This window comes from Vibrio sp. AIC-3 (genome assembly GCF_013114515.1).
Lineage (GTDB): Bacteria > Pseudomonadota > Gammaproteobacteria > Enterobacterales > Vibrionaceae > Vibrio > Vibrio crassostreae_C.
The window spans coordinates 57,672-115,342 of the sequence record NZ_VTXG01000008.1 but is presented as its reverse complement, the minus strand read 5'-3'; the positions used below and the strand labels follow the sequence as shown (position 1 = coordinate 115,342).

Annotated in this window: 48 protein-coding genes and 2 pseudogenes (1 of these 50 only partly in view); 18 read left to right on the top strand and 32 right to left on the bottom strand. The window is 43.5% G+C overall.

The genetic code is table 11. The features are described from left to right. Positions 1-8: 8 nt before the first annotated feature. The gene (locus F0229_RS08190; protein WP_171732607.1) at positions 9-1,010 is read right to left on the bottom strand and encodes a TerC/Alx family metal homeostasis membrane protein; all 1,002 of its coding nucleotides are present in this window, start codon (positions 1,008-1,010) and stop codon (positions 9-11) included. Between the two features lie 574 nt (positions 1,011-1,584). Then, positions 1,585-3,324: a bifunctional UDP-sugar hydrolase/5'-nucleotidase gene (locus tag F0229_RS08185; protein WP_171732606.1), complete on the bottom strand. Its 1,740-nt coding sequence runs from the start codon at positions 3,322-3,324 to the stop codon at positions 1,585-1,587. 238 nt (positions 3,325-3,562) lie between these two features. Between F0229_RS08185 and F0229_RS08180 the strand changes: the two genes are divergently transcribed. Further along, positions 3,563-5,314 (top strand): ATP-dependent endonuclease, encoded by a 1,752-nt coding sequence (locus tag F0229_RS08180; RefSeq protein WP_171732605.1) that lies wholly within the window; start codon positions 3,563-3,565, stop codon positions 5,312-5,314. A 171-nt stretch (positions 5,315-5,485) separates the two neighbouring features. Here F0229_RS08180 and F0229_RS08175 read toward each other — a convergent pair whose 3' ends face one another. Continuing rightward, positions 5,486-5,980 (bottom strand): DUF1097 domain-containing protein, encoded by a 495-nt coding sequence (locus F0229_RS08175; protein ID WP_017059817.1) that lies wholly within the window; start codon positions 5,978-5,980, stop codon positions 5,486-5,488. A 204-nt stretch (positions 5,981-6,184) separates the two neighbouring features. Further along, positions 6,185-7,090, bottom strand: a complete 906-nt coding sequence (locus F0229_RS08170; RefSeq protein WP_017064628.1) for a LysR substrate-binding domain-containing protein — start codon at positions 7,088-7,090, stop codon at positions 6,185-6,187. A gap of 273 nt (positions 7,091-7,363) precedes the next feature. Here F0229_RS08170 and focA point away from each other — a divergent pair, with 273 nt between their 5' ends. Next, positions 7,364-8,815: a formate transporter FocA gene (gene focA / locus F0229_RS08165; protein ID WP_017064629.1), complete on the top strand. Its 1,452-nt coding sequence runs from the start codon at positions 7,364-7,366 to the stop codon at positions 8,813-8,815. 274 nt (positions 8,816-9,089) lie between these two features. On the opposite strand, the gene F0229_RS08160 is transcribed toward focA, so the two are convergent. The 3 genes from F0229_RS08160 to F0229_RS08150 all read right to left on the bottom strand — a co-directional run bounded on the left by F0229_RS08160 (position 9,090) and on the right by F0229_RS08150 (position 10,594). Further along, positions 9,090-9,659 carry a YceI family protein gene (locus F0229_RS08160; RefSeq protein WP_017064630.1) on the bottom strand — a complete coding sequence of 190 codons (570 nt, stop codon included), beginning with the start codon at positions 9,657-9,659 and terminating at the stop codon, positions 9,090-9,092. Further along, positions 9,656-10,195 (bottom strand): cytochrome b, encoded by a 540-nt coding sequence (locus tag F0229_RS08155; RefSeq protein ID WP_171732604.1) that lies wholly within the window; start codon positions 10,193-10,195, stop codon positions 9,656-9,658. The genes F0229_RS08160 and F0229_RS08155 overlap by 4 nt, the downstream gene beginning before the upstream one ends. Before the next feature lie 153 nt (positions 10,196-10,348). Then, entirely contained in the window at positions 10,349-10,594 is a 246-nt protein-coding gene (locus tag F0229_RS08150; RefSeq protein WP_017059821.1) for a DUF2164 domain-containing protein, read from the bottom strand. A 252-nt stretch (positions 10,595-10,846) separates the two neighbouring features. Between F0229_RS08150 and F0229_RS08145 the strand changes: the two genes are divergently transcribed. Next, on the top strand, positions 10,847-11,482 hold the full coding sequence (locus F0229_RS08145; RefSeq protein WP_017069925.1) for a hypothetical protein: 636 nt from the start codon (positions 10,847-10,849) through the stop codon (positions 11,480-11,482). A gap of 576 nt (positions 11,483-12,058) precedes the next feature. Further along, positions 12,059-12,796 carry an EAL domain-containing protein gene (locus F0229_RS08140; RefSeq protein ID WP_029235240.1) on the top strand — a complete coding sequence of 246 codons (738 nt, stop codon included), beginning with the start codon at positions 12,059-12,061 and terminating at the stop codon, positions 12,794-12,796. A gap of 179 nt (positions 12,797-12,975) precedes the next feature. Here the strand turns inward: F0229_RS08140 and F0229_RS08135 are convergent, their stop codons facing one another. From F0229_RS08135 to F0229_RS08125, 3 genes are read right to left on the bottom strand one after another with little or no spacing between them, the layout of a single operon-like run. Beyond that, entirely contained in the window at positions 12,976-16,035 is a 3,060-nt protein-coding gene (locus F0229_RS08135; RefSeq protein WP_171732603.1) for an efflux RND transporter permease subunit, read from the bottom strand. Beyond that, complete coding sequence (locus tag F0229_RS08130) at positions 16,032-17,087, bottom strand: efflux RND transporter periplasmic adaptor subunit (protein ID WP_171732602.1); 1,056 nt, start codon at positions 17,085-17,087, stop codon at positions 16,032-16,034. Before F0229_RS08130 ends, F0229_RS08135 begins: the two co-directional genes overlap by 4 nt. Next, positions 17,087-18,175 carry an efflux RND transporter periplasmic adaptor subunit gene (locus tag F0229_RS08125; protein WP_017064636.1) on the bottom strand — a complete coding sequence of 363 codons (1,089 nt, stop codon included), beginning with the start codon at positions 18,173-18,175 and terminating at the stop codon, positions 17,087-17,089. Before F0229_RS08125 ends, F0229_RS08130 begins: the two co-directional genes overlap by 1 nt. 150 nt (positions 18,176-18,325) lie before the next feature. Between F0229_RS08125 and F0229_RS08120 the strand changes: the two genes are divergently transcribed. Beyond that, positions 18,326-19,069: a TetR/AcrR family transcriptional regulator gene (locus F0229_RS08120; protein ID WP_017069888.1), complete on the top strand. Its 744-nt coding sequence runs from the start codon at positions 18,326-18,328 to the stop codon at positions 19,067-19,069. A 115-nt stretch (positions 19,070-19,184) separates the two neighbouring features. Here F0229_RS08120 and F0229_RS08115 read toward each other — a convergent pair whose 3' ends face one another. From F0229_RS08115 to F0229_RS21970, 3 genes are all read right to left on the bottom strand, one after another. Then, positions 19,185-20,456 carry a DEAD/DEAH box helicase gene (locus tag F0229_RS08115; RefSeq protein ID WP_017059829.1) on the bottom strand — a complete coding sequence of 424 codons (1,272 nt, stop codon included), beginning with the start codon at positions 20,454-20,456 and terminating at the stop codon, positions 19,185-19,187. A gap of 57 nt (positions 20,457-20,513) precedes the next feature. Then, entirely contained in the window at positions 20,514-21,125 is a 612-nt protein-coding gene (locus F0229_RS08110) for an ACP phosphodiesterase (RefSeq protein ID WP_017059830.1), read from the bottom strand. 205 nt (positions 21,126-21,330) lie between these two features. Beyond that, a complete protein-coding gene (locus F0229_RS21970) occupies positions 21,331-21,459 on the bottom strand; it encodes a hypothetical protein (RefSeq protein WP_017059831.1) in 129 nt (42 codons plus the stop codon). A 446-nt stretch (positions 21,460-21,905) separates the two neighbouring features. Between F0229_RS21970 and F0229_RS08105 the strand changes: the two genes are divergently transcribed. Together F0229_RS08105 and F0229_RS08100 are read left to right on the top strand one after the other, a co-directional pair. Then, the gene (locus F0229_RS08105; RefSeq protein WP_017059832.1) at positions 21,906-23,129 is read left to right on the top strand and encodes an aromatic amino acid transport family protein; all 1,224 of its coding nucleotides are present in this window, start codon (positions 21,906-21,908) and stop codon (positions 23,127-23,129) included. A gap of 148 nt (positions 23,130-23,277) precedes the next feature. After that, positions 23,278-24,702: a methyl-accepting chemotaxis protein gene (locus tag F0229_RS08100; protein ID WP_017072169.1), complete on the top strand. Its 1,425-nt coding sequence runs from the start codon at positions 23,278-23,280 to the stop codon at positions 24,700-24,702. A gap of 408 nt (positions 24,703-25,110) precedes the next feature. On the opposite strand, the gene F0229_RS08095 is transcribed toward F0229_RS08100, so the two are convergent. From F0229_RS08095 to F0229_RS08085, 3 genes are all read right to left on the bottom strand, one after another. Then, positions 25,111-25,836, bottom strand: coding sequence for an HAD-IA family hydrolase (locus F0229_RS08095; RefSeq protein ID WP_017059834.1), 726 nt, complete (start codon positions 25,834-25,836; stop codon positions 25,111-25,113). Between the two features lie 303 nt (positions 25,837-26,139). Next, positions 26,140-27,948: an HD domain-containing phosphohydrolase gene (locus tag F0229_RS08090; protein ID WP_171732601.1), complete on the bottom strand. Its 1,809-nt coding sequence runs from the start codon at positions 27,946-27,948 to the stop codon at positions 26,140-26,142. A gap of 60 nt (positions 27,949-28,008) precedes the next feature. Beyond that, the gene (locus tag F0229_RS08085) at positions 28,009-28,503 is read right to left on the bottom strand and encodes a hypothetical protein (protein ID WP_171732600.1); all 495 of its coding nucleotides are present in this window, start codon (positions 28,501-28,503) and stop codon (positions 28,009-28,011) included. Between the two features lie 248 nt (positions 28,504-28,751). Between F0229_RS08085 and F0229_RS08080 the strand changes: the two genes are divergently transcribed. The 4 genes from F0229_RS08080 (at position 28,752) to F0229_RS08065 (ending at position 34,820) form a co-directional block, all read left to right on the top strand. Continuing rightward, entirely contained in the window at positions 28,752-29,231 is a 480-nt protein-coding gene (locus F0229_RS08080) for a CreA family protein (protein ID WP_017064645.1), read from the top strand. Positions 29,232-29,360: 129 nt separating this feature from the next. Then, positions 29,361-30,665: an inosine/guanosine kinase gene (locus F0229_RS08075; protein WP_017069885.1), complete on the top strand. Its 1,305-nt coding sequence runs from the start codon at positions 29,361-29,363 to the stop codon at positions 30,663-30,665. A 294-nt stretch (positions 30,666-30,959) separates the two neighbouring features. Beyond that, the gene (locus F0229_RS08070) at positions 30,960-32,708 is read left to right on the top strand and encodes a formate--tetrahydrofolate ligase (protein WP_171732599.1); all 1,749 of its coding nucleotides are present in this window, start codon (positions 30,960-30,962) and stop codon (positions 32,706-32,708) included. Between the two features lie 207 nt (positions 32,709-32,915). Continuing rightward, positions 32,916-34,820 carry a diguanylate cyclase gene (locus F0229_RS08065; protein WP_171732598.1) on the top strand — a complete coding sequence of 635 codons (1,905 nt, stop codon included), beginning with the start codon at positions 32,916-32,918 and terminating at the stop codon, positions 34,818-34,820. Between the two features lie 63 nt (positions 34,821-34,883). Here the strand turns inward: F0229_RS08065 and F0229_RS08060 are convergent, their stop codons facing one another. After that, complete coding sequence (locus F0229_RS08060) at positions 34,884-35,489, bottom strand: beta-phosphoglucomutase family hydrolase (RefSeq protein ID WP_017069882.1); 606 nt, start codon at positions 35,487-35,489, stop codon at positions 34,884-34,886. 87 nt (positions 35,490-35,576) lie between these two features. Between F0229_RS08060 and arfB the strand changes: the two genes are divergently transcribed. Next, the gene (gene arfB / locus F0229_RS08055) at positions 35,577-35,987 is read left to right on the top strand and encodes an alternative ribosome rescue aminoacyl-tRNA hydrolase ArfB (RefSeq protein ID WP_017059842.1); all 411 of its coding nucleotides are present in this window, start codon (positions 35,577-35,579) and stop codon (positions 35,985-35,987) included. A gap of 93 nt (positions 35,988-36,080) precedes the next feature. On the opposite strand, the gene F0229_RS08050 is transcribed toward arfB, so the two are convergent. Beyond that, entirely contained in the window at positions 36,081-36,398 is a 318-nt protein-coding gene (locus tag F0229_RS08050; RefSeq protein WP_017059843.1) for a helix-turn-helix transcriptional regulator, read from the bottom strand. Positions 36,399-36,598: 200 nt separating this feature from the next. On the opposite strand from F0229_RS08050, the gene F0229_RS08045 reads away from it, so the two are divergent. Next, entirely contained in the window at positions 36,599-36,925 is a 327-nt protein-coding gene (locus tag F0229_RS08045; RefSeq protein ID WP_171732597.1) for a hypothetical protein, read from the top strand. Between the two features lie 91 nt (positions 36,926-37,016). Here F0229_RS08045 and F0229_RS08040 read toward each other — a convergent pair whose 3' ends face one another. The 3 genes from F0229_RS08040 to F0229_RS08030 all read right to left on the bottom strand — a co-directional run bounded on the left by F0229_RS08040 (position 37,017) and on the right by F0229_RS08030 (position 40,555). Next, entirely contained in the window at positions 37,017-38,087 is a 1,071-nt protein-coding gene (locus F0229_RS08040; protein WP_171732596.1) for a trypsin-like serine protease, read from the bottom strand. A gap of 263 nt (positions 38,088-38,350) precedes the next feature. Beyond that, entirely contained in the window at positions 38,351-39,484 is a 1,134-nt protein-coding gene (gcvT, locus tag F0229_RS08035) for a glycine cleavage system aminomethyltransferase GcvT (RefSeq protein ID WP_102331907.1), read from the bottom strand. Between the two features lie 447 nt (positions 39,485-39,931). Further along, entirely contained in the window at positions 39,932-40,555 is a 624-nt protein-coding gene (locus tag F0229_RS08030; protein WP_086051012.1) for a helix-turn-helix domain-containing protein, read from the bottom strand. 440 nt (positions 40,556-40,995) lie between these two features. Here F0229_RS08030 and F0229_RS08025 point away from each other — a divergent pair, with 440 nt between their 5' ends. From F0229_RS08025 to gcvP, 3 genes are all read left to right on the top strand, one after another. Beyond that, positions 40,996-42,288, top strand: a complete 1,293-nt coding sequence (locus F0229_RS08025) for a serine hydroxymethyltransferase (protein WP_171732595.1) — start codon at positions 40,996-40,998, stop codon at positions 42,286-42,288. Positions 42,289-42,339: 51 nt separating this feature from the next. Further along, positions 42,340-42,720 carry a glycine cleavage system protein GcvH gene (gene gcvH, locus F0229_RS08020; RefSeq protein WP_004730871.1) on the top strand — a complete coding sequence of 127 codons (381 nt, stop codon included), beginning with the start codon at positions 42,340-42,342 and terminating at the stop codon, positions 42,718-42,720. 89 nt (positions 42,721-42,809) lie between these two features. Further along, entirely contained in the window at positions 42,810-45,689 is a 2,880-nt protein-coding gene (gene gcvP / locus F0229_RS08015; RefSeq protein WP_171732594.1) for an aminomethyl-transferring glycine dehydrogenase, read from the top strand. A gap of 382 nt (positions 45,690-46,071) precedes the next feature. Here the strand turns inward: gcvP and F0229_RS21865 are convergent, their stop codons facing one another. From F0229_RS21865 to F0229_RS08000, 3 genes are all read right to left on the bottom strand, one after another. Then, positions 46,072-46,662 (bottom strand): hypothetical protein, encoded by a 591-nt coding sequence (locus tag F0229_RS21865; RefSeq protein WP_253820982.1) that lies wholly within the window; start codon positions 46,660-46,662, stop codon positions 46,072-46,074. Positions 46,663-47,054: 392 nt separating this feature from the next. Then, the gene (locus tag F0229_RS21860; RefSeq protein WP_253820981.1) at positions 47,055-47,273 is read right to left on the bottom strand and encodes a hypothetical protein; all 219 of its coding nucleotides are present in this window, start codon (positions 47,271-47,273) and stop codon (positions 47,055-47,057) included. Between the two features lie 120 nt (positions 47,274-47,393). After that, complete coding sequence (locus tag F0229_RS08000) at positions 47,394-47,708, bottom strand: hypothetical protein (protein WP_171732593.1); 315 nt, start codon at positions 47,706-47,708, stop codon at positions 47,394-47,396. 363 nt (positions 47,709-48,071) lie between these two features. Here F0229_RS08000 and F0229_RS07995 point away from each other — a divergent pair, with 363 nt between their 5' ends. Next, complete coding sequence (locus tag F0229_RS07995; RefSeq protein ID WP_171732592.1) at positions 48,072-49,454, top strand: MATE family efflux transporter; 1,383 nt, start codon at positions 48,072-48,074, stop codon at positions 49,452-49,454. A 113-nt stretch (positions 49,455-49,567) separates the two neighbouring features. Here F0229_RS07995 and F0229_RS07990 read toward each other — a convergent pair whose 3' ends face one another. The 7 genes and pseudogenes from F0229_RS07990 to F0229_RS07960 form a co-directional block, all read right to left on the bottom strand. After that, positions 49,568-50,128, bottom strand: coding sequence for a type II secretion system protein (locus tag F0229_RS07990; RefSeq protein ID WP_102320435.1), 561 nt, complete (start codon positions 50,126-50,128; stop codon positions 49,568-49,570). Between the two features lie 414 nt (positions 50,129-50,542). After that, positions 50,543-51,489, bottom strand: a pseudogene (locus tag F0229_RS07985) (DUF1254 domain-containing protein). A gap of 134 nt (positions 51,490-51,623) precedes the next feature. Further along, positions 51,624-52,250 carry a LysE family translocator gene (locus tag F0229_RS07980; protein ID WP_017066602.1) on the bottom strand — a complete coding sequence of 209 codons (627 nt, stop codon included), beginning with the start codon at positions 52,248-52,250 and terminating at the stop codon, positions 51,624-51,626. A 234-nt stretch (positions 52,251-52,484) separates the two neighbouring features. Beyond that, a complete protein-coding gene (locus F0229_RS07975) occupies positions 52,485-53,348 on the bottom strand; it encodes a delta-class carbonic anhydrase (RefSeq protein ID WP_017072180.1) in 864 nt (287 codons plus the stop codon). 357 nt (positions 53,349-53,705) lie between these two features. Beyond that, on the bottom strand, positions 53,706-54,185 hold the full coding sequence (locus F0229_RS07970) for a hypothetical protein (RefSeq protein ID WP_171732590.1): 480 nt from the start codon (positions 54,183-54,185) through the stop codon (positions 53,706-53,708). Positions 54,186-54,411: 226 nt separating this feature from the next. Continuing rightward, positions 54,412-55,212: a hypothetical protein gene (locus tag F0229_RS07965; protein WP_065583740.1), complete on the bottom strand. Its 801-nt coding sequence runs from the start codon at positions 55,210-55,212 to the stop codon at positions 54,412-54,414. Positions 55,213-55,421: 209 nt separating this feature from the next. Beyond that, positions 55,422-56,051, bottom strand: a pseudogene (locus tag F0229_RS07960) (D-serine ammonia-lyase); the annotation flags it as partial. A gap of 132 nt (positions 56,052-56,183) precedes the next feature. On the opposite strand from F0229_RS07960, the gene F0229_RS07955 reads away from it, so the two are divergent. After that, entirely contained in the window at positions 56,184-57,377 is a 1,194-nt protein-coding gene (locus F0229_RS07955) for an MFS transporter (protein ID WP_171732589.1), read from the top strand. A gap of 61 nt (positions 57,378-57,438) precedes the next feature. Here the strand turns inward: F0229_RS07955 and F0229_RS07950 are convergent, their stop codons facing one another. Beyond that, on the bottom strand, positions 57,439-57,671 hold the 3' portion of the coding sequence (locus F0229_RS07950) for a helix-turn-helix transcriptional regulator (RefSeq protein ID WP_017064666.1). The gene runs 565 nt beyond the window's last position; 233 of the gene's 798 nt are visible here — the last part of the coding sequence; the start codon falls outside the window, past its right edge — the gene reads right to left on this strand; the stop codon is at positions 57,439-57,441.

Genomic DNA, 57,671 nt, shown 5'->3' with positions numbered 1-57,671 from the left:
ATTTGTTTTTAATTTACTTGTTCAATGCCTGGCTTCTTCGCATAAACCGACGCTATAACCGCAATCGTCATCGTAGAAACCAATACCGCCAATGACCAGTAAGTTGGGATAGCCCACTCGCTATCAACCAGAAGCATTTTCACACCAATGAACACCATGATGAATGAAAGCGCGGGTTTCAAATAGATGAACTTGTCCATCATACCTTGCAGTACAAAATACAACGAGCGAAGACCAAGTAACGCAAACACGTTAGCCGCAAGTACCAAGAACGGTTCTTGTGTTACCGCAAAGATCGCAGGGATAGAGTCTAATGCAAACATCACGTCCATGACTGCGATCGCACCGATGACCAACATCATTGGAGTGAATGTCCATTTAGCACCCTGTTTAACCATTAATGCAGGGCCATGGAAGTCCTCTGTTACCGGCATCACTTTACGAAGTAGCTTTTCAGGCAGAGTATTCACACTCTCCTCTTCGCCCTTGTCTAATGCCAGCTTAATACCTGTACCAATCAAGAACGCAGCGAACACGTAAAGCACCCAGTGATATTCCGCCAATAGCTGTGCGCCTAGTGCGATCATAATTGCACGAAGCACCAATGCACCAATTACGCCCCAAAGAAGCGCACGAGGTCTTAGATGCTCAGGAACTTGGTATTGAGCAAAGATCATCGCAAAAACAAACAAGTTGTCTACGCTAAGGGATTTTTCTAACAAGTAACCCGTAATGAATGACACGGTTGCTTTTTGCGCTGTGTAGTCACTGTTCGGCGCATAAATGTCCCAAAATAGGTAAATCGAGCCAGCAAACAAAAACGCAAGTACAAACCAGAAAACACTCCAGATTGCCGCTTTCTTGATAGTAACGTTACCGCCACGAGTCTGATAGATATCAATAGAGACGAGAATAACCGTTAGCAGGAAAAAGCCCGCATAAGTCGTCATGATTGGCGATGAAAAAAAGGATTCACTATTTGTAGATAATAGAGATTGAGTTGAGTTCATTATTCCTCCGGGCGGAAGAACTGTACAAAGACCTTCCGCAAACAAAGCATATCAAGCTCCATTACGGATCTTGACTGTGATTGCGTTGGTCTCGTTGAAGTGAAATATGGGATTTCACTTTTACATACCGGATAGACTCTTGGCCTAACGAGATGACGATATGTAAACTTGCGCTAACTACTCCCCAAACGCGTGGATAATAATCCTCTGGTTGTGTTTCGTCTATATAAATTTGCACGGAAAAAGCAAAAAAGGAGCAAACGCTCCTTTCTGATTGATGCCACTTTGTCAAATAGACACGCGAATTGATTCTAAGAATAAATTCGCAAGTCAAACACACTATTGCACTGCGTAATGAAGTTGCAAAAAGAGCAATTTACAGCCCTGCGGCAGGTATTAAATACACTAACGCTGACCAAACTGATACCCAACCGACAACCGCTACCGCATCTAACCAATCTTTCTTATCCATGCATATCTCCACAAGAAGGCGACCTGCAGAGATAAAGCATAAACAATGCCAATTTTATAAATAACCCAAAGTAATAGTGTTAAATATCAGTATCAGCTTTAGTTATCTAAAACACTCCATGCAATTCAACGGTTCATTGAGGTGAAGCGACTCTGGGTGGTCTTGCAGAAACTCGATGAAGCAGTCTGCCATAGAGTCAGTGGTGACCGTGCCATCACCGATCATATCCAACACAGCGTTATAGCCCTCTTTGCCTTTCATTGTATAGGCTGACGACGCGCCCCGGTAAATACGGTTGCGAGAAACAGCTTGCCAACCTGAATCATCAGAGTGAATTTCTAGATGGTGAATCCTGTGTCCTATAGGCGCTTCTTTGTGGTAACAAAACCTCAAATTATGTGTATAAGGAAAGCTACCTGAACCTGTGCCCACGACACCATTATCAATCGCGTTATTGATTGCACCTTCAAGCATGCCAGCGATCGTTTCACCTTTTACTTCATACACACCAATAGGTACGGCAAACGGTAGTAGTTTTCCGGCAATATCGGCAACAGAGACATCGCCGCTGTTCAGTGAATTTCTTACACCACCGGCGTTGTGAATGGCAAAGTCAACCTGATGCCCTTTCTTGTTCATTAGATGGTGAAATGATTGAGCAACCAAGGGGGCTAGTTGACTCGGGCCTTTAGCATCTGGAATACGTACATGGCGAAGTTTAGTGTCTGCATGAGCAATCACTTGTTGCTGAAGCCTTCGAACTCGCGGCTGGTATTTATCCGTCAGAATGCTCTGCAGCTCAGGATCTTTCTTACACACTGCAATATTAGGGTGATTGTTTAAAAACTCACACGCCATATCGTGGGCATCGTCTTGCCCTACTTCACTCAGTTTCGCGTCTATAAAGAGTCGACGGCCTAATAACAGTTCGTTTTTACCATTGAAGTGCGTCACTTTGCCTTGAGAATCGAACTCGATTTCGCAGTGTCCTAAGCTCATGGCGTGGAAACCCGCTTGCACAACATAGGTATCGCCAATTTTCACACCGTATTCATCATCTTTAACTAAGCCGATATCAGAGAAATCACCTTGTAAGCGATGACTATGACCACCAACGATGACACCAATACCTGTTACGTTGGCTGCTAACTCTAAATCAGCTTCGTAACCAAGATGGCTAAGTAACACAATCTTGTTGATACCTGCTTGATGGATTTGCTCAATGGTCCCTTTTGCTGTTTCCAAAGCATTTTCAAACGGTGTATCGATATCTGGGTTAGCGATGCCTGCCATCTTGTCGATGCTTAAGCCGAATATTGCGACCTTCTCGCCATCAAACTCTTTCGTTATAAAAGAAGCACTTCGTGTTTCAGGCAGATAAGGCTTAACAATGTCGTTGTCCGCTAGCGTATGAGTTTTATTGATATCCTCATTCGATAGATTCCAGTTACCGGCCAACAGCGGGAATTTGATTCTTTTCGCGAAAATCGCAACAGGCTCATTACCCATGTCTAACTCGTGATTACCGAGCGTCATGGCATCTATATTAAGGGCATTCAACAAATCGGCATTGGCTTTTCCCTTGAATAAGGAAAAGTACAACGTGCCTTGGAAGCAGTCACCAGCGTGCAAGAACAAGGTTCCAACCTTCTGACGCTGGGCATCTTGTTCTATTTGTTTGAAGCGTGTTGAAATTCGAGCAAAGCCACCAGCACTGACATAAGGTTCAATGATGTGGTTGTTCATTTTAAGTGATAGCTGTAACGAGGTTGGTTCAAAGTATGAGTGGGTGTCGTTGATGTGTGCCAACACTATTTTTGTCGGCTTATTCTTTTTAGTCATATTTTCTTCTCTCTTTGTCCCTTCATACTAGGTCGAGAATCATGACAGAATCGTGAATTTTATGAAACTGCACTGCAAAAAAATACTCGAGATAGATCAAAAATCTCATTTTGCACCGTATTAATAAACAACGGGTTTTGTGACAGGTGAGCATACCGGATTTGGATTTTTCGATTATGATTAAAGATATCTGTTAGCTTTCAAATAATTAGCAGAGCCTTCCGTTAGGAGTAAGCCTATGCAACTAGAAAGAATCGAGATTTCTGGCTTTCGAGGTATCAAGCGCATGTCACTCGCGTTTGACGAGCTAACCACGCTTATTGGTGAAAATACTTGGGGTAAGTCTTCATTATTGGATGCCCTTTCCGTCATTCTGCCCTCAGACGGTGTGCCATATCACTTTGAAATGACCGATTTTCATGTCGATTACTCTGTTTCACACCCGCAGTCTCAACATCTTCAAATTGTTCTCGCTTTAAAAGCTAACGATAAGAGCGAACTTAACGCAGGTCGTTATCGCAAACTCAAACCTATTTGGGTTCAAGATGAATTTGGCGTATTTCGCATCTACTATCGCATCAGCGCGACGTTAGAACAGTATGAGACAACAACAGACTATGCATTTCTTGGTTTGGACGGTAATCCGCTCAAGCTTCATCATTCAGAAAAGCTTGCTCAAGAATTAATGACCTTACATCCCGTTATCCGTTTGCGTGATGCAAGGCACTTTGATCGTCCTTTCAACGGCAAGTCCCTTAACCACAATGCTCACCTGCCGACTAATGTTCACGCAACTAATGCAAATTCAAACGGGAACGGGAACCATCACACGAGCAATGGCACAACAAATGGAAACGGCGCCAATAACGGTAATGGTCGACAAGCAAGAATAGAAAAACGAATAGACAACACCTGCCGCCGTCTTATGGCGATACCCGGACATGTTAATAAAGGTGAAATGCGCAGTAGCCTAGAGTCGATGCAAAGTTTGATTGAGCACTATTTTTCTTTCAAAAGTACTTCTCGTCGTAACCCTAGAAAACAGCGAGACGGATTGCTTTATTCTGCGGGTACCAATGACCAGAGTATTCATCAACTCGTCGAAGAGACCAAGAACAAACAAACTCGCTTATTATTCATGGGGTTACTTAACGCTTATCTACAAGCTAAAGGGCCAAACGACTTAAGGCGATGTGCGCGCCCTCTGTTGATCCTTGAAGATCCAGAAGGTCGATTGCACCCAACACACTTGGCAAGGGCTTGGAGCTTGATGCAGAAATTGCCCATGCAGAAAATCCTGACCACCAACAGTGGCGACCTACTTGCGGCGGTCCCACTTCAATCGATTCGTCGCTTGGTTCGTCAGTCAGACAAAACCATCGCCAATCAACTCAACATGAACCATTTCAGTAAGGATGAACTTCGACGAATTGGTTTTCATATCCGCTTCCACCGCTCTGGGGCACTATTTGCTCGCTGTTGGCTATTAGTAGAAGGTGAAACCGAGGTTTGGTTGTTCAATGAACTTGCCAACCAATGTGGCTATAACCTAGCAGCAGAAGGTGTGCAGATTATTGAGTTCGCCCAATCAGGACTTAAGGCACTGATTAAGGTCGCGCAAGAGTTTGGCATCGATTGGCATGTGGTAACTGACGGCGATGCGGCGGGTAAAAAATACGCAGCAACGGTGCTATCGAAGCTTGGTAATGATCAGGAAAGACATCGACTCACGGAACTGCCAGATAAAGATATCGAGCATTACCTATATATGAATGGATTTGAGAGCTTTTTCCGTGACATGGTTAAGATTCCATACGATCACCCTATCCCTCCAAAGAAAGTGGTTGCCAAGGTATTGAAGAAACATGCAAAACCCGACCTTGCACTCGCCATTGTTTCTCATTGCGAGAATCAAGGACAAGAATGCATTCCGCTTTTATTAAGGTGGACATTAAAACGCGTGATCACCATGGCGAATGGAAATACCTAAACATAATTTGTTTTATAGATGCTATCAGTTGCTCTACTGATGAAATATTTAGCTAGTCGCCTCAACCAAAAAAGGCACACCAAACGGTGTGCCTGTATAAATCGATATACAAATTAATTGGGGGTTATCTTGCAAGAGTTCGCAGTGACTAACTAAGGTTAGGTTAACGAATTAAGCCTTTGCCTGTTTAGCGTGTTGTTCAACAACTTCCGAAGATTGAGTCGATTTCTCGTGAAGCCATAGCCCCGTTGCTTTCATCAAGTATCCAAATACACCACCAAGCAGTAAAGATGGCACTACAAGTTGCCAATCACCACCTGCAGCAAACGTCGCACAGCAACCAATGAAGGTGCCTGGGATATAACCTAACCACGCTTGTTTCGCTTGAATACACATAAAGAAAGCCACAATAGCAGTAATCATGTAGCCTAAAATCTCTAACCCTGCGAAGGTTGAGCTTTCGATAATCACCATTGCCCAGAATACGCCAGTCATGTTGGTCAATAAGCTACCTGCTAGTCCTTTAACGCCGCCTGTTGGCGAAGCAAAGTAACTGGTGCAACCTAAGAAACCTGCCCATGACAATAAGCCGAAAGAGATAGCAATCCATCCCCATAGACCTGACAAAATACCTGTTGTTAATGAAATCGCGACTAATGTACTCATACTATTTCTAAAGCCTAATTACGTAATTGAACGCAACCGGATTTAGCCTCACTTAAAATCAAGTAAGCATACTATGGGAAGATAGCCCTTATTTAGCCGATCACGATCACATTAATAATGTATGCAGATGTTTATTTATCACTAGATAGAGACCGAAATCGCTTATTCAACATATTTGGTTATCAGTATTTTATCAATTTATCGTTACAGAACCGATGGCTTGCCTTTCATCATGCGCTTACCTTCTCGCTTAATACACTCAGCAAGTGGGTTCTCAGACATATCTGCACGCCAAATAAAGGACAAGGTTCTTTCCATTTCAAGCTCAGGGACATTTAATGTGACCAGTTGACCAGACTCAACAAACTGTTCGACATCGAGATAAGGTAAACACGTTAAATATGGGCCGTTTGCAACCAAACTTCTTAAAACAGGAACGTGTTCATACTCTCGCCAAACATCAAGATCACCAATTAAATGGTGAATAGAGCTATCAAAAACTTTGCGAGTACCCGAACCATGTTCACGTAATACCCATTTTGCTTGTTCTAATTGCGCCAAGCTTACTCGTTCACGCTTCGCAAACGGGTGATGAGCCGATGCAACCACCGTTAAATGGTCCGTACACCACACTTCTTGGTGAACTCGGTTGTCATCACAACGACCTTCGATAACACCCAAGTCATATTGATAATCTAATACGCCATCAATAACCGCATCGGTACTTTGTACGCCGAGCGAGATTCGCATCTCAGGAAAGTCGTTATCAATAATACTGATGAGGTCAGGAACTAGGTGTTCCGCTGGTGTTTGGCTTGCACCGAGTTTGAGTTCGCCACTCAACAAATGCTGCTCGTAAAAACCCATCTCAATTTGCTGCGCATCTTGCAGTAAACGCTTCGCTTTTGGTCTTAACCACATGCCCCAATGAGTCAGGGCCATTTGCTTGCCCTGCCTTTCAAACAAAGGCCTGCCGAGCATTTTTTCCAACTGTGCAAGAGACATACTTGTCGCCGACTGAGTCAACGCCAATTTGTCTGCTGCCTGACTAACGCTCCCGGAGTCTGCTACTGCATCAAATACCGCGAGTTGCTTTAATGAATAACGCAAAATTCATCCTTAATGCTTTTAATTATTTGTGTCCTGATGCTCGTTTTTTATAAAGCCAATGAGCAATCAATTTCATTCTACGCGTAACCCAATCTATATCAATAAATTTGATGTGGTTTCTAAAAATTATCAATTTTACCTCTACCCATCAACGCCCTAATCTGGAATGGCAGGACACAACGAGCCCTGCAAAACATTACTGATTAACCATTACGGATTAACCAAGTCATTAACACTAGGAATTACACATGACGGATTGTTCAAGGGGGGGATATGGCAACCAGCACTTCTGAAAATCATCAACTGTTCTCACCAACAGAAATGATGGCGGAAGCAGAGAAGTTTGCATTAAGTAAAGCAAATAAAACCAGCAGCATGACATTGAGTTTGGCAATCATGGCTGGCGCATTCATCGGGCTTGCTTTTTTGTTCTACATCACGGTAACCACGGGCAGCGCTGATGCTGGATGGGGATTGAGTCGCTTAGCCGGCGGTCTTGCATTCAGTATGGGTTTGATCTTGATTGTGATTTGCGGTGGTGAGCTATTTACCAGCTCAGTGTTATCCAGCATCTCATGGGCTAACAAGCAAATCACCTTCACTAAGATGCTGTCTATCTGGGGCAAAGTGTATGTCGGCAACTTTATCGGTGCCATGTTCCTATTGGCTTTGGTAAGCGCAGCAGGCTTATATCAACTGGATGGCGGCCAATGGGGCTTAAACGCTCTAAACATTGCTCAACACAAGCTGCACCACAGCCCAGTTCAAGCGTTTGCTTTGGGTGTGCTTTGTAACTTGTTGGTATGTTTAGCGATTTGGTTAACGTTCAGCTCTGCTAACGCAATGACCAAAGCAATGATGACCGTGTTACCCGTTGCAATGTTCGTAAGCTCAGGCTTTGAACACTGTGTGGCGAATATGTTCATGGTTCCTCTAGGCATCACGATTCAAACATTCGCCCCGGAAAGCTTCTGGATGCAAATCGGTGCAACACCAGCGCAGTACGCAGACTTAAACGTCATGCAATTTGTCACAGCAAACTTAATACCAGTGACAATCGGCAACATCGTAGGTGGTTCAGTATTGGTCGGCTTAGCCAACTGGAGTATCTACCGTCGCCCACAACTTAAAGCAGCAAAAATTACCGCTATTACACAAACAACAGAAATTACGTCAGTTAAGGAAATTACTATGAATACAGCAACTACTATCAAGCAAATCATGAACACTCAACCAATTACATTGAGCGTTGAAATGCCAACATCAGTCGCGATTGATACACTTTTAGACGCGCAACTTGTTAGCGCTCCTGTTTGTGATGTTGAAGGCCGTCTAGTGGGTATCTTCTCTGTTCATGACGTAATGGTTGACCTTTGGTGCCAAGATTACATCCCAACTAAAGGCCAAAAAGTCGTAGACCTAATGAGCCGTGACGTTGTGGCAATCGATGCAAACGACAAGCTAGTAGACGTTGCTGAGTTCCTATGCATCGACAAAGAGCAACTGTACCCGACGACAAGCATGGGCTTCGCAACTCGCTTGACATCTCTTTCTCTAGAAGAGCGTGCAAAAGCGATGAAAGTAAGCCAACCACATATGCTTCCAGTGTTAGAAAATGGCGTGATGGTGGGTGTGTTGACTCGCATTGAAGTGATGCAAGCACTGCGTCCAATCTACGGTGACCGACTAAACGTGGTTCCTCAAGCTGAACTAGAAACAGCTTAACTAATCGTAAGTTGAACTATTAGGGATTAGTAGTTCAATTAGATAACTCAGTCATGGCAACGTTGACTGGCTAGAGGCAAATGGTGGCTTTTAACGTACTAAACGGTTTGACACAAAACAGACCTAAACGCGTTGCCATTTATCTCAATAAAAAAGGCGCAAAGTGAAAACTTTGCGCCTTTCTCTATTTCTAACTGCTGACCTATTTAGTATCGACCAAACTTTTGATATTTCTAAATAATGTTGATACCTGTCAGAGAGCTAGAAAACTAGATTACTTTTTTACGCCTTCAACGTGTAGTTCCATGTCTACATAGCTTGAAGCGCCCATTACTGGAATGTTGAAGTCAGCAAGTTCTAGACGAGTTGTACCCACGAAACCAGCACGCTCACCGCCCCAAGGGTCTTGACCAGCACCGATGAATTCAGCTTCGATAACGATTGGCTTAGTTACGCCGTGAAGCTTAAGGTCACCCATTACTTCAAGTTTGCCGTTGCCTTTATCAACCACTTTTGTGCTGTTGAAAGTAGCGTCAGAGAATTTACCTGCATCAATGAAGTCAGAGCTACGGATGTGCTTGTCACGCTCTGCGTGGTTTGAATCAAGGCTTGTTGTATCAATAGTTACGTTTACTTTTGATGCTTCAACGTTGCTTTCATCAAATGAGAAATCACCTGAGAATGTGTTAAAACGGCCTTGGATAAAGCTATAACCTAGGTGGCTAACTTTAAAGTTAACTGAAGCATGCGCACCTTTTGTATCAATCACGTAATCAGCGGCGTTCGCAGCGAAAGGCATTGCCATTGCAAATGCTAATCCTGTAGCGATAATTGACTTTTTCATTTTGAAGCTCCTATCATTTTTCGTAGCGTATCGTCTTTGTCGATAACGTGGTGTTTTATCGCCGCTAAGGCGTGCACTGATGCCATAATGATCAGTACCCATGCAGCATAGTAGTGAACCGTACCTGCGAGATCAGATTGGTTTGCAAACAGTTCGCCCATACTTGGTACAGTGAACCAATTGAATACCTCTATCCCGCGGCCATCTGATGTCGAAATCAAATAACCTGAAATAAACAAAACCGCTAAGTTGATGTACATGAAGCCGTGAGCGATCTTCGCTGCTGCAACTTCATAGCTTTTACCTTCCACTTTAGGTGACGCGGTAACTAGGTTCCAGACCAAGCGGATAACGGTAACGGCAGCCAAAAGAATGCCTACCGAGCGGTGATAGTCTGGCGCTGTTTTGTACCACTCGCTGTAGTATGAAAGATCAACCATCCACAGGCCTACACCAAATAAGCCAAATACCGCGAGAGCTGAAATCCAATGCATCGCTCTTGCTAAAGGGTTGTAATTTCTAACGTTGTTGTCCATGCATCTCTTCCGAATGTTAACGAGTAGTGTAGTTTCGAAAAGCGTACCCTACACCAAGTTTGTGTAACATATTATTTACCAAGCTTTACATTGGTAACATCATTTCAAATTAAACGAGTTATTCAAATTATTTGAACAAGTTTGGGCTAAACGTTAGATTTCAACGATTTGTTCGATCTCGTAAAGCTCATCTGAGATATCTAACATTTTACGTTCCATGACTTTTTGAGCGTCTTCTATCCCTTTGTTGTAGTAAACCGCCCCAAACTTTTTACTTATGAAATCGACCAAGAATTCTGTGTCGAACTGACCAAGCTCCACATCGAGTTCATCCTGCAGGTACTTTTGGAGCGTATGAGTAAGCTCAGACTTTTGTTTCGAATCTAATTGAATGGTCATGAATGTTTCCAAATAAAGAGTAAGTAGATCAATTGTGATTTGCTGACTAGACTATAGTCGAGGTAACTAGCTAGAATTCCTCATAATTTAGAATACAGACCTGTAGAGCGCCAGTGCTATCCATAAAATCACTCAGCAATGGTTAATTTTGATAGAGAGATCAAGAACTCGCACTTTGACGATAGGTAACGGAACCGCAATTACCGTACTATTGCCCATCAATAAGATAGTAGCTGTGTATAAGGGACTTCATTGTTATTAGATCTAGTGATTAAAAGCGTTAATCAATTTCAAGACGATTGCCTAAAGCTCTGTGAACGCCACTACCCTACGGTGCACAATCAAGGGATCAGTGAGCACCATATAGGTAAGGCATTTGCCCGCCGAATGGAGCACACCTTCGTTAGCTTTAATCATGCAAGCAACATCAGCCCACTTGAAATGCTTTCTTCTGGCGAAACGCCTCGACACTTCCGAATATCTTCCGAAATTGGTACCGTTTGGATGATCAGTCATCATATGGTGAGCGCCGGGAAAACCTGTCGTAGAAAGTTAATGTTGGACATCCATAATTGGCAACAAGAGTATGGATTTTCCATTCAACCCAATGACGTTTTGATCATTGTCTCCGACCATTGGATTAGCCGAAGTAAAAACAGTGGTGAATTATTGCATTGGTGGATGGGTGAACTCCCAGACGAGATCACGGAATATAGCCAACAAGGTATCACGCTAAGAGAGAGTGATTCTCAATTCGCTACTGACTTAAATAATAATTTTAAAATCAGCCCTTGCTTCATTAAATTTGGACACCCTTTAAAGCGGTCAGGAAATCAACAACTGGTTCGTAAATACCTGCAACTTTACGCAGTACTTCAATGGCAGTAAGAATACGGGTCAACTTTTTTAATCAGTCTTGAAAGTAAATAGTTAGACCTCCATCCCAATATTTTATAAAACCCAACTCAAGCCCTACCCAATAATCAATCAAAATTTATCTTCGATAAAATAATAACTTATCAGCTCATCGTTCATATTTTGAGAAGTAGATATCATTTATATGCAAACAGAGTTGTTTGTTAATAATGTAACTTTGACATTCCCCCATAACCTGAGGCTTTATCCTTACTTTCACCTGGTGTATTAGCGTTGAAAGCTTATATTGATTGGTGTTGATATGAGATAGATTACTCAGAGATTAAATTCACAATAGTCATTATTAATGGTGAATGATAAGTAATTTTAATGACTAATATCAATTATCATGCTGTTTTTTCGTTAATTATATTTATTTAAATATTGACTCTACAAATGAGTTTTTATTAATTGACAATTTACTTACACCTGTCAATATTGTGACAGGCGCGACATGTACGTCCGCCATTGAATAAGCCCTCTTTACTAGCGACTATGATTTTATCAGACAGAAGTGAATTTATTAGCTGTATATCCGTAGATGCTGATATGCAGTTTATTGCGAAATACCAAGACCTGACGCTTAGGAGCGTCTATCAACCTATATTCGACTCTTCTATGACTCAAATAGGTGTTGAGGCTTTGGTGCGCATTTCAAATAACAAAGGTGATATTGTTCGTCCTGATCACTTCTTCCATTCCGACGAAACCTCAAGCACAGACAAAATCAATGTAGAGAGGTTGAGTCGAGCGATTCATATCCGTAACTTCGCACAATCGACAATCCGTCATTTACATCTATTTTTGAACGTTCTTCCAAACGTTGGTGAGTTGTTTGCTGCAGAAAAGGTCAGCGATAGCTTGTTAGCTAAACGCCTTCACGAGCTGAACCTTTCATGCGAACAGATAGTGATGGAGTTGGTAGAGTTGAACGCAGAAAGTGAAGAGCGTTTGAAAGATGCCGCTCTTTCTCTTGCGGATAATGGCTTTCAAATAGCGGTCGATGATTTTGGAACACAAGCATCAACCGAACAACGCGTTCGTCACATTAACCCTCATATCATCAAGATAGACCGCTCGGTTATGTTGGACTTTGAACAAGGCGACACTCGAGAAATGGAGTTAGTACTTGATCTTGCAAACCAAATTGGCGCAAAGACAGTGATTGAAGGTATTGAAACCCAACAACAACTCGAAGCGATGCAGGGCTTAGGCTTCAATATGTATCAAGGCTACCACTTAGCCATGCCAAAGCCGATTGAGTTAGACATACGGCTAGCAATTTAGAATCGCCCTATTGTTCTTAAAGCCGCTTGCCCATTGAGTAGCGGATTTTTTAATGCTTGCCTATTCGTACCCTCTTACCGCTCTCACGTGTCAACACATTTCAGGACGGGACAACACGCATAAAAAACCCAGTCAAATTTGACTGGGCTGGCTTAAAAGAATCTGTTTTATATCATTCCCTAATAACCCGCAGTGGACGGTTTGATTCTGTATAAAATAGCGAACATCACCGGTACTACTATTAGCGTTAGTACGGTAGCAAAGCCTAAGCCTGCCATGATGGTAATCGCCATCGAGCCGAAAAATGCATCGAATACCAAAGGAATCATACCCAAGATAGTCGTTAATGCTGCCATAGATACCGGTCGTACACGACTAATCGCACTGTCGACAACCGCTAAATATGGGTCTTTACCTGTTGATAGCTCACTGTTGATCTGGTCAAGCAGTACAATGCCGTTCTTCAAAATCATGCCGCTTAGACTCAATAAGCCAAGGAACGCTGTGAAGCTGAATGGCATATTGGTACCTAACAGACCAATTGAAACACCAATGATAGAGAGTGGAACCGTAAACCAAATCACAAGCGGCTTACGAACCGAGTTAAACAGAAGCATCGTGATGATAAACATCAGCAAATAACCCATTGGCAGTGAGCCAAACAGAGATTCTTGCGCATCTTTAGAGCTTTCGTACTCACCACCCCAGCTAATGCTGTAGCCTTCTGGTAAATCTAATGCTTCTACCTTTGGTTTCACACGAGCAAACAGACTCGCTGGCGTTTCATCACCCAACACATCGTGATCAGCCAGTACGGTTAGCGTACGTTTTCTATCACGACGTTGAATCAGTGGTTCAGACCATTGAAGCTCTACGCCATCAATCACTTGCTCAACTGGGATGTAAGTTTGTAGTGATGGGCTCCAAATCTTCACATTGTTCAGTGATTCAAAATCAAAACGCTCTTCTTCCGGTAAACGCGCCACGATAGGTAACATATGAGTACCATCACGCAGTAGGCCGATGTTGTAACCGCCAAACGCCATCTGTAATGTCTCAGACAAGTCAGTTTTTGAAATGCCTAGGCGACGAGCCTTAGATTCGTTGAACAGTGGTACAAGTTCTTTAGTGCGTTCACGCCAGTCATGACGAACATTTCGAGAGCCTGGATCGGCAAGCAAGATGTCTTCGACTTCAACTGCAATGTTACGCAGTACTTGTGGATCGGCACCGATAATACGCGCTTCAATTTTTGAAGCGGGTGACGGACCAAACTCAATCAACTTGAACTGGAACGTTGGTTGCTCAAATTCGTTCGCTAAGTCTTTGTCTAGCGCCGCTAGAGCCTTAAACATAGTGTCGCGGTCAGTGGTTCTTACTTGTAACTGGGCGTACGCTTCGTAGCTTTTCTCTGGTTGGTAAGTCAGTGCGAAACGTTGCATGCCCTGCCCAACCGTTGTCGTTACAAACTCCACGTCGTCTTGCTGGCGAATGTAGCTTTCAACTTTTTCTGTCTGCTTGATCGTTTCACGAACATCGGTGCCTTCTGGCATCCACATGTCTACGTAAAACATTGGGGTATTTGACGGCGGGAAGAACTGCTGCTTCACCATACCAAAACCGACGACAGAAACTGCTAATAGAGCGACCATACTAACTACAGTAAGCCATCTAAATCGAAGTGCTACTTTCAGACACGCACCGAATACCACAAACAGGATGCCTTTGTATGGGTCTTCGTTCTCATCAACCTTGTCTTCTTCTTTAAGCAACATCTCGGCAAGGAATGGCGTTAGTGTTAGTGCAGTTACCCAACTCAAAAACAGTGAGAAACACAGTACCCAAAACAGTGAACCCATGAATTCGCCTGTCGCATCCTTCGACAAACCAATCGGTGCAAACGCTGTGATAGCGATAATGGTCGCACCTAACAGTGGCCATTGTGTTTGCTTGACGATGTCTTTCGCTGCTTGAAGCTTGGTTTTGCCTTTCTTCAAGCCCACCAAAATACCTTCAACGACAACAATCGCATTATCCACCAGCATACCCAGCGCGATGATCAGTGCCCCCAGAGAGATGCGGTGCAGTTCAACATCGTTGTAATCCATCAGGATGAAGGTACCGAATACCGTCAATAGAAGAACCAAACCGATGATCAAACCACTGCGTAAGCCCATTGCGAACAACAATACAATGATAACGATGGCTACCGCTTCAACTAGGCTGATTAAGAAGTCAGCCACAGATTTGTCTACTTCTTGCGCTTGGTTGTAGAAGTAATTCAGTTCTACACCCGCTGGCTTAATGCTTTCTAGGCGAGCCAGTTCCGCATCCAGTGCTTTACCAATCTCAACCACGTTTACACCAGAAGAGAACGCAATACCCAAGTTGATTGCTGGTTTACCGTTGTACGTTAATACATTGCCCGGCTTTTCTTGAATACCACGAGTTACTTCAGCGACATCTTTCAAGCGAATCAGGTTACCTGTATCGCGACCATGAATGATCAGGTTTTCTAGTTCTTCAACCGTGCTTAAGGTGCCGTTTGGCTTGATCGTAAGGCTTTGACCATTCAGCATCACCTCGCCTGCCGATACCACACTGTTTTGCTGTGCTAGCAGTGACGTAACCGTCGACATATCTAGGTTCAATGCGGCTAAGCGTTCCAGTGACATCTCAACAAACAGTTGTTCTTGTTGGTCACCTGCAATGCTTACTTTACCGACACCGTCGACCAGTTCGATTTCACGCGTTAGGTAATCTGCGTACTGTTTGAGCTCAACGTAATCGTAACCATCACCGGTCAGCATGATCATCACACCAAACACATCACCAAAATCATCGATGATCTGAACGGAATTTACACCACTTGGCAGTGTTGGTTGTAGATCGTTGATCTTACGGCGCATTTCATCCCAGATCTGAGGCAGCTCGTCTGGACCGTAGTCCATCTTCATACTGACCATAATTTGGGACATACCGTTCGATGATGTCGAGGTAATCTTGTCGATGTACGGAAGCTGTCTTATCTCTTTTTCTAGTGGGTAAGTCAGCTCTTCTTCAACTTCCATTGACGTAGCGCCAGGGTAAGTTGAAATAATCATTGCATCTTTAATGGTAAAAGCTGGGTCTTCTAAACGGGATAGATTACCAAAAGACGTCACACCGCCAATGGCCAAAATGACTAGAAACAGCCAACTGATTACTTTGTTCTTTATTGAATATTCTGCGATGTTCATTCTGCTTTTCCTGACAATTGGATTCCGTCACGGAGTTTTCTTAAATTCGAATTTACGAGTAGCTCACCTTGCTCAACACCATGAGCGATGAGTGCGCCTTGGCCACTGATCTTGTCGACTTCTACTTCGCTTTTGAATGCTTGTCCGTCTTCCATTTTCCACACATAGAACTGATTCGCTTCAGAGCCCGCTTCTAGCGTTGTCATTGGTAATTGGTAGCCTTGAACATCGCTCAGGCCCGCTTTCGCCATATCTACATTGACCGTAACGCTCGTGCCCGGCAGAATTTCACTTTCAGGCTGCTGCATCTGCATCCAAAATTCGTAGGTACGGGATTGTGGGTGCAGTTCACTGGTGTGTTCTAGATACGTCAGTGGATATTGGCCTGTGTGACCGCCAAAGGTCGCCTCAGGACGATAGCTATTTGAACGCATGTCTGGGCTAATTGACGCCAAGATCGAATCTGATACTTGAATTCGCACATACACCTTGTCGTTCTGGTACACACTCAGTAGTGTTTCTCCAGGCGTCGTATTTTCGAATCGTTGCTTATCGACAGTTGAGACTGTTCCTGAGAATGGCGCTAAAAGCTCTGTGTAACCTAGCTTGCGTTTTGCCGCCGCCAAATTCGCCGATGCGAGCTTGTAGTTAGCCGTCAGTTGGTCGTGTTCTGATTGCGATAACATTTCGCTGCCAAACATCTCAGTACCACGGGCCAACTGTTTGCTCGCCAGTTTGAATTGAGATTGAGCATCAGTCAGATCTTGGACGTACGTTGCGTTATCTAAGGTGGCTAATAACTGCCCTTTTTCGACATTGTCGCCCGCTTCTACTAATACTTGTTGAATCTCGCCTGCTAGCTTAAATGCCACGGGAGTCAATTCAGCTGGCATCACCTGTCCATTAAAACTTCTGAACTGATTAGTAAGCGGTGCGCCAACTTCAAAGGTAGAAACCAACAAAGGTGGTTGTTCACGGTGTACAGCTTCATTGTTACAGGCTTGAAGTAACAGAACCGACGCGACAACAACTGATAATTTTGAAAGGTTCATTAAATACCGCCCTCACGAAGCCAAGCTTTTACTTGTTGTCCGTCTGATAACACATCCACACCCGCTTCAACGATAAGGTCACCAGACGACAATCCGTCGATAACCTTGCCTTGCTCATCAAGAAGGACTTGTACTTTAGAAATCAGTTGAGAGTCAGGGTTATAACGCCATAGTTCACCATGGCCTACGTCTTTGTTTAACCAAGCTGAATCCACAATACCAATGCCGTAGTCAGATTTACTTTTCTGAACTTCAACTTGCGCTGTCATACCAGAAAGTAGATTGATGCCTTCTGGCTTTTCGATAGACACAACCGCTTGGTAGCTGTTGGTATCTTCATCTGGTTGCGTTGAGATTTCTTTAAAGCGAGTCGGGATACGAATGCCGCGGTGGCTGTCCATCACAACCCACATGTTTGAGCTCGTTAGGTCTTGAATAGAACGGTCTTCAAGCTTTGATACTGGAATTGAAAACGTCACATCCATTTCACTGTGATTCAAAATATTCAGTACAGGCTGCTTTTCTGCGATCAATTGATATTGCTTTCCAAACACCATCGATACCACGCCATCGAATGGAGCAACTAAGGTAGTGTAGCCAAGGTTTGTTTTTGCTTGGTCCAACTCAACTTCAGCGGCAGTAAAGGTGTTTACGGCTTGGTCGTAGTAATCGGTACTGACCAGTTTTTTCGCATACAACTCAGAAGCTTGTTTGTATTGGCTGTTCGCCAGATCAAATTTAGCTTGGGCTGCGTCAACGGCAATACGGTAATCCGTCGCGTCTAATACGGCTAACACCTGACCTTTCTTCACTTCTTGTCCCATACGAACATCGAAGGTTTCTATATCTCCACCCACTTGGAAAGAAAGTGCCGCACGGTCGGTTGCATCAACCTTTGCAATGAAGCTATCGAGATCAATATCAGTCTGTTGTGGGATTTCGAACAGCTTGACTGGCTTGATTACCTGCACATTTTCCTCTGACTGAACTTTGTCACATCCAGTTAGAGAGCCTGCGAGCAATAGTGCTGCAATAACAGCTCCCATGCGCTTGCTCGATATGGCATTGATCGACAAATTGAACTGCATGATGCCTCTCCGTTTAATTATTATGATTTATTACACAGGTGGGCAGTATATTTAATATTAAATAATTCTCAAGCTTTACTTTCCACTTGTGCAGTATTTTTTATTTCAGTAAAAACAGTGTAGAATGTTGTAATCAGGTAATTATGTGAAATGAAGATGACCGAAAAGAAGCAAGGTAGAAGAAGTGCAAAAGACGCCGAAGAGACGCGTTTTTTGATCATGAGCGTTGCCGCAGACATGTTCTGTGACTTTGGCTACGATCGTGTATCACTGCGAAACATCAGTGAAAAGGCAGGCGTCTCGCATAGCCTTATCCGCCACCACTTTGGTAGCAAAGAAAAGATTTGGCATGCAATAAGTGATTGTTTACACGATTATTTTCAGTCTTACATCAGTAAGATTATGGAAGAGCTGCCAAAAGATGTTGCGCCAAATATCGCTATCTACCTGTTTAGCATGCGTCTGTTCACCAACATGATTCACTCACGTAGGCCAATGCAGCTTATTTCAGACTCTGTTCGCCAAGAAGACAACCTAGTTGATTACTTCATCGACAATGTCGGCGATGTTGAAAAAGAGATTAACGGGCTTGCCGCTGAGTACAATGCAGCTAACCCAGACAAAATGATCAACATTTACGAAGTTAAATGGCAAATGATCATGTACGCAAACGGCGCTGTATGCCTCACTCCCTTTATGGAAAGCACTTGGAATGAAGGCGATATGGTCACCTCTCCTGAAGATGTTCTACTTAAGCATTGGCAGCTTTTCAACACGCAGATGGTCAGCAAGTTCAATATTGATGAAGAGTGGGTTCTAAACCCAACCTCGATTGAAGAGCTGATTTATGAAGTGCCATGTGAATGGAAGTGTAACCAGGAACATAAAGCTTAATCGGGTTCATACCCATGATGAGCTTATAAGATACAAAAACGCGCCGTTACAGAAGTCACTGTAACGGCGCATTTTTATATGTATAGATCTTTAAACTGGAGCTTTGTCCAGCTTGTTAACGACGTGCTTTACCGCGGTTTTGGTGAATCTTAAGCTTCGCTTTCATCTTACGTTTTTCTGATGAACGGCTCTTGCTGCGACCACCACGATCGGGCGCTAGATCTTTTTCAAGGCTTGGTTCAAAGCCCTCTAGCCACTCTTGAGGCAAGCGCGTATCAAGTAATCGCTCAATGTCACCCAATAGGTAAGCTTCATCCTGACTCATCAAAGAGATCGCTAAGCCGCTGTTACCCGCACGGCCAGTACGTCCGATGCGGTGAACATAATCTTCTGCTTTAAATGGCATGTCATAGTTCACAACTTGTTCTAGCTGCTGAATATCAATACCACGAGCTGCCACGTCGGTTGCGATCAACGCACGAACTTTTCCTGACTTGAAATCGTCTAGGGCTTTTTGACGCGCACCTTGGCTCTTATCGCCATTGATTGATGCCGCTTTAATGCCGTCTAACTTAAGCTCTTTAACGAGAGCATCAGTGCCCTGCTTAGTCTTTGTGAACACCAACACTTGTTGCCAGTTTTTTGAACCAATCAAATACGCTAATAGCTCACTTTTACGCGACTTATCTACCGGGTAAACCATCTGTGTTACGGTTTCAGCGGTGCTGTTTTTTGGCGTAACTTGGATTTCACTTGGCTTCTGCATCATACGGTGTGCAATCGCTTTGATTTTGTTATCAAACGTTGCAGAGAAGAACAGAGTTTGACGCACTTCGTTCATGCGAGAAAGAATACGCTTGATGTCAGGCATGAAGCCCATATCTAACATACGGTCAGCTTCATCCAGTACCAGTACTTCCGTTTGGCTCAACATGATGTTTCTAGTGAACATGTGATCAATAAGACGACCAGGCGTCGCGACAAGAATATCTGCGCCACCGCGTAAGTTATCAGTTTGCACCTTCATGCTAACGCCGCCGTAAGCCACCACGACTTTAATGTCGGTGCCCTTTGCGTAGCTAGTTAAGTTATCGAAAACCTGTTGTGCCAATTCACGAGTTGGCACTAATACAAGCGCACGAACGAGCTTAGGGTTCGGAATAACGTTGTCTTTTGTCTCGATTAATCTTTGAATAATCGGTAAACCAAACGCAGCCGTTTTACCTGTACCCGTTTGAGCACCAGCCAGTACATCTTTGCCTTCTAATACCAATGGAATTGCTTGTTCTTGAACACTGGTAGGAGCCGTAAAATTAAGCTCAGACAACGTGGCAAGAAGATGCTCAGATAATCCTAGTTGGTTAAAAGATTTTGTAGATTCAGACATAGTATGATGCTCAAAGATTAAATAGGCGCGGATTGTAGCAAACCTGCATTACGCTGTTTACCTTTCCTTTTGATTTTTCTTCATTTGAAGCGCATTAAACTGCTTAGCTTCCTCTAAAACGTTGGGATAAAGCTCATTAAAGTGACACTGCAACGTATCATAGTGACGTTCGAGGTCATCGTAACATGCCTCGAGCATACCGAGCTTAGGCCTTCTCAACGCCATTCGCTGCAACACCACCTCTATAGATGACATGTCTTGATAGCTCTCTAACCATCTATGCTCAGCCATTTTCTGATGAACCATAACGAAATTTTCAGGCCAGTGTGGCTCTTGATGTTCAAAGATCTGCTCATGGCTATCTAAACAAAAACGCTCTAATGTCTGCTGTGAAAACTGATCCCAATGATTGGCTAAGCAGTGATCCCAAAATACATCGAGTGCGATAGGCGCAAAGCGTCGTGTTTGGTCTGAGAAAAGTGATTTTGCAGAACGAGATACATCATGACGATCAGTATAGCTATCAACAAATCGATGAAGCCTAATACCGTCAGAAAGGGAATCAGAATAGTGTTTATTAGGGTCGCCTTTAACAAAATCACCTAACAGGTTACCTGCTAAGTTGCTGTTACAGTGCTTGGCGATGTGAAGGTGTGCGAGAAAGTTCATTGAACCTCATTAAAGTATCGAGAACTAAGTAACATGGTAAACGTACTCGTTTATCTTCGCGAACTTTAATGAGGATAGTTTTGGTATGACGTGTGAGCGAATACGATTTGCTCAGTTTAGAATTGTTTGCTTTGAGAAGCTTTAGCTAAGAAAACTTTTATCTTTAAAACGTTTCAGTTGAAACTGAATTAAAGATCTTAAAAGCTTAGTTCGAAGACTTGAAAAGCTCTTCTGCTAACTGTTTCACTGTCTGCTCATAGTCAGACAAATCAATGCCAATTTCCATAGCATCTAACAACTCTAGACTTTCGTCATTATAAGATTGGTCACTCATTGTGCCCCCTCTATTCCTTGATGTGGACATGATGTCCTATTAACTAGTGCACCATCTTGGACTTATATTATGTCACTTTGATGAACGCACTCTACTCTACCCATTCCATATTCATAGCTTAAAGCTACTCGCGATCATTAACGCTTTTTTACGCTAAAGGGGTATACGCGAACGACATATGTACTGCCACCTTACACCAAGTACAACAAATTACTCTATAAATTTTGAAGCTGGTCATGGTCAAACGTTTGCTTTGCTCATTTGAATGCTGCAACGCCCCTTTATGTAAATATTAATTTACAGTGCATATTTTTAATTACATTAGGCATTGCATTTGGAATTAAACTCAATCAGAATACTTAATAATCGAGATATTCTTTGGGTTTATGCGCTTAAGCCAGAAGAATTACAATTAAAACACACCCTAACGTAAAGAATTATATACAATGAATAAATCAAAGGTTTTTGGTAGTACTTTGATCATTGCAGGCACAACTATTGGTGCTGGCATGCTCGCTCTTCCACTTGCTTCTGCGGGTATTGGCTTTTCAACTTCACTTTTCTTGATGCTGGGTTTATGGGCGTTAATGGCCTTTACGGCGCTATTAATGGTAGAGCTTCACCAATTCGCAGAATCTGACGCTACCCTACACACGTTAGCTCATACCATTTTAGGAACAAAAGGAAAGTGGATTGCGAGCTTCGCGGTGATGTTTCTTTTCTACGCTCTGTGTGCGGCATACATAGCTGGCGGCGGTGCGCAATTTAACCAACGAATTTCGGATATCGCGGGTATCGAACTCAATGCTCAAATCACCACGCTTCTATTTACCCTATTAGTTGCCGGCGTTGTTACGATTGGTACACACAGTGTTGATAAAGTTAACCGCGTTTTGTTTGGCTTAAAGCTTATCGCGATGGTTTTGGTACTCAGCTTCCTAGCGCCAAACATTACCTCTCAATACTTAATGAGCATGCCTTTACAGCAAGGCCTGATTGTTGCGGCTATTCCGGTTGTGTTTACCTCTTTTGGTTTCCACGGCAGCATCCCATCAATTGTTCGATACCTAGATGGTGACGTTCGTTCTTTACGTAAGGTAATGATTATTGGCTCGGCACTGCCTCTGGTTATCTACGTTTTCTGGCAAAGTGTTACTTTGGGCGTGATTAGCCAAGAGCAGTTGTTGTCTGACACAAGCTTGGGCGCGCTATTAGTCTCGCTATCGCAAACGGTTCATCAATCCAACCTAAGCGTGATCGTCGGTGTGTTTGCAGACCTTGCACTGCTGACATCTTTTATTGGTGTGAGCTTGGGCTTATTTGAATTCATGGGCGACTCACTGAGCAAGAAACTAGGTAACGCAAAACGTGTTAAGACAGCTGCTATCACCTTCTTACCGCCACTGGGGTTTGCCTTATTTTACCCACAAGGCTTCATCATGGCTTTAGGCTACGCAGCCATTGCACTTTCAGTGCTCGCGATTCTGTTACCAACAGTGATGGTCTACAAGGTTCGTTACACTGATTTCTCTGTCAAACCACAATCTTCAGAAGCCAGTTACCAAGTGTTAGGCGGTAGCAAAGCGTTGTTTTTAGCAGGTAGCGTTGGCGTATTTATCATTGCGATTCAAGTTCTTATTTCAGTAGGGTTACTGCCTTCTTTAGGCTAATAAACCTATACAGAACTAATTTACTTGATTCAGATCTCATAAATGACATATCACTATCATTAATTTTCACAATTAGTCGATTGAAGTCACATTTTTATTGAGGTCGGTTATTTAGAGTCCACGGTAAAGGATTTACCGTGGAGTTTTTATGAAAGAAGTACAATTTCGAACGATAGACAAACTGTTTATTAAGATGTCGATCAACGACAAGTTTTGGGTCATTTTCTTAATCTTTTTTGCCGCTCTGGCAAGCCTAGCTGGACTGAACTACGTCAACAAAATGGAACACATTGACGTAACTGCAAAACAGCAGGTCGAGTATCAACTGCAAGGCATTTTATCAGCATCAGATTCCCCTGCTTCTGTTCGCTCTGTTAGCCAGCAAACTCGCGCTCAACAAACCACTATTTCAAACAATGGTTCGGTGACTGCCACAGCACTCGCACAAGATGGCAACTACTACTCACTTACCGTTTCAACTAACGATATACAGAATCAAAAGCAGCAAGCACTGTACACTTTCTTACTGAGCTTTTTGTGGTGTGTGCCTTTTGGTCTTTTCTGTTACTGGGTAGCGACTTTCCTAGGCGGCGCACTTTGGGTTCTTTATTCAACGACTCAAAAGATTGGTGATGGTGACTTAACATCACGCCTTGGCTTCCACCCTGGCCGTGATGAGTTCGGCACGATTGGTTGTGCGCTTGACCGTTCAATGGACACGCTTAGTGAGTTAGTCAACAACGTAAACCACAGTGCAGCAACGCTAAGCGAAACATCGGCTTCTTTCGAAACTGAGATGAAGCGCAGCGAAACACAAATCATGAGCCAAAATGCCTCTCTAGACTCTGTAGCGACAGCAATGGATCAGATGACAGCTTCGGCAAATGAAGTCTCTAACATCTCTGCACGCTCAACTGAACAAACAGAACAAGACGCGCAGCAAATCAACGATAGCCACGCGAAGGTTCAACAGGCAATCTCGGAAATCACCACCCTTTCTTCTTTGATTGAGCAAACCTCATCTTCTGTTACTAGCTTGAATGTGAATACGAGCCAAATTAACGAGGTCATCACGACGATCAATGCTATTTCAGAGCAAACTAACTTACTTGCTTTAAATGCCGCGATTGAAGCCGCTCGTGCGGGCGAGCAAGGCCGAGGTTTCGCTGTTGTTGCTGATGAAGTAAGAACACTGGCAAGCCGCACTCAGTCGGCTACTGTAGAAATCCAAGCGATGATTGAACGCTTACAGCAAGAGAGCCAAAATATCGCGAAGATCACCGAACAGACGGTTGACCAAGCGCAAACCAGTAGCCAGTTGATTTCAAACATTGGTCACGACGTAAACTCGATTGCAGATTCAGCTCAAGCACTAATGGACATGAGTATCCAAATCGCAACATCAGCCGATGAGCAAAGTAACGTTGCCAATACGATTGCAGCAGAGCTTAACGATATTCGAAGCCAATCCGATGTGATTAAAGACGTGGCTCAGAATTCTTCAAATGGCGTATCTAGGCTAACAGAAGCGTCGGTTTCTCTATCTCAGACATTGGCACGCTACCGAACTTAAGGATCAACTGGTGAACTAGCGGCGTGAATTGAAAACAAACTAATGAGGACTCGTAATGGGTCCTTTCTTTTTGGCTTTTGTTTAATAACATTACAAGAACCATGGTCAATAACGATGACATTATCAATTACCATGAAGCAAGTCGCAAAGGAGAGATTAAGAAGTGTCAGAACTGTCTAATATTCGAGCTTAGGAGTAATCTAATTGAACGGGTCTTTTTTCGCTTACCCCCTTGCTGCAGGTGACACATAATGAATAAAACAGAAACACCAAACACCGACGACATTACATGCCCTTTATGCCAACACGACGAGTATCTGCTTTCAGAAAGTGGAGAAAAGTTTACTTGTGCATCTTGCGGTTTCCACACCAAACAATTTAGTAAGGTAGTCAGCCTTCAACTAAGCTCTACCCCACCAAAGCTGCAGAATTCGATATACCACCATTTGAGCAGTGCTTGCCATTAATCCAAACTGAAATTTCTTCTAAACTGTAGATATCCTGAGCCGCGAGTTCTGCTGAGTCGGCTTCGGGATCTACGATTGCTTCATCAATACTCGGGCGTAATCGAAACGATTGGATACCCGCGCGAACACCAGCCTCAATCCCTTTCAACGTATCATCCACGTAGATGCACTCATTTGGCAGAAAGCCCATGTTCATGGCCGTGTACATGATTAGATCAGGCTCTGGCTTCCAGCTGTTAGCATCAAAAGCTGAGAACACTTTGCCTTTGAAGTCGTCTAGCATGCCTGTCATCGCCAATGAAGATTCAACCCTAGATTTCGGTGCATTGGAAGCAATACAAAACTCGATGTCTTGTTGTTTGAGGAATTCAATAAGTTCGATAGCGCCATCCATCGGTTTTAAATGACGCTGGAACAGTGCTTGTAATTCATTGCGATATAACGGCTCAAGTGTATCAATCGAGATAGATAACCCAAGACGTTCTTGTGTATCCATTAAGATGTCGGCTAGCTTCCCGCCTTGAAAGTGCGCATAGCAGTCGTTGACGTTTAGCTCCGCTCCAAAGCCAGTGAAAACGTTCACCAAAGCTTGGCAGCACAGCTTTTCACTATCGATAAGTGTTCCGTCACAATCGAAAATCACACATTTAGTCTGTTCTAACCGCATAGGTATCTCACTCAGATTGAATCCAAGTTTTATCCTATAGTGTTCTTTCAATGCGCGAGATGATTGAGGTAACAGTTTGCAGATACAGGCTTATTTCTCTTCGCGAAATATGGAGTTGATCACTTTATCGCTCAGCATAAGCAACAGTTTTCATTAAATTAACCCAGATTCTACGAAACCAAATACTGCGAGCTTTACATAAGCTACTCAATTTCAGGAGAAAATATAAATCACTACTTCCTAGCCGGATCGTGGTGAATCGATAAAAAAAATGGCTTATAGGCTACTCAGATAGAGCGACAATTAGCTAACAACCGACTCTTCTAAGACCTTAGCTTCAAGCGAAGGTGAAGACGCATATTCTACAGTTCCAGTATCGGGGTACGAATCTCGGATAGCGACAAACTCGGATAAGTGTTTCAGTAGCAATTTAGTTAGCTGAGGATCAAACTGGTAGCCACACTCTCGCTCAAACAAATCGACCACCATATCTAACGGCCACGGTTCTTTGTAGCAACGTGCACTAAGCAGCGCATCAAACACATCGGCTACGGCAGTGATACGAGCAAACAGGTGTATTTCATCACCCACTTTTCCATTCGGGTATCCAGCACCATCCCAACGCTCGTGATGTTCGTTAGCAATGATTGCCGCGAGGTTGGTAATATCACCCGCTCCGCTCTTTAGTAAGTTATAGCCAGCCGTAGTATGAAGCTTCATCACCTCCCACTCTTGGTCGGTTAATTTCCCAGGTTTATCCAAGATTGATTCAGGGACTGAAATCTTACCCACATCGTGCATTGGGCTGATGATCTCAATCATCTCGACCTCGCGATGGCTCAAGCCACGATACTTAGCAAGCAGTGCAGACAACTTGGCTACACGCTTAACGTGATTACCAGTTTCGCCAGAGCGGGTTTCAATTGCCTCTCCGAGAACATGAATCATATCCTTTTGGATATTCAAGGTCTGTTTCTGAAGCTTTAAGATTCGTTTGTTCTTATTCGCCAACTCTTTCTTTTGGCGCAGAGTGACAAATTGCATCAAGATGATCAGGCTCAAACCCGCAATCACCATCGACAGCCCCAATAACAACTGGAAGTTTTTGCGAATAAAGGATGAAGGCTCGTTAATGAAAACCGCTTCGTCAGGTAACGCGTTTCCACTAATCCCGTATCTCTTCATTGCAGGGTAATTGAATACAAAACGTTTGTTGTCTCCGGGAGTTAACGGTGTAGTAAAACCAAGTGGAAGGTATTTATCCAACGCATCGACGGCCTGTTCACCCATGCTTTGTGAGTGATTAACGTAACCACCGAGTACATCACCCGAAATATAGAACTGCCATAAAGCAAACACCGGAGCAGCACTCGCTTTTGACAACGTATCCGCAATCTCTTGGTAAGTGTGATAAACCCCTTGCTTTAACTCGGTGTTGTAATGACTGAGCAATACCGCATCGTCCGCAGAGATCCCTTCCAAAAATTGGCTCGTATGCTCCAGCGACAAGTCGCGAATTTCTACGAGATTGATATTTGAAAATTCAGCCATCATTTTGTTCATTTCTTTATGAATCAATTCAGACGTGACACTGTAATCATTTACAAAATAGAGATTCTTTAGATTAGGTCTTAATTTGGAGATCAGCTTAATATTAACGTCTATCTGATCGTTCTCGTAAAGCACAGTTGCTCTGTCAGACACCGCGTACATGTCGGTGCTGAAATCATTGATGCCGGCTGCAACGACAGGTGTTGAGCGATCAATCAAATTAGGCAGAGATTCAAGAAAATTGGCCGCGTTATCGTCCGTCGCAATTACGCCATCAAACTTATAACCTGCATATTTCGCACGTAAGTAGTTCGCGAGAGAGTCGTAATACTCTCGGCTGTGAACACGCTTAGAATCCAAATACTCTATTGAGAGTTTAACTTCGGTTTGAGACTGGCTGAACGCACTGTCTATCCCTTTCTGGAAGTCAGCAGTCCATTGATAAGAAGGTTCGTATGAGTGTAAAACTAGGATGCGTTTTATATCCCAGTCGTTAGCAAAGCTGAGTGAAGAATAAGCGCTAACACACAATACAGCGATTGATATCAATAGCTTGTACATACAATACCTTTTAAATAAGACGGGGTATTGTACTTAGATTAACGCTTTGTCAAAGAATCTTTAGTTCTCGATCCACACTTTATCGCAAGAAGCATGATCTCGTGCCCAAAAATCGTGTAACTGCTTAGCAAAGTTGTTGATACTTTGACCATTTCCAGCAACGACATCCGAGATCAATAGGGAACCATCCGCTTCTGTGACGATAGCGCTCGCCACAACTTCACCGTTTTGAGTACCAATATATAATACATGATCGTCAGAAAGCATAATTTGGCTCAAGAACTCAAGCATGTGTGCCCTTTCGATTTCATCTTGGTAAACGCTTGCTTGGTTGAGTGAAAATAGCACGGTCAATTTATGGAAATCGACTTTATGCAGTTCATCAATTTGGGAAGGAGTTTGATCTTGTGCTAGGAGTTGGTATGTCTTGGATGGAAGTTTGCTTTGATAAAGTTCACGGCCGAGGAGGCTCTCTTTTGCGGGGTAAGCAATATCGAGCTGACTAAATAGCCATTGGTTTTTCTTGTGTGCAATTTCAGGTATTTCGTTATTCATTCTTTTAGTACCTACGGTTAGTATCCCCAAATATCGCAGTTATTTGGAAGACATACGGTCGGCTGAGGTGCCGAGCTACAAGCAGAAAGCATACAGAGCATGATCAAGGCCAACAAGTACTTTAAATGCTTCATATTTTTCATTATCCAACAACATCCTTTAAGAACTTAACGAAAAGCTCTACACTCGTATTCATGCTTTCAATATCCTTATAGTAAACAGAACTATATAAATAAAAAGGACTTCTTATGAAAAAAGCCTTAATAGCAGCAGGTATCGTGACAATGTTAGCTGGCTGTTCGGACAACGAGGTTGGCGACGTCTCACTGGGTTTCTTCACAATGAAGGATATCAAGATGTCTTCATTAGATGACGATAAGATCGCGGGTGTTACCTGTCATATCGCATCAATCGAAGCAAACCTTAGCCTTTCTGATCCAAGTGATAGCTCTATATCTTGTCGTCAAACAGGTGAAATTACACCAGAAATGATTGCTCAAATAGACAAGAGTAAGTCTGGCGAAGTGGTATTCAAGCAATCGAAAAGTATCTTCTTTAAAACAATGAAGGTTCGTCGTATCTACGATGCAGAGAATCAGTCGCTGCTTTACTTGTCTTACACCACCAAAGAAACAGAAGGTAGCTTCAAACACAGCCTTTCAACTGTTCCACTATGGGGTACAGAGGCTTACGTTGATCCAGCGACGTTAGTACAGCCAACCGAGTAGTTTCAAACATATAGTTAGTTGAATCACCTGTACAGACATTGTGCAGGTGATTCAAAATGTAATAAAAATGAAAGAAACAGAAACAAAATGTGATATCATGCGGCAAAATTTTTTCACTGTATTTTTCATATGAAGTTTCCTGGACAGCGTAAATCTAAGCACTACTTTCCAACTCACGCACGTGATCCGTTGGTCAACCAAATTCAACAAACGCCTAAGCTTCACCGCGCAACGATTGTGGGTGTTGGCCAAACGATTGTTGATATCGAAGCCCGTGTTGACAACGAGTTCCTAGAAAAATACGAGCTGAGTAAAGGTCACTCACTGGTATTGGAAGAAAGTAAAGCAGATGCGCTGTATGAAGAGTTAGTTGAGCGCGGTTTGATCACGCATCAATATCCTGGCGATACTATCGGCAACACACTGCACAACTATTCCGTACTTGCGGACAGCAAATCAGTCCTGCTTGGCGTAATGTCTAAGAAGATTGAAGTTGGCTCATTTGGTTATCGTTACCTTTGCCGCACTTCTTCTCGTATGAATCTAAACCACCTTCAAACTGTTGATGGTCCAATTGGTCGTTGTTACACACTGATTTCTGAAGATGGCGAACGTACGTTTGCAATCAACGAAGGCCACATGAACCAACTTCTTCCAGAAAGCATTCCTGAAAAAGTCTTCGAGAAAGCGTCTGCATTGGTTGTGTCGTCATACCTAATGCGTGGCAAACCTGAAGATCCGATGCCAAAGGCGGTACAAAAAGCGATTGAATACGCGAAAGCGCACAATGTGCCTGTTGTACTAACACTTGGTACTAAGTATGTGATCGAAGGCAACGCTGAATGGTGGCAAGAATACCTGAAAGAAAACGTAACCATCGTCGCGATGAACGAAGATGAAGGTGAAGCGCTAACGGGTGAAAAAGATCCTCTATTGGCTGCTAACAAGGCACTTGAGTGGGTTGACCTAGTTCTATGTACTGCAGGTCCTATTGGTCTATACATGGCAGGTTACACTGACGAACCAGCGAAACGCGAAACCACACTGCCATTGTTACCGGGTAACATCCCTGAGTTCAATAAATACGAATTCAGCCGTGCGATGCGTAAGCAAGACTGTAAAGACCCAGTAAAAGTGTACTCTCACATTGGCCCTTACCTAGGTGGCCCACTTGAGATTAAGAATACCAATGGCGCTGGCGATGGTGCACTTTCAGCACTACTTCACGACATGGCAGCAAATAGCTACCACCACGTGAATGTACCAAACTCAGAGAAACACGAGCACACTTGTCTAACTTACTCTTCACTGTCTCAAATTTGTAAGTACGCAAACCGTGTAAGCTACGAAGTGTTGACTCAGCACTCTCCTCGCCTTTCTCGTGCATTACCTGAACGCGAAGATAGCTTAGAAGAAACATACTGGGATCGTTAATCGACCATATTAGGCAGTTACCTCTTAAAGGTTAACGCCAAGTGAGATTACCCATTCCTTGAAGGGCTGCTATATGCAGCCCTTTTTGTATTCAACACCAATATAACGGCAGCTGAAGTTAATCATATCGAATATTTTGCTCGTTTAAGATTTGATCTCGCGCAATGACTCTTTAGATCTGTTATCTTCCAGCACATAATTCGTGTGGTTTGCCTTTACTTGGCAAATTTATACAGTACTATCGCCACGCAAACGTTTACGTACCACCTTTCGGTTCTGATATAAGGATCAAATATGCTGTCTGATATTGATATTTGTCGCTCTACTCCCCTTAAAAACATCAGTGAGGTTGCCAAGCAAGCTGGCCTGCACCACAACGAACATCAGCCATTAGGGCAATTCAAATCTAAAGTGTCTCTCACATCACTTGAACGCCTCGCCAACCAACAAGATGGTAAGTTAGTCGTAGTCACGGCGATCACACCGACACCTCTTGGTGAAGGCAAAACCGTCACTACTATCGGATTAGCACAAGGCCTCGCAAAGATTAACCAATCTGCAATGGCCTGCATTCGTCAGCCTTCAATGGGCCCGGTATTTGGTGTAAAAGGCGGCGCAGCGGGCGGTGGTTACTCTCAAGTTGCCCCTATGGAACAATTAAACCTGCATCTCACGGGCGATATTCATGCTGTTACGGCCGCTCACAACCTCGCCTCCGCCGCCATTGATGCACGTTTGTATCATGAACAGCGTGAAGGGTTAGACGCCTTTGAAACGCGCTCAGGCTTAAAAGCACTGAATATCGACCCAAGTAGAATCGTTTGGCGACGTGTACTTGACCATAATGATCGCGCATTACGCATGATCACGGTTGGCAAGAACGAAGCAGACAAAACAATTAACGGCTTTGAGCGAGAAGATGGATTTGATATCTCAGCCGCTTCTGAACTAATGGCCATTCTTGCTCTAGCCAATGACCTTCAAGATTTGAGAAAGCGCATCGGACGAGTGGTACTTGCTTACAACAAACAAAGCTTGCCGCTAACCGCAGATGACTTCAACGTTGCAGGCGCAATGACCGTGACCATGAAGGATTCTATTGAACCAACATTGATGCAAACCCTTGAAGGCGTTCCTACCCTAATTCACGCCGGGCCTTTCGCGAACATCGCACATGGTAACTCTTCAATTATTGCCGATAAAATAGCGTTAAAGCTGAGTGACTTTGTGGTAACTGAAGGTGGTTTCGGCTCAGACATGGGCTTTGAGAAAGCGTGCAACATAAAAGCGAAAGCGTCGAACAAGAAGCCCGATTGCGCTGTGGTTGTCGCAACCTTACGTGGATTAAAGGCTAACTCTGGTTTATACGATTTGAGACCGGGCACTCCGTTACCTGATTCAATCTTTAATGATGACCAAGACGCGCTTGTTGCAGGGTTTGAGAACCTAAAATGGCACATCACTAACGTTAAGCAATACCAAGTGCCTACAGTTGTTGCGATTAACCGATTCCCACAAGACTCAGCTCAAGAGCTCGATGCTTTGAAACAGATGATCACCGACTTCGATCCAAGCGTTAGCGTTGAAGTAAGCGAAGCATTTGGTCAAGGTGGCGAAGGGGCGACTCAACTGGCTCACGCCGTGGTAAAAGCTTGCCAAAAACAGAGTGGATTTAAGCCTTTGTATCACTCAGAGCAAAGCCTAGAAGAAAAGCTGATGGCAGTCGCTGAAGTTGGCTATGGCGCAGCAAGTATTACGCTATCTCCACTGGCTAAAAAACAACTGGCCGAATTCAAACTGCATGGCTATAACGACCTATCGGTTTGTTTAGCAAAAACACCATTATCGATCTCGACAGAAGCACACGTAAAAGGTGCACCAATCCAATTTGACGTGCCCGTTAGAGAACTAAAATTGTGTGCTGGTGCTGGTTTTATTTACGCGTTGTGCGGCAATGTGATGACCATGCCAGGCTTGCCTGACAAACCGGCGTTCATGTCGTTAGATATTGATAGTAATGGAAATATCGTAGGCCTAAGCTAGCTGTCCTTAGTTAGATAAGCGGCAATTAATCGCGATTAATTTGGCTAATATTTCGGAACATCGTTCTATATTGAGCAATCAAGCTTAAGTGCAAGAAGTTGCACTTAAATCGTAGTTATATGCGAATCTTGTCTTAACTTCTCGGTCAAGATCACATTAAAAACCCTATAAAATATATAGTATTGCGCTGATTCTTTGAGGACAGTGATGAATACAAGTATAAAAAAACTAGTCAGCCAATTTCTATGTACCATCTTTGCCCTAGGACTAGTCCCTGCCCTCTACATCAATTCTGAACTTGACAGAATTGATGCTCAGCACACTCTAAATATTAAGCAGTCTAGCCAAAATCAAATCGAATACAGCTTTCATGAACTCGCTGTTATTGTTGAGCAAATCTCTAACTCTGTTCCTTCAATCGCCGACTCTCAAACACTACTCCGAGCGATTCGAGAACCTTCTATTATCCATAAAGAAACCCTGCAAGATCTTTGGGTGATGTTAGCTCGTGGCCAAAAATACTATTCCCAGCTTCGTTACCTCGATCTAGCTGGCAACGAAGTGTTTCGCGTTAATTATAAAGACAATCAAGCAATCGTGGTTCCAGATAGTGAACTGCAGAACAAGTCTTCGCGTGATTACTATGAGGTACTACAGCAATTAAAGATTGGTGAGATTAGCTCTCGCGGTATTGATCTTGAAGTCGAAAACGGAGAGATCGTTCGCCCTTTGATTCCAGCGCTACGCATTATGACGCCAGTCGCTGAAAACAACCGCATTATTGGTTACTTCATCGCAAACCTGAACATGCTTGAGATTTATAAGCGCCTTCACTATCAAATTGGTGCATCTTCTGCTGTTCCTATTATTCTCAACAAAACCGGACACATAATCATGGGGCCGGATCCTACGGAATCTTTCGGACATGTAATTGAATCACGTTCAGAGCAGACTTACGCAAAGTTATACCCTGAGCTTTGGACTGCGATTCAAGACAAGACATCTTCGAGCTATTTCGATGGTGAGAACTGGTATTTTCATTCCGACATCAGCCCTAAAATCAAACAGTTTGAAGGCCCTATTTACATGGTTCTTCACATTGAAAATCAGCAGTTCAGCAGTCAATACCGACAAGAAAAACAAGCGATCGTCGTTCAGATCATCACCTTGTCTTTCTTGATTTCGATGATCTCCGCTGGCTTCGTATTGTGGAACAGCAACCACAAGAAGAACAGTATCGAGAGCCAACTTGCTAAGGCCGCAATGAATGGCATGTCTGCCTTGGTGATTACCGACAGAAACAACCGAATCATCAAAGTAAACCAAGAGTTCACCCGTGTGAGTGGCTACGAGTTAGAAGACGTAAAAGGCCGCCAACCGTCCATGTTTGCCTCTGGTCGCTACAACGAAGAGTTCTACATCAAGATGTGGAGCATCATCAAAGAGAAAGGCATGTGGGAAGGCGAAGTGGTTAATCGTCGTAAAGACGGGTCTTTGATCACGGAAATATTGCGAATCCAAACCATTAAAGACTCGAAAGACGTGATTCAGTTTTATGTCGCTTCATTTGTGGATATAAGTAAACACAAAGAGCTAGAAAACAAACTGAGAAACCTGAGTGAAAAAGATGCCTTAGCTGGGTGTTGGAACCGCCGTAAATTCGATCTTGAGCTGCGAGGTGAGTGCTCTCGTGTTAATCGTTACCCTACTCGCGAACAGTCTTGTTTAGCGATTTTGGACATAGACCACTTCAAACGCATCAACGACAGATTTGGTCACGATTATGGAGATCGCGTCATTCAAACCGTTGCTCAAGTATTACAACGAGAGTGCCGAGAAACTGATTTTGTGGCTCGTATTGGTGGCGAAGAGTTTGGCGTTATTCTGCCTCATACCACAACAGAAGAAGCTGAGTATGTACTTAACAGATTGAGAATCGCAGTCAGTATTGAGCTCGATAACGTGGTGACGGTCAGTGGTGGAATTACCAACCTGACCAACGACCCTGCTCTTAACTACAAGTGCGCCGATTTAGCACTTTATGAAGCCAAAGCAGCAGGTCGAAACAGTGTGTGCCTGTTCCTAGACAGTGAAATGAGCGAAATCGCCTAACAGAAAATCAGTATTGTTCCGCTAGGCTATTAGTTTGGCGGTTTAACAACCCAATCCTTGCAATCAGCTTGGTGCAGGATAGAACTCTAGTTTGTTCCCCTCTACCACTAGAATACAATCCATGTTCGCAGCATGAGCAGCCTGCTTACCTAGGTTCGTATCTTCAAACACAACACACTGCTTTGGCTGCAAACCCATACCAAAACACGCATCTAAGAAAGTATCCGGATTTGGTTTGTGATTCTTAACGTCTGTTGCTGTCACGAGAATATCGAGCTTACTCAAGATCTCTGTCTTATCCAGTAACTGTTCGGCACTTTTACGTTGACTGCCCGTTCCGACTGCAATCTTCTTGTTACCCAGATGCTCTAACAACAGAGAGTGAGTACAAGGGATAACGTCTCCTTTGTCTTCGATAGCCGCAAACGACGCCATTTTAAACGTAGAAACCGCTTGTGGGTCGAGCGATAAACCGTATTTGCTGTTCACCTCACCGGCTATCTTATAACTCGGCATGCCACCTAAGCTATGCAGCCAAGACGCTTCAAAATGAAAGCCAAACTCTTCAGCCGTTCGCTCCCACGCCTTTACATGTGCAGGCATTGTATCGATCAACGTACCGTCCATATCAAAGATTAATCCTTCATATGCCGTTAAATCTATTTTCATCACTACTACCACTCTTAAATAAAGTTACTGATACCATAACCAATATTCAGTATCATGGCGCCATATTACCGTTCAAAATGGATGTTTATGTTACAAATATCTAACTCTGTTTCGATTCAAGACTGGGAACTCCAGTTAACAGCGATCAGAGCACAAGGAGCCGGCGGTCAGAACGTCAATAAAGTATCGAGCGCGATACATTTACGTTTTGATATCAAGCACTCTACCCTACCTGACTTCTATAAAGAAAAGCTCCTCGCACACAAAGATAGCCGCATCACCAAAGACGGTGTGATTATCATTAAAGCGCAACAGTATAGAACTCAGGAACAAAACCGAGATGATGCTTTAGTGCGCTTGAAAGAATTGATCTTGGAAGCGACAAAGGTTCAAAAAGTAAGACGAGCAACTAAGCCGACGCGTGGCTCTCAGAAAAGACGTTTAGAAAGCAAAAAACAAAGAAGCACCACCAAACAGCTGCGTGGAAGAGTGAGCTGATGGCTTCATGCCCTCAGAGAACACATTACCCTAGAAGTATCTGTCAATTTGACTAACGAATCGATCTATTACGCTGTTTATTTGAAAGAAAGACTACTGCTTCTTTTTGACCGACAAAATCAGCTTGATCAACAACAGGCGCTCTTCGCTGGTCAGCAGACGACTGACCGCAGCTACATCTTCCGCTGTTACTTGTGATGCGCCAACAATATCAAGCACCACATCCAAATCCGTCACTTTTAAGGTTCTAGTGATTGAACGATACTGAGACATCTTGATGTCCGCCTCTCCGCGTTCAATCCTTTGATAGGTTTTTAAGCTCATTCCTGCACTCGAGGCTAACTTTTCTTGAGACAAGTTGGCTTGTTTCCTACGCTCAATCAGCGCCAATATTATGGGTTCTTGTGACATAAGCTCATCCTCAAAAGACAGTTATGTCCTAAATTCAGCAAGAAGCAGACCATATTGACTTGTGATGGTTTACATAAGCCATCAAAGGCATATTATTCGCTTGATAAAACCGTTACGTTTCATAAACCTTCACACTGATATCAGTTGTGAACGTACAGGCTAGGTAACTTGAGTATTCAAGTGTTGGGAAATTAGAAAAATTGCAAATTGCGAATAAGAAAGACGTCATATTGGAAATTGCGAATCGTTATAAATTGGCATTTCCTTGCATTAAGCACGCATTAGAAACGGACAATGCCCGCTCCGAAATTATTGCAGTGCAGCATAGGCTACTCACTTACAAAGAAGTGCTGCTGCACGGAAGTATGTTGGGAGAGAAAGAATTGAAGCAGGCCTTTTCTGCTCTGAACCAAAATGAAAAAGGTGTCGCACAAGGCGGTATTCAAAGCATCAACGACGCAGTTAAAGAGATGGATGTGATTGTCGAAAGGTACAGTAGAAAAGCGTCTACTGAATTCTGTGCCTAATCCTCTGAACGGCTTAAACAAACAAAACAAAAACGGCCAGTCATAGTTGAATGACTGGCCGTTTGTTTAGCTAACATGAAGACGTGGGTATCTAACAAGACATCGCTCTTCTAAACCTACCGAGTAACATCAACGCGCCTAGCACGCCAAACGACAAACTGCCTCCACTGCCGCCTGAACCAGATGAAGTCCGTGCATTCACATAAGCCGTTCGCTTAGCTTCTGTTGCCGAAATTTGAACGGTTTCAGAACTATCTATCACACCACCAGTTACATCTGTAATCCAATCTCTGTAGTCATAGATTTCAGTGAATACCGAAGTTACTCTTGAGCTGCCACCACACGTTTCAGGACCAAAGCTGGTAATCCCTACTTGTCTGTAAACCGAACCATCCTTCCAGTAGACAGGACCTCCAGAGTCACCTTGACAAGTGCCACCGTACAAGCCAGAAGTAGCCACATCTCCAACGAAACAAATTTGATTCTCTGTTAACTCATTGCCAGCAGCAAATACCGTTTTACAAGTCGCATTGTCTACATAATTGAGGTTTGCTTTTTGTAATAAGGTAGTGCCGTCAAATCCAGACCGTGTATCACCGTGACCCACAGCAGTAAACGTCTCTAAAGAACTACGATAGCCCTCAGAAGTTGGTCGTTTCACAATATCATTAACGGAATCTATGTTGAGCGCACTTTCAAGTTTTAAAATGGCTACGTCATTACGTAATAAATCGTTCAAGCTATTTGAATAATTACTAGGATAAAACACCTCAGAGACTCGAACCTTTTCAATGCTTCCATTTGGGAATTGAGAAGTATCTTGTAGTTGAGGGACGACAACCGTAAACAACTGCCCTTCTTCATTACCGTATATACAATGCGCTGCGGTTAGAATATGCGTTGGATCTAAAATTGTTGCACCACAGTAAGGGCCTGTTGAGTAAACACCGTCATAATCAATACGATCAATGAACAAGCTTGCCATCGAAGGAAATTCCGTGACTGAAGCGTCGCTACCATTCACAATATAGGGTGTCACAGTCGCGTCAGGAGAAACTTCGACCGAGTTTTCTGTCGCCATAACACTTGATGTGTAAATCATTGGCGCTAAAAGCCCTAAAACGGCTTTACGAACTGGACTCATTGTATGATTCACATTCATAGATAACTCCTTGTAACCCCTACTACTTATTTACAAAATTGATGAATAGACACCATAACACGTACTGACCATCATTATAGTAAGTATTTGTAACGATATTGCCACATCTCTCAATTTATAGACGAATTTAACAACCTGACTTCAATTGTTCTATTCTGCCTTGTATACGTTTCAAAAAACAAAAAAGCCTACCGTTAAACATCCCTAAAAAGAGAAGCTAACAATAGGCTTTCGTTATAGTTTGTGTTTTCTCTTAAAAGAGATTAGCCACGGTAGTAACGTTGAGGTACGAATGGCATTTTTTCTACTGTCATTGGTAGCTTCTTACCACGAACTTCAGCAAATACTTCTGTACCGATAGCCGCTAGATCAGTGCGCACGTATGCCATTGAAACAGGTTTACCCGCGTTAGGACCCGCAGTGCCACTCGTTACCACACCTACTTTGTTTCCTTCCGCATCGAACAGTTCAGCACCTTCACGTACAGGCGCTTTAGTTTGACCCACTAGACCAACACGCTTGCGTTGAACGTCTTTAGTTGCGATTTGTTCAAGGATGATATCAGCACCTGGGAAACCGCCAGCACGCTCACCGTCAGTACGACGCACTTTTTGAATGCCCCATAGAAGGCTAGCTTCTACTGGAGTCGTTGTTGTATCTAAGTCGTGGCCGTATAGGCATAGGCCACACTCAAGACGAAGTGAATCACGTGCGCCAAGGCCAATCCACTCTACTTCAGCTTCTGATGTTAGTTTACGCGCTAGTGCTTCAGCGTGATCGTTCGGTACTGAGATTTCATAGCCATCTTCACCTGTGTAACCACTGCGGCTCACAATGCACTCTACGCCGTCGATATCGACTTTTTGAACATCCATGAACAGCATGTCTGCAACGCTTGGTTGGAAACGAGCAAGAACTTCAGACGCTTTAGGGCCTTGAAGTGCTAATAGAGCGCGGTCATCAATCACTTCCATTTCTACATCTGCAGGAAGGTGAGCCGTTAGGTGGTCGATATCTTGTGTTTTACAAGCCGCGTTCACAACAACAAATAGGTGATCGCCAAGGTTAGCAACCATAAGATCATCCATGATGCCGCCCTGTTCATTAGTAAAGAACGCGTAGCGCTGCTTACCAGAAGGCAGGTCTATAATATCTACTGGAACCAGAGATTCTAAAACAGCGGCTGCATTTTCACCGTGTAGACGCAGTTGCCCCATGTGAGAAACATCAAAAAGACCAGCAGCGTCACGAGTGTGTAAGTGCTCTTTCTTTACACCCAGTGGATACTGAACTGGCATGTCGTAGCCAGCAAAAGGAACCATTTTTGCACCGACTTCAACGTGAAGCGCATGCAGAGGTGTTTTTAGTAGGTCTTGATTAGCGTGTTCTTGAGTCATTTTATTCTCCATGAAGCGTTGCAGGCTTTCCAAATCGAATCTGCCGCTTATATCTCTATTTAGAGTCGCTTCTAACGCTAGGTCTCAGCATTAGAAACAGTAGATAGTAAAAAGTGATGTCTTTTATATAGGCTTATATAGTTAGCGTTATAAAAATAGATAGCTGAACAAAAGCTCTACAACTCACTTTCTAAGAATTCACTTCAGTAAACTTCAATCAACATGAGTAAACCGTGTTCACTATAGTAAACAAGCCTGAGTCAGTTTTACACCCTTAACAAGATTAAAACAGCTCAAAATGTGACATTTAACAATTTAAAAACAATTATTCGATACATACAAAAACGCGATATTGATGATTTTCACATCAACATCGCGTCATTTGGCAAACGTTAGAAACAAAAGCAAACGTTTGCATTCACTATAAGAAATTCTAATTTTGTTAACTTATTTTGCAGTGACCCACAAAATCAGCGCATCTTCTGCACTAGTCGAAATCAACATGTGGCCCATGTTGGCATCGTAATACATGCTATCGCCTTCGCTCATAGGCACCGGTTCGTAGAATTCTGAGTAGAACATCACATCACCGGAGATAATCATTAAGAACTCTTCACCATCGTGACGAACCCAATCATTATATTCTTCAAAAGTACGCGCTCTTACGCGGCTTTTGAATGGCATCATCTTCTTATTAGAAAGCTCAGTCGCAAGCAGTTCATGCTCATAAGTCGGTGTTGGGTGAGGTTTACCTTGGCCTGCCTTAGTTAAGTCACGGCGTCCTGTTGCGACTTTTTTTCTTGGCGGCTCAAAGAGTTGCGGCATATCAATTTGCAAACCCATAGCCAATTTCTGCATCGCTTGGAACGTCGGTGAGATTTGTTCGTTCTCAATTTTACTCAGCGTTGAACGTGCCAAACCAGTGCGTTGGCTCGCCTCTTCTAACGTAATGCCCAGCTTGCTGCGGATATCTTTAATACGCTGGCCGAGCCTAAGTGGTTCGATATTCTGATCTAACGTCTCTTTAGCCAACGTTAAAGATGGGTACTCATCATAAATGTCTTCTGACATAGGTCCCTCATTTATTTCTTACTTCCTGTCTATTGATTTCATTGTTGCATGAAGCGCTTTGTTGATTAAAGAGCACACAGGAAAATAAAGCGTGCTCCCTGTAGCAAAACGAGAAAAACTGTTTCCTATTGGAAATTTTTGTTGAAAATTGATTTTATCGGAGCTATGTTATCGACTTGTTAGATGAAGAGATGCTACTTCAGCTTGCAGCAAGTGATAGATTTAACATTTGTAAGAGCTGTTTTTTACCCGAAATTTTTGGGAACCAATTCGTGCTGCATTGACCCTACAACGATCGCTTTGACGCTATGGTCGTATAAATAAGAAGCAACGCACTATTTATACACCTATATAACGCAAACGATACCGATGCAGAAATCAACGTAAGACCTAATGGACTATAAAAACAATCACCATTAGCTTAATGAAAGGTCTCGACAATGAACGCTTACCAAAACCATAGCTTAGACAGTTTTTTCTCTACGAACCTATCTGCGACTGACGACGCAGTATTTGCTGGAATCCAAGCAGAGAACACTCGTCAAAACGAACAAATCGAACTTATTGCTTCTGAGAACATCGTTTCTAAAGCAGTAATGCAAGCTCAAGGCACTTGCCTTACCAACAAATACGCAGAAGGCTACCCAGGTCGTCGTTACTACGGTGGTTGTGAGCACGTAGATACAGTAGAAGCTATCGCGATTGAACGTGCTAAACAGCTATTCAAGTGTGAATACGCGAACGTACAACCTCACTCAGGTGCTCAAGCGAACGGCGCAGTTAAACTTGCCCTACTTCAACCTGGCGACACTATCCTAGGTATGTCTCTTGACGCTGGTGGTCACCTTACGCACGGTGCACGCCCTGCGCTTTCAGGCAAATGGTTCAACGCAGTTCAATACGGCGTAGACCGCGATACTCTTGAAATCGATTACGAAGCGGTACGCGCTCTCGCTATCGAATGCCAACCTAAAATGATTATTGCAGGTGGTAGTGCTATCCCACGCGTTATCGACTTCGCTAAATTCCGCGAAATCGCTGACGAAGTTGGCGCTATCCTAATGGTAGATATGGCACACATCGCGGGTCTTATCGCGACAGGTGCACACCCTAGCCCACTGCCACACGCACACGTTGTAACGACAACGACACACAAAACACTTCGTGGCCCACGCGGCGGTATGATTCTTACGAACCACGAAGACATCAACAAAAAGATCAACTCTGCAGTGTTCCCTGGCCTTCAAGGCGGCCCACTAATGCACGTTATCGCGGCCAAAGCAGTGGCGTTTGGCGAAGCTCTTGGCCCAGAATTTAATACTTATATTGATTCAGTGATCGACAACGCAAAAGTTCTCGCTGAAGTGTTGCAAACTCGCGGTTGTGACATTGTGACTGGCGGTACAGACACGCACCTGATGTTGGTTGACCTTCGCCCTAAGGGCTTGAAAGGTAACGTAACTGAAGAAGCATTAGAACGTGCAGGGATCACATGTAACAAAAATGGCATACCATTCGATACAGAGAAGCCTATGATTACTTCTGGTATCCGTTTAGGTACGCCAGCTGGAACCAGTCGTGGTTTTGGCACTGAAGAATTCAAACTTATCGGTGAATGGATCGGTGATGTACTTGATGGCTTAGTTGAGAGCCCTGAAGGCAACGCTGAAGTTGAGCAACGTGTTCGCAAACAAGTTAAAGAGCTTTGCAAGCGCTTCCCTCTTTACCGTTAAACCGTTTTTAAGATTTAAATTAAAACCTCATAAATTTTTGGAGAATAAGCAATGGACAATACACTAAAGTTTGCAGACAGCCACGAGTGGGTAAAAGACAACGGTGACGGTACTGTGACTATCGGTATTTCTGAGCACGCTCAAGAAATGCTAGGTGACGTTGTGTTTGTTGACCTGCCTGACACTGGAGACGAAATAGAAGCTGGTGAAAGCTTCTCTCTCGTTGAATCAGTTAAAGCAGCTTCTGATATCTACGCACCAATCTCTGGCGAAATCGTAGAAATAAACGAAGAATTAGAAGATAGCCCTGAGTTAATTAACGAAGAATCTTATGAAGGTGGCTGGATTGTTAAAGTGAAGATGTCTGATGCGTCTGAACTAAACAACCTTAAAGATGCGGAAGAATACCTAAGCTCTATCGAAGAAGATTAATAGGTAACCTCATTACGATAAAGCTGCTCTTGTGAGCAGCTTAATTTTAGGGGCTAGCTCACGGCTCCAGAGAGAAAGTAGAACATATCATGACTGAATTACTTCAAAGCCAATTACTGAAAGACCTGGGTACTCAAAACGAGTTTGTTGCTCGTCATAACGGCCCTAATAAAGCAGACCAGCAAAAAATGCTTGAAGCGATCAACGCGACTAGCTTAGACGCACTGATCGACGAAACGGTTCCTGCACAAATCCGTCTTGAAAAACCAATGACACTTGCTGCGCCACTGAGCGAAATGGACATGCTGACCTCTCTTAAGGAGATCGCGAACCTAAACCAAGTAAAACGTACTTTCATTGGCCAAGGCTACTACAACACATTCACTCCAAACGTTATTCTGCGTAACGTTTTAGAGAACCCAGGCTGGTACACAGCTTACACACCATACCAACCAGAGATTTCTCAAGGTCGTCTTGAAGCTCTGCTAAATTACCAACAAATGGTAATGGACCTTACAGGTATGGAAATCGCGAACGCATCCCTTCTTGATGAAGCGACAGCGGCTGGCGAAGCAATGACTCTGTGTAAGCGTGCTGGCAAAAGCAAGAGCAAAGTATTCTTCGTTGCTGACGATGTTCACCCTCAAACACTAGAAGTTGTTAAAACTCGTGCTGAGTACATCGGTTTTGAAGTAATGGTTGGTGCTCTTGAAACACTTCCAGAGCAAGACGTATTTGGTGCGCTTCTTCAATACCCGAGTACAACGGGTGAAGTTCGCGACTTAACAGACATCATTGCGAAAGCTCAAGCTAACAAAACACTGGTAACAGTTGCTACTGACCTACTTGCTTCAGCTCTACTCAAGCCAGCTGGCGAAATGGGCGCAGACGTAGTCATCGGTTCAGCGCAACGTTTCGGCGTTCCTATGGGTTACGGCGGTCCACACGCTGCATTCATGGGTACTCGTGAAAAGCATAAGCGTACAATGCCAGGTCGTGTAATCGGTGTATCTATCGATACTCACGGTAACCAAGCACTACGTATGGCAATGCAAACTCGTGAGCAACACATCCGCCGCGAGAAAGCGACATCGAACATCTGTACAGCTCAAGCACTTCTAGCAAACATGGCGTCTTTCTACGCGGTTTACCACGGTGCAGAAGGCCTACGCACTATTGCTCGTCGTACACACCACATGACAGCTATCCTAGCGGCTGGTCTGACTAAAGCAGGTTACGAGCTAACGAACAACAGCTTCTTCGATACCATCACAATCAACTCAGAAGATAAGACAGATGCACTGTACGCGAAAGCGCAAGCAGCAGACATCAACCTACGTCTACTTCCTGGTAAGATCGGTATCAGCTTAGACGAAACAACTACTGTAGATGATGTGAATGCCCTATTCGCTATCTTCGATGTGAAAGAAGACGTTCAAGCACTTTCTTCTGACATTGCATCAAACGAGTTTGCAGCAATTCCAGAAAACTGCCGTCGTGAATCTGAGTACCTAACTCACCCAGTATTCAACACGCACCACAGCGAAACGCAAATGATGCGTTACCTAAAACAGCTTGAGAACAAAGACTTCTCACTCACGCACGGCATGATCCCACTGGGCAGCTGTACGATGAAGCTGAACGCTGCTGCTGAGATGATCCCAGTAACATGGCCTGAGTTTGGTTCTATTCACCCATTCGCACCTCTAGAGCAAGCGGCTGGTTACACAGCACTAGCGAAAGATCTTAAAGAGAAGCTATGTGAAATCACTGGTTACGACGATTTCTCACTACAGCCTAACTCTGGTGCATCTGGCGAATACGCAGGTCTAATCGCGATTCAACGTTACCATGCAAGCCGCGGTGAAGCTCACCGTAACGTTTGTCTGATCCCAAGCTCTGCGCACGGTACTAACCCTGCAACAGCATCAATGGTTTCAATGAAGGTAGTGGTTGTTAAGTGTGATGAAGATGGCAACATCGACATGACAGACCTAGCAGCGAAAATAGAGAAGCACAAAGACAACCTATCAAGCATCATGATCACTTACCCTTCTACGCACGGCGTATACGAAGAGCAAGTGAAAGAAGTGTGTGAACAAGTACACGCAGCGGGCGGTCAGGTTTACCTAGACGGCGCGAACATGAACGCTCAAGTAGGTTTAACTTCACCTGGCTTCATCGGTTCAGACGTATCTCACTTGAACCTACACAAAACATTCTGTATCCCACACGGTGGTGGCGGTCCAGGTATGGGTCCTATCGGTGTTAAATCGCACCTAGCACCTTTCCTACCAGGTCACATCGAAAATGGTGTACAAGGTTCTGACTACGCGGTATCAGCGGCAGATCTAGGTAGTGCGTCAATCCTACCTATCTCTTGGGCTTACATCGCGATGATGGGCGAACCTGGCCTAACAGACGCGACTAAAGTTGCGATTCTGAACGCGAACTACGTGATGGAAAAACTACGTCCTCACTACCCTGTTCTTTACCGTGGCACTAACGGCCGCGTAGCGCACGAATGTATTATCGATATTCGTCCACTTAAAGAAGACACAGGCATCAGCGAAGAAGATATTGCTAAGCGTCTAATGGACTTCGGTTTCCACGCGCCTACAATGTCTTTCCCAGTTGCTGGCACGCTAATGGTAGAGCCAACTGAATCAGAAGATTTAGAAGAGCTAGACCGTTTCTGTGAAGCGATGATCGCAATCCGCCACGAAATGGCAGCTGTGAAAGCGGGTGAATGGCCACTAGACAACAACCCTCTAGTGAACGCACCACACACACAAGTTGACCTTGCTGGCGCAGAATGGGACCGCCCTTACTCTCGTGAACTTGGTTGTTTCCCATCGAAAGCAACGAAGAACTCGAAGTACTGGCCTACTGTTAACCGTGTAGACAACGTATACGGCGACCGTAACCTAATCTGTTCTTGCCCAAGCATCGATAACTACGAAGACTAATTCGTAGCGGCGCTAAGCAGTGAAACATAACAAAAGGCGAACCAAATGGTTCGCCTTTTTGTTTTCTGAAATTCGACGTAAACAAATGCATTGACCTTACCGTAAGGTAAAGGTTTAAGGTGAAATGAATCTAACGATGAATGAGGAAACGATGATGGGATGTTGCAATAAAGCGCCAAAAGGTGGAGCCCCTCTTGGCTTACTTCTAAAGGTCACGCTTGGGATTGGTCTTTTTGTTTTTCTACTGGCTTTGTGGCAATAAATTTGAGCTGAGCCCTTAAGGGACGCTTTCGACAGTGCCTTAGAGACAACCAAAAACAGAACTAGTATGTAATATTTGTATGCCCTATCTTTAACCGGGTCTGCAAAATATAATCATGTTTCATTCTTCAACCCCAATTAAACAATGCTCTCCATGTTGAGGAAGAGCGTGAATTCCACCAATTCGCTTTAAGTCGCATGCGGATAATGAGGGTTCAACCTGCGAATAACAGCACTGCATACACAGAATTTCAGGCTGCGCACAGATAGAAGAAATGATTACTTGATCACTTGTCGTGCATGGTGAAAAAGGTTTTTGTTCCCATGCAAAAGAACCAGTGCAAAAAAAAGCAACCTGTGCCGGTTTGCCGCATTTCTCGCAAAACCCACGTAATTTTCGAAAGATCTCTTTCAGAACAATTAAATCTTCTTTTCTTTCCCCTTGTTTATTGTCGTGAAGGACAAACTCTTCAAATTCACGCAATGGAGTTGGAAGGTATTGATAGAGACCTTTTCTTTTGTATTCAAAGTCGGGGTAGAAGACAACCAATCGTGCTTGTGACGTAGTAAATGACTTGCGATATTCCAATAATAAATGTTCTCGACATAAGGTCTGTCTTTGATATCCATACCATGAAAACCAAAGAAATTTTTTAGGCACTTTGACACAAAAATCAGTAACACTTTTTTCTTGGCACTTAAGACAAGTCATCGACACATCCTCCAATAATTTCCGTAGGGTCGCTTTTATACAATCAAACAGAATAGGAAAACTATGCTGTTTAAGTAGAGACCTAAGTAGCATAAAAAACCACGGTGTTTAGCGCATCACTTCAAGCTTCAGGATTACATTATCTATATGTGATACCCTCACCCTTAACCCTTTTCTTATAGGCCCGCCATGCGACTTAGTATTATTAAAACCAGGGGAGATACTAAAGTCTGAATAACTAAATTTAACACCCTCAACAGTAAAACTTTCCTGTTGATGCCCTCCATAAGGCATCGGGTTAAAGTTCTCAACACTTCCTTCAACAACATCATATTCACCCTGACCGTAATCAGATAAAAGGGAATATAATTGAATTATTAAGCTGCCCCCACTTAAAGCAGTCCAAAGCACTGAAAAATAAGGAGTATTTTGAAAACCATACCTATGCTTTGTTCAGTCGCAGGCTTACCAACAACTTGCACATCCCAACTGGATAATTTCTTTCTATTTTTATAACCTTCAGCCGATATATATATAAATAACAAACCGGGAAGAGCGAAACAAAGTGACCACAACCCTTCAAACTTTATATTATAAACAACTTCGTACATTACGACCTCAATTGAATGCTAACACCTTGGCTAATCCATTTTGCCATAAACTCAAAATCGGCTTGAATTGAAAGTGCCAAACGTTGTGAATCAAACTTAACCTTCTTGTTATACAAGTGGTTAATTGTGCTCTGCAGTTTCTTTAAAGAGCAGGTTCAGAGGTTTAACCAAAGAGTAAATCCACAAGCCAAATGCTACAAAGCACCACATAAATAATGTTAGAAACAAACTAAATATTGGCCACATAGCCAAGGCGAGCAGCAGGCCTGATATGCCCGTTACTGGTGTTTCATCCCACTTTACAGTCTCCGCACCAAATATAGATGCGATACCACATACTAAAAAGAAGACAAAGAAGCTCAGGCTAAAGCCGACAAAGAGCATTTTGAAAAGAGACCTTTTCGATATTTTCTTAACTGTAATTTCCATTTTCATCCCTGTATTTGTATAACAGCTGTGCTACAGAAAATTCTGCCTAGTTCATTAGTCACCAATTGTACTAGCCTTTGTCTTTCCATAACAATCACTTATACCACAACCTTAGTGATTAGCGTGGCAAATATAAAAATTATCCAACTAGCATGATTCCCACGAAATCATGAACTTACGCGCGTTAAACCCGTGTTGTAACCATCAGAACCTATCCGTACCTCGGAGCAAGTGAAACTCTATAAATCCAAAGCTTGACCCTATACGGTAAGGTGTTTATATTGTCGCCCGCCCAACGGGGCACATCCTAAAATGCACACCGGCCATCCTGCCATCATTCGTGTATTTATATTGGTGTTGTGAACTTCCATGCTAACGAAATTTCGTCCTTTTACTCGTGAATCGGGTGCGCTTATGCATCTTTCGGTTCCAATCATTTTGACTCAAATAGCGACCCAAGCGATGGGATTTGTCGATACGACAATGGCTGGCCAAGTAAGCCCTGCCGACCTCGCCGCTATTGCACTCGGCACAAGCCTTTGGATTCCTGTATTGCTGCTACTACGTGGTGTGATTATGGCCTTAACACCCGTTGTTGCTTACCACCGCGGTGCACGCGACTTTCAAAGTATCTCTGTTGAATTCTTCCAGATGGTTTGGTTGGCATTAATTGCTAGCGTATTACTTATCGCTTATTTAGTGAGTGCGAAACCGATCTTAGAATGGATTGGTGTTGCCGCTGAGATCATTCCAATTGGCAGTGATTATGCGTTCGCCCTCGCCTTTGGTGTGCCGGGTATTGCCCTGTTCTACACCTTGAATGGCTTCTGTGAGGGTATGAACAACACCAAAGTGCCGATGATCATTTCGGTAATTGGTTTGCTGATTAACATTCCGGTCAACTACGTGCTTATCTACGGTAAGTTTGGTTTCCCTGAAATGGGTGCTGTTGGCTGTGGCTGGGCAACGAGCTTAGTGTATTGGCTAATGTCGGGAATGCTGTATTCCTACATTAAAGGCCATCATCATTACAAAACCATCATCAGCTTTGCAGACGCTAAGCCAAAAGCAAAAGAGATGCTTCATCTTTTAAGGTTAGGTTTACCTATCGGGATGAACATTGCAGTGTGTGGCAGCATCTTTGCGGTAATCGCACTGATGATTGGTCGTATTGGCGCTGAGAACGTAGCAGCCGCACAAATTGCACTCAACATTTCGAGCCTGACTTACGTGATTCCGATGAGTATCTCTTTTGGTATTACGATTCGTGTTGGGCACGCTTTGGGTGAAAAAGATGAACTTGGCGCGATTGAGCGTAGTAAAGTCGGTATCTTAGTTGCAGCGTTAATCTCGTTGCTGTCGGTAGCAATGTTCCTACTGTTCCCTGAATTAATCATTAGGCTTTACACGACAGACCCAGTAATCAGCGCAACGGCAGCAGTGTTATTGACCTTTACTGCGATGTACCAGTTCAGCGATGCATTGCAAACGTCTGCTAACGGCGCACTTCGTGGCTATAAAGATACTAAGATCCCGATGATCTTAGCTATCGCTTCATACTGGGGCTTGGCACTACCACTTGGCATGGTGTTGGGCTTAACAGACCACATTGTTCCAGCAATGGGTGAAGAAGGCTTTTGGATTGGTATTCTAACGGGATTAAGCGTATCAGCTGCATTGATGTTGCTTCGCTTGCGATACGTAATTAAGAAGCGTAACTTGCCACCAACAAGTGCTCCATTGGCAAACTAAGATAGACCTATAAGCTAATACAAAAAAGCGCGTTATTGCCATTTGGTAATAACGCGCTTTTTTATTGAATTCGAATAAGCTTTAATCTAAATAGAATCGTTTAGCTGCTCTGGTTAACATTCGTCGTTCACTACACGAACGGTACATTCACAGCCGCCCTCAGGACATTCGCTCCCATTCGTTCGACCAAAAGAATCATAGATAACATAACAACCCGAAGGTAAGGCATCATCAGTTATGTTATTGCTGTCAAGGTCAGCTTCACTAAATGAATGAGTGTACCCAACGACAGTGTGTCGATTTCCAACAGCCGATGTTAAATTGTCATCTTCAGATAGCGTCAGAAAATCAATCATATCAAGTTCGTCACCTTCATCCCCCTCACTTTCAGGACATAGCGTTCCCCAGTCGACCTCAACTCGGCCGATACCGAAATCGATCACATAGTTACTTTGGTCATCTGGGTTTTCTGCACTAGGGTTAAGCCCAGCAATAATGGCCTTAGAGGTTACTTGTGTGATCACCCCTTCCATCGCACCCGCAACACCTTCAAGTACCGCTTCTCTCGCTGATTCCTGAATACCTAGAAATCTTGGAGCAGCCGTTACCGCTAATACTCCAAGTATCACGATCACGATGATTAATTCCATTAACGTAAAGCCGTTTTTCTTCATAACACCTACATCAGCTGACAACTTAAAGATTCGATAACTTAATGAATTGTTAGTAACTATACATCGCAATTAGGATTCATAAAACTCCACGGCTATCGGTTTTTATAACACTGGTATGTGGTGTTTGTTCTATCTAGAGGCTGCAAAGATAACTGGAAGCGTTGTCACATAAGGTGTCAGAGGGTTTAAATTCGAACAAATGCGTGGTGCAACTGAAAGTATCGATGGAAGAAGGTTTAATTGATTTATTTGAACTGAGGCACGCTGCGTATAACCAAAGTTAGACCATTTTTTGACTCGCACTTTGTGTCTCTCTACTTAAGAAAGCAAGAAATGAAATAGAACCCATAAAAAACGCGCTACTACCACGGGTAATAGCGCGTATCTATCAATCGTTGTACGACTATCGCAACATTAGTTCACTGCTTTCACGTAAGGAAGCACTCGGAATCCATCGCGTACTTTTTGGCTTGGAATGTAATGGCGGAAAGCTAAGTTAAACACACCAGAATCGTTCTCTGTTTTGATGTTGTTTACTGCATCATCACTACAACCAAAGCTTACTGTGTAAGTGCCGTCTGCATTTTTCTCAGCCGTGTTTGAGCTAACGTTCGCCACTTCACCAAACATGAAACCTTGCTTGTTGTAGACCGTTACCGACCAAAACGCTTGGTTTTTAGGGTCATCAAAGGTCGCCTGATGACAAGTGTCTGCTAGGAAGTTACCTGAGACTTCGTAAATATTGTCATCTAACTGCGCGCCACCCCAACCGATAGCCGCACCCACTGCGTACTTCTCTTTGGTAAACATCTCTTTTGAAGCATCTTCAGGGCTGGTAAACATACCAAACGTCGCCTGAGCACCATCGCGTTTCAGTAGTTTCGGCATTTCCATCTTAAGGTTTTTCTCTACCTCATCGAATGATTTCTCATCCACTTGCATTGCCATGAATTCGCCGTCTGCTTTTGCATCAATACTCATCTGATCTTGGATTTTATGAACTTCATCTTTGGTGAACGTCGCATCAGTACGAACGATGACATACACGTGGTCACCACTGTGAGTAGAAAGATCAAACGTACCAGAACCGTGTTGCATTGGCTGAATGCGGTGGTCTTCTGTAATCACCTCCATCGACATGTATTTGCCTTCAGGAATCTCAGGCAACGTAATCGTCGCGCCTTGTGAAACGTTAATTACAGCCATTGAGTAGTAAGTGTCTCGGTTCATTCGAACCACATCCTGTTCATCTGTTGGCGTTAGCTCGCGTTACGTTCCTCTCTTTGATTAAAACACTTAACGACACCAATAAGTTTAGATCCAGCCGAGAAAGCTGTTGTTCGATAGTCATCATAAGACATGCATCTGAGTAATATCACTCGTTAAATAATTGCACCATTGTGACTAACAAACAAGTCTCTGTTTAAACGATGGCATTTATATCCAACTAAAAAGGCGAACCCATCGGTTCGCCTTTTTGTTTAAAGATTCGTATTTATCGATTGATCGCCAAATATGAGCCAGCAGCAATCATTATTCCACCAGCACTTTGGTTTAACCTTTTATGTGCGCGTGGCGTTTTTAACAAACCTGCCATTCTGCCCGCGCCCACAGCGATAAGCATTAAGCCTGACATCAGAGCAACAGATGCTAAAGCAGAAACTAATACGATATCTTGTGAGCGCAGAACAGTCAGATCAATAAAAGTCGGCAAGAACGAAATATAAAACAGAATCACTTTAGGGTTCGATGCTGAAATCAAAAAGCCTTGCGCGAAACTCGCGAGTTCAGATTTCTGACTCTGTTTGGCCGCAAGTTCCGCAGAGCCTTGCACTTCAGGCAGGCTCTTAAACATCTTGTAGCCCAAGTAAATCAAATAAGCTGCACCAACATAGCGAATCACCTCAAACGCAATCGACCAATTCTCGGCAATCGTTGCTAGACCGAAACAGGCAAGCGCAAGGTAAATAAGATCACTGCATATCATACCTAACGAAAGCGTGACGCACTTTCGCCATCCTTGAACCATAGCACGAGCTAAAATGGCAAAGACGCCAGGCCCCGGAGTAATACCAAATACAAACATGGCAATAAAGAATGTAATCGCACTTTCTAATGACATTGGACTGTCCTTTTCTATAACCCAACATAATTGATCATGAACGTATCATGGAGCTTCGATTCTGGTAAAGAACGTTTTTTACTAAATACGATTTACACAACTCATGTATTGAATAAGTGTCGCACGTAATTTACCCACCAGACTTAATTAAACCTAAACCTAAGTACTTTTCGTTAGGGCATAAAAAAGGCGAACCTATTGGCTCGCCTTAATCATTTTGTTCGCCAGAATCGTTTAGTCGTTACGAATGGGTGATAACAACTCAGGGTTAACCACCAAATTTCTCACACCGTGGGCGTGATCTTCGTTAAAGTCATTGCCTTCACACCAGCTACCTACTGTCGCGATATTTACTTTCGCGACTTGTGGTCTAACGCTCCATGTTACTTGGAAAGGTGAACCTTGCTCATTATAACCAGGACCCGTTGTAGAGCCTGCGTATTGGATCGCTGAGCCCGTATCTTGTGGGATGTTTGGTGCTTGGTGTAAGCCGTTCACTTTTGAATGTTTAGCGAGCGCTTCAAAGTCGGGTGCTTTGTCGTCATTCACTAATACGTAAACTTGGGTTTCTACACGCAGTTGCGGGTTGGTAATCGCATCGTTAAAACAAGCACCCAGTGTTTCACCCGGTTCAACTTGCGCCGTTGAATAAACATAGTGAACTTCAATGGTGTCACCCGAATGCAAAGAACCATGCTCGCTCGGACAAACCTTGCCCTCAAATGGTTTCAGCTCAGCAGAACTCAGCTTGCCTGTGTATTTAAAGCCACTCTGGAATCCCTTACCATCACCGTTACCAGCGTATTGAGTAAACTCTCCACCTTTATGCTCAGCATTTTTATGGAAGTGAATATTACATAAGTTCATCGCTGTTGAATCAGGGGCATCCGAGAACAGCCTAGTATTTTTACCTTCTAATGAACCCAAATCTCGTGGAGCTTGCGGTCCAAAACCTTGTCCTTGGGTATTTTCAGAAAGCTTCGCTCTTTGTTCTGCGATAACTCCATCTGATACAGACTCATGGTTCGCATCTGATGCATTTGCATGAGCTGACAACATCACCAATGCGGCACTTAAAAACACACTCTTATTCTTCATTTTTCTTCCCTAGAATATTGATAACTAAACCCAAACCGACTTAACAGCAAACATCTTACTATGCTCATAAGTGAATATAAGACTTGTCTTTGTAAGATTAGATTTCATTGCTTACTTTGGGATGAGTATTAGAACCCTTGATGCATATAACAAGTCAAACAGGGTAAATTCGGCGAGTCCCTTCCAGAACTAATAATTTCCGACTTTGTTGACCGTCGTCTGACTCAAACGCTCAGATGAGTAAACACGATTCTTAGTTAGAACGGTGGCCAGATTTAGAAGATCAAAAAAGGCGAACCACTTGGCTCGCCTTCACGTTTCATTCTGTCTATTAGGTTGGCTTTCTTGGTTAGCGGTTTAACCATTTCCGGTGGCAAATATCCCAAACGTCATGACATTCAATGCATCTGTCACGCCCTCTAATGACTTAATCACGGTCTTAGTCGGTTGGTTATGACGAATAAAATAGCTTCCGATGCCTTTTTCACCGCTACTGTTAGCATCGCTTTCCGTTGTTTCTGTCGCTGCTACTTGAGAAGGTTCCACTGATTCTGGCTCTGCATTGGCGTGAGTTATCGTGTCATTATTTGAATCAAGGTTTGAGTTTGATTCATGATCAGTTATTGGTTGATGATTAGCGAACGATTCATGGGAAGATTCAACGTTGGTCTCAGCACTTGTATCAATTGCAACATCGATATTGCTCTCTTCTTCCAAGCTTTTCGACATTGCGTCTTCGTTGCTCAATGTCTCATCGTCTAGCTGATGATTACTCGTTGAAGAACAGGCTGTTAAGAAGAACAGGCTAACGATGAATATGAGTAAGTGTCTCATCATAATGATAAAGCACGAATTAATAAAACATTGTTCGATTGTATTTTATTTGGCTGACGACATCCAGTGATAAGCGGAGTAAACACGAACAGTCACGGTCTTGAAGAGTAAACAAAAGCGTACGGGTTTAGTGCTTAAGAATAATAATTCGAGAGCTCAATTAGGTTGCCCGCCGCTTATCATCTGAAAGGTGGTGTCAGTTAGGCTTGAGGATTCACACGCTATAAGCTTAATCTTTACTGGAACACAGTTCAGAGATTCGGTCACACATGGCTTGGTTGACTGCGAAGTGGGTGTTGAGGAATGCTAGTTGGGCAAGTGCCGATTCAGCGGTGCGCTCGTAGCCTTGGGTAAAGGTTGGTAGCAATTGGGCAAACTTAGGGAAGCGTGCTTCTAGCCTTCTATCCGACATAAATTCATCAACGAATTCAGGCTCAGACTGTTCAGTTTGATCCACAAGATCGATCAAACGATCGAGTGCGTAAGATTGAACGAACCGACTGCCCGACAGCTTTTCGCCTCGGTTATAACGAGACATACCCACATAAAGATTGGTTAGAGCCTCACCAATGATCCAATCTTGGGAATTAGTGTCTGTCTCCCCTTTTATTGGTGAAACACAACACTGTGTATCAAATTCATGTTGCTGCCAAACAATACGCCCTTCAGCAAACGGAATGTGCGCTAACTCGTGGGGTTCAAACACTGCAAACTCACAAAAGATTCCGTCAGCGTACAGAACTTTATAGCCATCGACGGTATTTCTCACTGCGTAGTCGATTGAGTGAATATCAGATAGCCAATGCAAACTGTCTAAGAAATACTGCTTGTGCCCTGTTTGCACTATTGCGAAAAAATCGACATCTGAGTACTGATCAAGTCGTTCTGTTTCAATACCTACTGAGCCCAATCCCAGCAAAGCATGAGCCTTACCCGATGCTTCCAAAGACTCCCCAATAGCATCTAAACGCTGGAGTAATTTTTCTGGTGTGTTTATGTGTCTTGTCTGTATCACTTTGTCCGTCTGCATTGCTCAATCCCTATCAAGTTGAATGCCACTCAACCTAACTGATAGTTAGAACATCTAAGAAGCTTAATTTATAAAATGTGTGTTTTGGATAACGATCTGTGCAAGTTATTGTTTGAATTAAGGTGGGATTTAGAGGTGAGAAAGAGTGTGTACAAGCTATAAACAACACTCTTCTATCATGACTTATCTTTTTAGCAGCTCATATTTGCAACAACGTTGACGCCATGCTCACGAAGTTTGCTTTTCTTCCAAGATCTCGCGTCTGCCGACATATGAACAGAGACCGTAAAGCTTAATTTTGCACTCATGATACCGATCGACATACCTAGGTTACCCGTTGAACCTACCGCAATGCTGTATTGTTGGAAGAAGTTACGAAACTCAGGTTCGAGCAGCTTGCTGTAGTCATCGCTCTCACACAGTAACCCCGCTTCAATCGCAAGCTTCTCGGCATGTGTTAGTACTTCATAAATACCACCACGCGCTTTGATTGAACCTGAAATCGGCAAATGGCTGTCTTTCTTCATCATCAAACGCCCTTTTATAGACTGCTGATAATGCGCTTCCAATACTGATTTCATAGATGGAATGTCAATAAGCTCAGACTCGATGATGCCATTGGTCGCTTGAGTTTCAGGAAACGCCTTGGCTAGATAAGGAGCAAACCTTTGTAGCCTCATGCTCGCATCGTGAATATCTTGTTCGCCTAATCCCACATAAAGCAAACCGCGCTCCAGAGTCGTCACATTTGGGTTAAACCAAACCACTTCTTCCAATGCAATCAATTGTTGAAGCAGTGGGAAGTCCGAGATGAGCTTGTCGATATTTAATACAGTCATGGGTGATTTTTCTGGCTAAGCGCGTACTGCGCAGGTTCAATCATTAGTAAACCTATTTAAACGGTATTTGTGTAATCATTCAATGATCTGTAGGCTAGCCTGTCTTCTCATAAGCAAACAGTAGAACAACCTATGAGCGCCTCTCTTCGTAATAGCATTTTCGTGATGTTAGGGATTCTATTCCTAGCACTTAACCTTCGTGGGCCTTTTACGAGCTTGGCTCCTGTGCTTTCTCAGGTTATGGAAGGCCTCAACCTTACGTCATCGGCTGCTGGCTTCTTAACAGCTTTGCCACTGTTAACTTTTGCCTTATTCTCACCATTAGTCACCAAAATATCCGAACGAATTGGTCTAGAACCAAGCTTGCTCTTAGGCTTAGTTTTGATCACTACGGGTATTACACTGCGTTCTTTTGGAGCAATTCCGACGTTATACATCGGCACAGTAATGATTGGACTTGGTATCGCGATTGGTAATGTGTTGTTGCCCGTAGTAGTGAAAATTAGCTTCCCTACTCGTATTGCGACAGTCACTTCTTTGTACATTTTTACGATGGGCATAGGTTCGACGTTAGGCTCAAGTTTGATGGTGCCGTTTTCGAATCTAACCTTATTCACGATTACGGGTTGGCAATTAGCACTGTTAATGAACCTAATATTCCCAATATTAGCTTTGATGATTTGGTTGCCTAAGATCAGAAAGCGCTCTTCTTCAGCAACCAATAACAAGTATCAAGAAAAGCCTATTCCGATGCAGAAGATGATCAAGAGTGGCGTTGCATGGCAAGTGACACTAGCTCTTGGACTTAACTCATTTACCTTCTATTCTTTGGCAGGCTGGCTTCCACAGATCTTGAACGACCTTGGCTACAGCGAAATCGACGCGGGCTATATTTATGGATTTCTACAATTTTCGACCATGGTTCCGGGATTGCTGTTACTGCCGTTCTTAGGTAAAAGCGATAACCAACAATGGCTCATCACGCTTTGTACTTCGAGTGTATTTATTGGATTAATTGGGCTGTTGTATTTGCCTGAGTTTGCAATCTTTTGGGTGGGACTCTTTGGATTAGCCAACTGCTCTACGTTTATTATCGCGCTCTCTTTTGTTGGCCTGAGAACATCGAATAGCAGTCAAGCGGCTTCGTTGTCTGGTATGGCTCAAGGAATTGGTTATGCTTTAGCGGCAACAGGCCCAACGCTAGTGGGTAAGCTTCATGCTCAAACCGATTCTTGGAGTGTTCCCATTCTGCTGATCGCATCTGTTGCTTTCGCGTGCACGATTTTTGCGGCATTGGCAGCACGAGATAAGAAAGTGAGCGTTTAGGACAAACCGAATGGTTATGGCGTCGCGACTTAATTGCTCGCGACTTTATTTGCTCGCGACTTTATTTGCTCGCGACTCTATGGCTGACGACTGTCTTGATGTATTCGCTTGGCGACAAACCAAATTTGCCTTTAAAGCGCTGACTAAAACGACCTTCTGATTGGTAACCGCAAGATTGAGCCAACATCGCCACATTCTGCTGTCCGTTTTGCATCAGATAAAGCGCGTGACTCAAGCGAACTTCAGCCAGTACCTCTCGATATTGCATGCCTTCCAGTTTGAGCTTCCGAATCA

Coding starts and splice junctions, on each gene's coding strand:
- F0229_RS08040 (WP_171732596.1), bottom strand. CDS start 38,087: ATGAATGTGAATCATACAATGAGTCCAGTTCGTAAAGCCGTTTTAGGG.
- F0229_RS08050 (WP_017059843.1), bottom strand. CDS start 36,398: ATGTCACAAGAACCCATAATATTGGCGCTGATTGAGCGTAGGAAACAA.
- F0229_RS08190 (WP_171732607.1), bottom strand. CDS start 1,010: ATGAACTCAACTCAATCTCTATTATCTACAAATAGTGAATCCTTTTTT.
- F0229_RS07990 (WP_102320435.1), bottom strand. CDS start 50,128: ATGAAGAAAAACGGCTTTACGTTAATGGAATTAATCATCGTGATCGTG.
- F0229_RS07995 (WP_171732592.1), top strand. CDS start 48,072: ATGCTAACGAAATTTCGTCCTTTTACTCGTGAATCGGGTGCGCTTATG.
- F0229_RS08130 (WP_171732602.1), bottom strand. CDS start 17,087: ATGAACCTTTCAAAATTATCAGTTGTTGTCGCGTCGGTTCTGTTACTT.
- F0229_RS08155 (WP_171732604.1), bottom strand. CDS start 10,195: ATGGACAACAACGTTAGAAATTACAACCCTTTAGCAAGAGCGATGCAT.
- F0229_RS07965 (WP_065583740.1), bottom strand. CDS start 55,212: ATGCAGACGGACAAAGTGATACAGACAAGACACATAAACACACCAGAA.
- F0229_RS07955 (WP_171732589.1), top strand. CDS start 56,184: ATGAGCGCCTCTCTTCGTAATAGCATTTTCGTGATGTTAGGGATTCTA.
- F0229_RS08140 (WP_029235240.1), top strand. CDS start 12,059: ATGCAGTTTATTGCGAAATACCAAGACCTGACGCTTAGGAGCGTCTAT.
- F0229_RS08150 (WP_017059821.1), bottom strand. CDS start 10,594: ATGACCATTCAATTAGATTCGAAACAAAAGTCTGAGCTTACTCATACG.
- F0229_RS07980 (WP_017066602.1), bottom strand. CDS start 52,250: ATGTCATTAGAAAGTGCGATTACATTCTTTATTGCCATGTTTGTATTT.
- F0229_RS08180 (WP_171732605.1), top strand. CDS start 3,563: ATGCAACTAGAAAGAATCGAGATTTCTGGCTTTCGAGGTATCAAGCGC.
- F0229_RS08095 (WP_017059834.1), bottom strand. CDS start 25,836: ATGCGGTTAGAACAGACTAAATGTGTGATTTTCGATTGTGACGGAACA.
- gcvP (WP_171732594.1), top strand. CDS start 42,810: ATGACTGAATTACTTCAAAGCCAATTACTGAAAGACCTGGGTACTCAA.
- F0229_RS08185 (WP_171732606.1), bottom strand. CDS start 3,324: ATGACTAAAAAGAATAAGCCGACAAAAATAGTGTTGGCACACATCAAC.
- F0229_RS08000 (WP_171732593.1), bottom strand. CDS start 47,708: ATGAAAATGGAAATTACAGTTAAGAAAATATCGAAAAGGTCTCTTTTC.
- F0229_RS08030 (WP_086051012.1), bottom strand. CDS start 40,555: ATGTCAGAAGACATTTATGATGAGTACCCATCTTTAACGTTGGCTAAA.
- F0229_RS08160 (WP_017064630.1), bottom strand. CDS start 9,659: ATGAAAAAGTCAATTATCGCTACAGGATTAGCATTTGCAATGGCAATG.
- F0229_RS08115 (WP_017059829.1), bottom strand. CDS start 20,456: ATGTCTGAATCTACAAAATCTTTTAACCAACTAGGATTATCTGAGCAT.
- F0229_RS08090 (WP_171732601.1), bottom strand. CDS start 27,948: ATGTACAAGCTATTGATATCAATCGCTGTATTGTGTGTTAGCGCTTAT.
- F0229_RS08025 (WP_171732595.1), top strand. CDS start 40,996: ATGAACGCTTACCAAAACCATAGCTTAGACAGTTTTTTCTCTACGAAC.
- F0229_RS21970 (WP_017059831.1), bottom strand. CDS start 21,459: ATGAGTGACCAATCTTATAATGACGAAAGTCTAGAGTTGTTAGATGCT.
- arfB (WP_017059842.1), top strand. CDS start 35,577: ATGTTACAAATATCTAACTCTGTTTCGATTCAAGACTGGGAACTCCAG.
- F0229_RS08105 (WP_017059832.1), top strand. CDS start 21,906: ATGAATAAATCAAAGGTTTTTGGTAGTACTTTGATCATTGCAGGCACA.
- gcvH (WP_004730871.1), top strand. CDS start 42,340: ATGGACAATACACTAAAGTTTGCAGACAGCCACGAGTGGGTAAAAGAC.
- gcvT (WP_102331907.1), bottom strand. CDS start 39,484: ATGACTCAAGAACACGCTAATCAAGACCTACTAAAAACACCTCTGCAT.
- F0229_RS08125 (WP_017064636.1), bottom strand. CDS start 18,175: ATGCAGTTCAATTTGTCGATCAATGCCATATCGAGCAAGCGCATGGGA.
- F0229_RS08100 (WP_017072169.1), top strand. CDS start 23,278: ATGAAAGAAGTACAATTTCGAACGATAGACAAACTGTTTATTAAGATG.
- F0229_RS08065 (WP_171732598.1), top strand. CDS start 32,916: ATGAATACAAGTATAAAAAAACTAGTCAGCCAATTTCTATGTACCATC.
- F0229_RS21860 (WP_253820981.1), bottom strand. CDS start 47,273: ATGTACGAAGTTGTTTATAATATAAAGTTTGAAGGGTTGTGGTCACTT.
- F0229_RS08120 (WP_017069888.1), top strand. CDS start 18,326: ATGAAGATGACCGAAAAGAAGCAAGGTAGAAGAAGTGCAAAAGACGCC.
- F0229_RS08075 (WP_017069885.1), top strand. CDS start 29,361: ATGAAGTTTCCTGGACAGCGTAAATCTAAGCACTACTTTCCAACTCAC.
- F0229_RS08080 (WP_017064645.1), top strand. CDS start 28,752: ATGAAAAAAGCCTTAATAGCAGCAGGTATCGTGACAATGTTAGCTGGC.
- F0229_RS21865 (WP_253820982.1), bottom strand. CDS start 46,662: ATGACTTGTCTTAAGTGCCAAGAAAAAAGTGTTACTGATTTTTGTGTC.
- F0229_RS08085 (WP_171732600.1), bottom strand. CDS start 28,503: ATGAATAACGAAATACCTGAAATTGCACACAAGAAAAACCAATGGCTA.
- F0229_RS07970 (WP_171732590.1), bottom strand. CDS start 54,185: ATGATGAGACACTTACTCATATTCATCGTTAGCCTGTTCTTCTTAACA.
- F0229_RS08175 (WP_017059817.1), bottom strand. CDS start 5,980: ATGAGTACATTAGTCGCGATTTCATTAACAACAGGTATTTTGTCAGGT.
- F0229_RS08060 (WP_017069882.1), bottom strand. CDS start 35,489: ATGAAAATAGATTTAACGGCATATGAAGGATTAATCTTTGATATGGAC.
- F0229_RS07975 (WP_017072180.1), bottom strand. CDS start 53,348: ATGAAGAATAAGAGTGTGTTTTTAAGTGCCGCATTGGTGATGTTGTCA.
- F0229_RS08110 (WP_017059830.1), bottom strand. CDS start 21,125: ATGAACTTTCTCGCACACCTTCACATCGCCAAGCACTGTAACAGCAAC.
- F0229_RS08135 (WP_171732603.1), bottom strand. CDS start 16,035: ATGAACATCGCAGAATATTCAATAAAGAACAAAGTAATCAGTTGGCTG.
- focA (WP_017064629.1), top strand. CDS start 7,364: ATGGCAACCAGCACTTCTGAAAATCATCAACTGTTCTCACCAACAGAA.
- F0229_RS08070 (WP_171732599.1), top strand. CDS start 30,960: ATGCTGTCTGATATTGATATTTGTCGCTCTACTCCCCTTAAAAACATC.